This is a genomic window from Ruegeria arenilitoris (assembly GCF_013030265.1).
Taxonomy (GTDB): Bacteria; Pseudomonadota; Alphaproteobacteria; order Rhodobacterales; family Rhodobacteraceae; genus Ruegeria; species Ruegeria arenilitoris_E.
Genome location: NZ_WPZQ01000007.1, coordinates 57,672 through 115,342 on the forward strand (window position 1 = coordinate 57,672; position 57,671 = coordinate 115,342).

At 54.3% G+C, this 57,671-nt stretch carries 54 protein-coding genes (2 of these 54 cut by a window edge); 25 read left to right on the plus strand and 29 right to left on the minus strand.

Annotated elements, in window-relative coordinates; genetic code table 11:
• From GOX61_RS22440 to GOX61_RS13635, 6 genes are all read left to right on the plus strand, one after another.
• Positions 1–518: the end of a glycosyltransferase family 2 protein gene (locus tag GOX61_RS22440; RefSeq protein WP_367646966.1), read on the plus strand. 1,105 nt of this gene lie to the left of the window's left edge; 518 of the gene's 1,623 nt are visible here — the last part of the coding sequence; its start codon lies off the left edge, out of view; its stop codon occupies positions 516–518.
• A 103-nt stretch (positions 519–621) separates the two neighbouring features.
• Complete coding sequence (locus tag GOX61_RS22445; protein ID WP_209016339.1) at positions 622–2,238, plus strand: hypothetical protein; 1,617 nt, start codon at positions 622–624, stop codon at positions 2,236–2,238.
• Between the two features lie 5 nt (positions 2,239–2,243).
• Positions 2,244–3,158 (plus strand): hypothetical protein, encoded by a 915-nt coding sequence (locus GOX61_RS13620; protein WP_170334503.1) that lies wholly within the window; start codon positions 2,244–2,246, stop codon positions 3,156–3,158.
• Positions 3,159–3,160: 2 nt separating this feature from the next.
• Complete coding sequence (locus GOX61_RS13625) at positions 3,161–5,296, plus strand: sulfatase-like hydrolase/transferase (RefSeq protein ID WP_170334505.1); 2,136 nt, start codon at positions 3,161–3,163, stop codon at positions 5,294–5,296.
• 18 nt (positions 5,297–5,314) lie between these two features.
• The gene (locus tag GOX61_RS13630; RefSeq protein ID WP_170334507.1) at positions 5,315–7,387 is read left to right on the plus strand and encodes a hypothetical protein; all 2,073 of its coding nucleotides are present in this window, start codon (positions 5,315–5,317) and stop codon (positions 7,385–7,387) included.
• A 141-nt stretch (positions 7,388–7,528) separates the two neighbouring features.
• Positions 7,529–8,455, plus strand: coding sequence for a hypothetical protein (locus GOX61_RS13635; RefSeq protein WP_170334509.1), 927 nt, complete (start codon positions 7,529–7,531; stop codon positions 8,453–8,455).
• A 76-nt stretch (positions 8,456–8,531) separates the two neighbouring features.
• On the opposite strand, the gene GOX61_RS13640 is transcribed toward GOX61_RS13635, so the two are convergent.
• Positions 8,532–10,271 (minus strand): FkbM family methyltransferase, encoded by a 1,740-nt coding sequence (locus GOX61_RS13640; protein WP_170334511.1) that lies wholly within the window; start codon positions 10,269–10,271, stop codon positions 8,532–8,534.
• Positions 10,272–10,465: 194 nt separating this feature from the next.
• On the opposite strand from GOX61_RS13640, the gene GOX61_RS13645 reads away from it, so the two are divergent.
• Positions 10,466–11,647, plus strand: a complete 1,182-nt coding sequence (locus GOX61_RS13645; protein ID WP_170334512.1) for a GSCFA domain-containing protein — start codon at positions 10,466–10,468, stop codon at positions 11,645–11,647.
• A 10-nt stretch (positions 11,648–11,657) separates the two neighbouring features.
• Here GOX61_RS13645 and GOX61_RS13650 read toward each other — a convergent pair whose 3' ends face one another.
• Complete coding sequence (locus GOX61_RS13650; RefSeq protein WP_170334513.1) at positions 11,658–12,395, minus strand: class I SAM-dependent methyltransferase; 738 nt, start codon at positions 12,393–12,395, stop codon at positions 11,658–11,660.
• A gap of 1,006 nt (positions 12,396–13,401) precedes the next feature.
• Here GOX61_RS13650 and GOX61_RS13655 point away from each other — a divergent pair.
• The 10 genes from GOX61_RS13655 (at position 13,402) to GOX61_RS13700 (ending at position 23,426) form a co-directional block, all read left to right on the plus strand.
• Complete coding sequence (locus GOX61_RS13655; RefSeq protein ID WP_170334515.1) at positions 13,402–15,651, plus strand: TonB-dependent siderophore receptor; 2,250 nt, start codon at positions 13,402–13,404, stop codon at positions 15,649–15,651.
• Between the two features lie 59 nt (positions 15,652–15,710).
• Positions 15,711–16,697 (plus strand): iron-siderophore ABC transporter substrate-binding protein, encoded by a 987-nt coding sequence (locus GOX61_RS13660; RefSeq protein ID WP_170334517.1) that lies wholly within the window; start codon positions 15,711–15,713, stop codon positions 16,695–16,697.
• 1 nt (position 16,698) lies between these two features.
• On the plus strand, positions 16,699–17,730 hold the full coding sequence (locus GOX61_RS13665) for a FecCD family ABC transporter permease (RefSeq protein ID WP_170334518.1): 1,032 nt from the start codon (positions 16,699–16,701) through the stop codon (positions 17,728–17,730).
• Complete coding sequence (locus GOX61_RS13670) at positions 17,727–18,737, plus strand: FecCD family ABC transporter permease (RefSeq protein WP_170334520.1); 1,011 nt, start codon at positions 17,727–17,729, stop codon at positions 18,735–18,737. The genes GOX61_RS13665 and GOX61_RS13670 overlap by 4 nt, the downstream gene beginning before the upstream one ends.
• 2 nt (positions 18,738–18,739) lie before the next feature.
• Positions 18,740–19,522 (plus strand): ABC transporter ATP-binding protein, encoded by a 783-nt coding sequence (locus tag GOX61_RS13675; protein ID WP_170334522.1) that lies wholly within the window; start codon positions 18,740–18,742, stop codon positions 19,520–19,522.
• A gap of 12 nt (positions 19,523–19,534) precedes the next feature.
• Complete coding sequence (locus tag GOX61_RS13680) at positions 19,535–20,596, plus strand: siderophore-interacting protein (RefSeq protein ID WP_170334523.1); 1,062 nt, start codon at positions 19,535–19,537, stop codon at positions 20,594–20,596.
• A gap of 270 nt (positions 20,597–20,866) precedes the next feature.
• The gene (locus GOX61_RS13685) at positions 20,867–21,820 is read left to right on the plus strand and encodes a MotA/TolQ/ExbB proton channel family protein (protein ID WP_170334525.1); all 954 of its coding nucleotides are present in this window, start codon (positions 20,867–20,869) and stop codon (positions 21,818–21,820) included.
• 4 nt (positions 21,821–21,824) lie between these two features.
• Positions 21,825–22,196, plus strand: a complete 372-nt coding sequence (locus GOX61_RS13690) for an ExbD/TolR family protein (RefSeq protein WP_170334527.1) — start codon at positions 21,825–21,827, stop codon at positions 22,194–22,196.
• A 4-nt stretch (positions 22,197–22,200) separates the two neighbouring features.
• Positions 22,201–22,584 (plus strand): ExbD/TolR family protein, encoded by a 384-nt coding sequence (locus tag GOX61_RS13695; protein ID WP_170334911.1) that lies wholly within the window; start codon positions 22,201–22,203, stop codon positions 22,582–22,584.
• Complete coding sequence (locus tag GOX61_RS13700) at positions 22,581–23,426, plus strand: TonB family protein (RefSeq protein ID WP_170334529.1); 846 nt, start codon at positions 22,581–22,583, stop codon at positions 23,424–23,426. Before GOX61_RS13695 ends, GOX61_RS13700 begins: the two co-directional genes overlap by 4 nt.
• Before the next feature lie 97 nt (positions 23,427–23,523).
• Here the strand turns inward: GOX61_RS13700 and GOX61_RS13705 are convergent, their stop codons facing one another.
• From GOX61_RS13705 to GOX61_RS13715, 3 genes are all read right to left on the minus strand, one after another.
• Positions 23,524–25,704, minus strand: coding sequence for a TonB-dependent receptor (locus GOX61_RS13705; RefSeq protein WP_170334531.1), 2,181 nt, complete (start codon positions 25,702–25,704; stop codon positions 23,524–23,526).
• Positions 25,705–25,728: 24 nt separating this feature from the next.
• Positions 25,729–27,033, minus strand: coding sequence for an MFS transporter (locus tag GOX61_RS13710; RefSeq protein WP_170334533.1), 1,305 nt, complete (start codon positions 27,031–27,033; stop codon positions 25,729–25,731).
• 122 nt (positions 27,034–27,155) lie between these two features.
• Entirely contained in the window at positions 27,156–27,809 is a 654-nt protein-coding gene (locus tag GOX61_RS13715) for a TetR/AcrR family transcriptional regulator (RefSeq protein WP_170334535.1), read from the minus strand.
• A gap of 873 nt (positions 27,810–28,682) precedes the next feature.
• Between GOX61_RS13715 and GOX61_RS13720 the strand changes: the two genes are divergently transcribed.
• Both GOX61_RS13720 and GOX61_RS13725 read left to right on the plus strand, forming a co-directional pair.
• A complete protein-coding gene (locus GOX61_RS13720) occupies positions 28,683–29,129 on the plus strand; it encodes a hypothetical protein (protein ID WP_170334537.1) in 447 nt (148 codons plus the stop codon).
• 111 nt (positions 29,130–29,240) lie between these two features.
• Positions 29,241–29,711, plus strand: a complete 471-nt coding sequence (locus tag GOX61_RS13725; protein ID WP_155149316.1) for a Dps family protein — start codon at positions 29,241–29,243, stop codon at positions 29,709–29,711.
• Between the two features lies 1 nt (position 29,712).
• On the opposite strand, the gene GOX61_RS13730 is transcribed toward GOX61_RS13725, so the two are convergent.
• The gene (locus tag GOX61_RS13730; protein WP_170334538.1) at positions 29,713–29,967 is read right to left on the minus strand and encodes a DUF1289 domain-containing protein; all 255 of its coding nucleotides are present in this window, start codon (positions 29,965–29,967) and stop codon (positions 29,713–29,715) included.
• A gap of 168 nt (positions 29,968–30,135) precedes the next feature.
• A complete protein-coding gene (locus tag GOX61_RS13735; RefSeq protein WP_170334540.1) occupies positions 30,136–30,726 on the minus strand; it encodes a TetR/AcrR family transcriptional regulator in 591 nt (196 codons plus the stop codon).
• 118 nt (positions 30,727–30,844) lie between these two features.
• On the opposite strand from GOX61_RS13735, the gene GOX61_RS13740 reads away from it, so the two are divergent.
• Positions 30,845–31,789 (plus strand): alpha/beta hydrolase, encoded by a 945-nt coding sequence (locus tag GOX61_RS13740; protein WP_170334541.1) that lies wholly within the window; start codon positions 30,845–30,847, stop codon positions 31,787–31,789.
• A gap of 183 nt (positions 31,790–31,972) precedes the next feature.
• Here GOX61_RS13740 and GOX61_RS13745 read toward each other — a convergent pair whose 3' ends face one another.
• Positions 31,973–32,869, minus strand: coding sequence for a GlxA family transcriptional regulator (locus GOX61_RS13745; protein ID WP_170334542.1), 897 nt, complete (start codon positions 32,867–32,869; stop codon positions 31,973–31,975).
• 95 nt (positions 32,870–32,964) lie between these two features.
• On the opposite strand from GOX61_RS13745, the gene GOX61_RS13750 reads away from it, so the two are divergent.
• Positions 32,965–33,882 carry an MBL fold metallo-hydrolase gene (locus tag GOX61_RS13750; RefSeq protein WP_170334543.1) on the plus strand — a complete coding sequence of 306 codons (918 nt, stop codon included), beginning with the start codon at positions 32,965–32,967 and terminating at the stop codon, positions 33,880–33,882.
• A 61-nt stretch (positions 33,883–33,943) separates the two neighbouring features.
• Here the strand turns inward: GOX61_RS13750 and GOX61_RS13755 are convergent, their stop codons facing one another.
• A complete protein-coding gene (locus GOX61_RS13755; RefSeq protein WP_217353862.1) occupies positions 33,944–34,693 on the minus strand; it encodes an SDR family oxidoreductase in 750 nt (249 codons plus the stop codon).
• A gap of 26 nt (positions 34,694–34,719) precedes the next feature.
• Positions 34,720–35,715: a quinone oxidoreductase family protein gene (locus GOX61_RS13760; RefSeq protein WP_170334545.1), complete on the minus strand. Its 996-nt coding sequence runs from the start codon at positions 35,713–35,715 to the stop codon at positions 34,720–34,722.
• Between the two features lie 90 nt (positions 35,716–35,805).
• On the opposite strand from GOX61_RS13760, the gene GOX61_RS13765 reads away from it, so the two are divergent.
• Positions 35,806–36,642 carry a LysR family transcriptional regulator gene (locus GOX61_RS13765; protein ID WP_170334546.1) on the plus strand — a complete coding sequence of 279 codons (837 nt, stop codon included), beginning with the start codon at positions 35,806–35,808 and terminating at the stop codon, positions 36,640–36,642.
• Between the two features lie 2 nt (positions 36,643–36,644).
• On the opposite strand, the gene GOX61_RS13770 is transcribed toward GOX61_RS13765, so the two are convergent.
• The 7 genes from GOX61_RS13770 to GOX61_RS13800 all read right to left on the minus strand — a co-directional run bounded on the left by GOX61_RS13770 (position 36,645) and on the right by GOX61_RS13800 (position 41,999).
• Positions 36,645–37,337, minus strand: coding sequence for an SDR family oxidoreductase (locus GOX61_RS13770; RefSeq protein ID WP_170334547.1), 693 nt, complete (start codon positions 37,335–37,337; stop codon positions 36,645–36,647).
• Positions 37,338–37,358: 21 nt separating this feature from the next.
• Positions 37,359–37,733 carry a nuclear transport factor 2 family protein gene (locus GOX61_RS13775; RefSeq protein ID WP_170334548.1) on the minus strand — a complete coding sequence of 125 codons (375 nt, stop codon included), beginning with the start codon at positions 37,731–37,733 and terminating at the stop codon, positions 37,359–37,361.
• An 18-nt stretch (positions 37,734–37,751) separates the two neighbouring features.
• A complete protein-coding gene (locus GOX61_RS13780; RefSeq protein ID WP_170334550.1) occupies positions 37,752–38,258 on the minus strand; it encodes a nuclear transport factor 2 family protein in 507 nt (168 codons plus the stop codon).
• A 33-nt stretch (positions 38,259–38,291) separates the two neighbouring features.
• Complete coding sequence (locus GOX61_RS13785; RefSeq protein ID WP_170334552.1) at positions 38,292–38,786, minus strand: nuclear transport factor 2 family protein; 495 nt, start codon at positions 38,784–38,786, stop codon at positions 38,292–38,294.
• 61 nt (positions 38,787–38,847) lie between these two features.
• Positions 38,848–39,801: an alpha/beta hydrolase gene (locus GOX61_RS13790; protein ID WP_170334554.1), complete on the minus strand. Its 954-nt coding sequence runs from the start codon at positions 39,799–39,801 to the stop codon at positions 38,848–38,850.
• A 112-nt stretch (positions 39,802–39,913) separates the two neighbouring features.
• Complete coding sequence (locus GOX61_RS13795) at positions 39,914–40,801, minus strand: helix-turn-helix domain-containing protein (protein ID WP_170334556.1); 888 nt, start codon at positions 40,799–40,801, stop codon at positions 39,914–39,916.
• Between the two features lie 370 nt (positions 40,802–41,171).
• Positions 41,172–41,999 (minus strand): LysR family transcriptional regulator, encoded by an 828-nt coding sequence (locus tag GOX61_RS13800; protein ID WP_170334558.1) that lies wholly within the window; start codon positions 41,997–41,999, stop codon positions 41,172–41,174.
• 81 nt (positions 42,000–42,080) lie between these two features.
• Here GOX61_RS13800 and GOX61_RS13805 point away from each other — a divergent pair, with 81 nt between their 5' ends.
• Positions 42,081–43,067 carry an aldo/keto reductase gene (locus GOX61_RS13805; RefSeq protein WP_170334560.1) on the plus strand — a complete coding sequence of 329 codons (987 nt, stop codon included), beginning with the start codon at positions 42,081–42,083 and terminating at the stop codon, positions 43,065–43,067.
• Positions 43,068–43,277: 210 nt separating this feature from the next.
• Here the strand turns inward: GOX61_RS13805 and GOX61_RS13810 are convergent, their stop codons facing one another.
• The 7 genes from GOX61_RS13810 to GOX61_RS13840 all read right to left on the minus strand — a co-directional run bounded on the left by GOX61_RS13810 (position 43,278) and on the right by GOX61_RS13840 (position 50,442).
• Complete coding sequence (locus GOX61_RS13810) at positions 43,278–43,670, minus strand: VOC family protein (protein ID WP_170334562.1); 393 nt, start codon at positions 43,668–43,670, stop codon at positions 43,278–43,280.
• Positions 43,667–43,975, minus strand: a complete 309-nt coding sequence (locus GOX61_RS13815) for an ArsR/SmtB family transcription factor (protein WP_155149352.1) — start codon at positions 43,973–43,975, stop codon at positions 43,667–43,669. Before GOX61_RS13815 ends, GOX61_RS13810 begins: the two co-directional genes overlap by 4 nt.
• Before the next feature lie 219 nt (positions 43,976–44,194).
• The gene (locus GOX61_RS13820; RefSeq protein ID WP_170334564.1) at positions 44,195–45,277 is read right to left on the minus strand and encodes an ABC transporter ATP-binding protein; all 1,083 of its coding nucleotides are present in this window, start codon (positions 45,275–45,277) and stop codon (positions 44,195–44,197) included.
• Between the two features lie 3 nt (positions 45,278–45,280).
• Positions 45,281–46,936, minus strand: coding sequence for an alpha-amylase family glycosyl hydrolase (locus tag GOX61_RS13825; RefSeq protein ID WP_170334566.1), 1,656 nt, complete (start codon positions 46,934–46,936; stop codon positions 45,281–45,283).
• A gap of 9 nt (positions 46,937–46,945) precedes the next feature.
• Positions 46,946–48,094 carry a carbohydrate ABC transporter permease gene (locus tag GOX61_RS13830; RefSeq protein WP_155149358.1) on the minus strand — a complete coding sequence of 383 codons (1,149 nt, stop codon included), beginning with the start codon at positions 48,092–48,094 and terminating at the stop codon, positions 46,946–46,948.
• A 3-nt stretch (positions 48,095–48,097) separates the two neighbouring features.
• On the minus strand, positions 48,098–49,105 hold the full coding sequence (locus tag GOX61_RS13835) for a carbohydrate ABC transporter permease (protein ID WP_155149360.1): 1,008 nt from the start codon (positions 49,103–49,105) through the stop codon (positions 48,098–48,100).
• A gap of 68 nt (positions 49,106–49,173) precedes the next feature.
• Entirely contained in the window at positions 49,174–50,442 is a 1,269-nt protein-coding gene (locus tag GOX61_RS13840; protein WP_170334568.1) for an ABC transporter substrate-binding protein, read from the minus strand.
• Positions 50,443–50,652: 210 nt separating this feature from the next.
• Here GOX61_RS13840 and GOX61_RS13845 point away from each other — a divergent pair, with 210 nt between their 5' ends.
• Together GOX61_RS13845 and GOX61_RS13850 are read left to right on the plus strand one after the other, a co-directional pair.
• Entirely contained in the window at positions 50,653–51,684 is a 1,032-nt protein-coding gene (locus tag GOX61_RS13845; protein ID WP_170334570.1) for a LacI family DNA-binding transcriptional regulator, read from the plus strand.
• A gap of 2 nt (positions 51,685–51,686) precedes the next feature.
• Complete coding sequence (locus tag GOX61_RS13850) at positions 51,687–53,012, plus strand: GH1 family beta-glucosidase (protein WP_170334572.1); 1,326 nt, start codon at positions 51,687–51,689, stop codon at positions 53,010–53,012.
• Between the two features lie 422 nt (positions 53,013–53,434).
• Here GOX61_RS13850 and GOX61_RS13855 read toward each other — a convergent pair whose 3' ends face one another.
• The 5 genes from GOX61_RS13855 to GOX61_RS13875 all read right to left on the minus strand — a co-directional run.
• Complete coding sequence (locus tag GOX61_RS13855; protein ID WP_170334574.1) at positions 53,435–54,202, minus strand: heme-binding protein; 768 nt, start codon at positions 54,200–54,202, stop codon at positions 53,435–53,437.
• 127 nt (positions 54,203–54,329) lie between these two features.
• Entirely contained in the window at positions 54,330–54,968 is a 639-nt protein-coding gene (locus GOX61_RS13860) for a phosphatase PAP2 family protein (RefSeq protein WP_170334576.1), read from the minus strand.
• Positions 54,969–55,035: 67 nt separating this feature from the next.
• Positions 55,036–56,310, minus strand: coding sequence for a sensor histidine kinase (locus GOX61_RS13865; protein ID WP_170334577.1), 1,275 nt, complete (start codon positions 56,308–56,310; stop codon positions 55,036–55,038).
• A complete protein-coding gene (locus GOX61_RS13870) occupies positions 56,297–56,974 on the minus strand; it encodes a winged helix-turn-helix domain-containing protein (protein WP_170334580.1) in 678 nt (225 codons plus the stop codon). Before GOX61_RS13870 ends, GOX61_RS13865 begins: the two co-directional genes overlap by 14 nt.
• Positions 56,955–57,671, minus strand: partial view of a ferredoxin reductase family protein gene (locus GOX61_RS13875; RefSeq protein WP_302478295.1) — the 3' portion only. Its footprint extends 618 nt past the window's final position; 717 of the gene's 1,335 nt are visible here — the last part of the coding sequence; its start codon lies beyond the right edge, outside the window; it ends in the stop codon at positions 56,955–56,957. The genes GOX61_RS13870 and GOX61_RS13875 overlap by 20 nt, the downstream gene beginning before the upstream one ends.

Genomic DNA, 57,671 nt, shown 5'->3' on the forward strand with positions numbered 1-57,671 from the left:
TGCCTCGCCAAATGTATCGCAACAGCTGGCGCTCCACGACCGGAACCTACGGTTACGATCTTGTGCAGCTCAACCACTACGCTGTGCGTTCGGCAGAGAGCTTTTTGGTAAAAAGAGACAGGGGCCGCGTGAACCATGTGGACCGCGATCAGGGACTCGCTTACTGGTTTCGAATGAACAATAACGCTGAAGTCGATCGCTCTATTGCCCGGATGCTGCCAAAGATGCGCGGCGAACTGAATAAACTTCTCAAAGATCCTGAGATCGCCGAAGCCCATGATTATTCATTAAAGTGCCACCGGACCAAGATCGAGGAGCTGAAGGCGAGGCCCGACTACAACCAGTTCTATTCTGCGTTAACGAGCCAACGGATGGAACGCCTCTCGCTCTTGCACAGTCACTTTGGTGCGAATGTTTTTTTGTCCGGCCCGGAGGTCGTGCCAGATGAAGTGATCGCCAAACGTCCGGATGCTGATTGGTTCTTCACGGTGGAACGTCAGGATGTCACACAACACTAGGTTACCTGAATTGGTCGCCCGTCACCCATTGTAACTGATAGCAGAATTTGCTCGAAAGGTCAGGAATGCCAAGTCTAAGTAGTCTTTTGTTATTGAGGTCGTCTTGAATCAGAAACCGGTCATTGGAATGCTGTGGATGGAAGGATCGCTCAGCTTCCTGGAGCAGCTTTGTATTAAATCGTTTGTGGATGCAGGTCACACCACTGTTCTGTATCACTATGGGCCACTGAAAAACGTGCCAGATGGCGTCGAATTTGCAGATGCCGCCGATATCTTGCCGCGTGAGAACTTTCTGGCGCATGAGCGTACTGGTAGCCCCGCACTGCATTCTGATCTGTTTCGCTACCGGTTGCTTGAACAGAACGACAACATGATCTGGGCTGATACAGATGCCTACTGCATGAAGCCTTTCGAGACTCCCAATGGCCATTTTTACGGTTGGGAATCCGAAAAGCACGTGAATGGAGGTGTTCTTGGATTACCACGTGACAGCGATACGCTGCGCGCGCTTCTGGCTCATACAAGCGATGAATTTGCAATCCCCGCATGGTATGGCGAGGATTATGTCAAAGAGCTTGAAACCGCCCGGGATGCAGGTAATCCGGTTCATGTCGGTGAACAGCCGTGGGGTGTTTGGGGTCCACACGCAGTGACACATTTTCTGCACGCGACCGGTGAGATCGAGTTTGCGCTGCCTCAGGACAGGCTCTATCCATTCACTTTCAAAGACCGTCGCATGATGTTGAAGCGCAAATTCGACGTGTCTCCCTACATAACCGAAAACACCTGTTCCATTCACCTTTACGGTCGTCGCATGCGTGCGCGTCTGGTAGAAAAAGAGGGCGGCGCACCCCACCCCAAAAGCCTGTTGGGAAGGCTTCTGATCAAGCATGGAATTGATCCGGACCTCGCGCCGATCCCCAACAAAGGTCGCCCCGAAAGAAACAGTAAGCCGATTGCTAAAGACACTCCTGCAATGCCAGCCACAACCATTGATCTTGACCCTGCATCTCCTGTTCCTGCATCTGAAAAATATGGTCGAGGGAAGATAAATCTGACTGACTTGGCGGATCGCTACAATTCGGACAAAGGATCGAAAAAACACCGCTATTCAGAACTCTACCAGATGCTCTTTCTTCCTTATCGCGATAAAAATATCTCGTTTTTGGAGATGGGGTTGCAAATCGGGGGCCCCGAGCACGGCAAGCATGCCGACCGAACCACAACGGACGCACCCTCGGTGAGAATGTGGCTAGAGTTCTTTCCGAAAGCCCAAATCCACGGGCTGGATGTATCAGATTTTAGTTGGTTCAGCGACCCGAGGTTTACCTTCCATCGCTGCGATATGGATACGCGTGAGAACATTCGTAACGCTGCTCGAGATATGCACGATGAGTTCGACATCATAATTGATGACGCAAGCCATGCATCGCACCATCAGCAGAATGGGTTTCTGGAACTTTTCGGAAAGCTGAAATCGGGCGGAATGTACATTATCGAGGACCTGAGATGGCAACCCGATACCATGGAAAAACCCGGCATCACAAAAACCGCGGCTTTGTTTCAGTCATACCTCAAAAACGGTGTGTTCAGCCACTCTGACAGCAAAACAGCCGCAGAATTCAATGCAATGAGACTGGATTTCTCGGGAGCTTTCATATTTCAGGCGCAATTTGACAAGACCCGTCGCGATCAGGTCCTGATTGTGCACAAGCGCTGATTGTCATGGAAGACGTGGACCACAACAAGATACCCAGCTGGTACGGAGAAATATTTCCGGCTGGCGGAAACGATGGTTGGTACCACAAGTTCGGAGAACATGCCGCATCCTTTGTCGAACGCGATACGGCGCAACTCGTGATATCCTTCGACAATCTTTCAGATGCGGGCTACCCGTATCCTGATATCGAACCTTGGGCCGGGAAATTTGTTCGCGAAAACGGCTGGAGCCATCTTGGTATATATGCCCGTGGTCCAAGCTGGTTTCGCGATCAAAAGCTGATTGCGTTTCTCGAACAGTTAGAACGTACAGGCTTCTTTAGAGGCTTCGAGAAAATCGCGTTGATCGGGACGTCAATGGGTGGGTTTGCTGCATTAACATTTTCCTCTCTTTGTCCCGGTGCCACAGTCGTGGCACTTAGCCCGCAATCTACATTGCAGAGCGATCTGGTTCCTTGGGAAACACGGTTTGGCAAAGGGCGGGATAGAGACTGGTCGTTACCCTTTTCTGACGCTGCTTCTCAGTTGAATGGTTTGGGGAAAGCCTATGTTCTCTATGATCCTTTCTTTGCACCAGACAAACGACATGTCATGCGTTTACCGCAGCAGAAGCTTATTCACTTGCAGGGCTTCGGGTTTGGGCACAAATCGGCTGTGGTTCTGCGACGACTGGGGCTTTTGAAGCCATTTATGCAGGGCGCTATCAGCGGAGAGTTCCAACCGTCAGAGTTCTACAAATGGATTCGCAAGCGGAGAGAGCTGTACGTTTACCGTATCGTCATGGAAACGCACCTGAGTACCCGTGGCAAAGACGATAGAATTGCGAGGTTTCGCCGCGCCTTTCGTACCAATAGACGCAAGTCTCAGCTTTCGGCTGCAGCCGTCGATGAGCAATCGGCCAAATTGCCTGGGGAAAGGTAATCATGGCGCAAGAGAAAAAGAACATTGTTCTGATTACCGTCGACGATGGCGGTGCCTACTCTCAGTATCGTGAAGCTTTTGGCGCACCCCTGCACCTTCCCAACCTTGACCGGATCGCCGAGGACTCGGCGGCGTTTGACTCGGCATACTGTCAGGCCCCGATTTGTGGTCCATCACGCAATAGCCTGATGTCGGGTCTGTCACCTTACCAAACTGGCATTCTGGACAATTATACGAACCTGTTCGATGTGTTGCGCCCCGAACAGCTTTGGCAATTCAAGCTCAAACAAAGAGGATACTATTGTTCGACCGCCGGGAAGGTTCACCACAGTTTTGCTCCACTTCCCAGGCCAATGCATGATATTCTTTATTCGCACCCCCCACACCCATTGCGCCTTGGTCCTCCTCAATCCGTCCCTGTCAGGCGTTTTGGTGGCTTGACCGGCGGAGCCGGTACTACTGATCCCGCACACGATTCACTCTATTATGACCATCAGTCCGCGACAGATGCAGTAGAGTTTCTGGAGACCTACGATGGGGCCGCGCCATTTTATCGCGAGATCGGCTTTCACCATCCGCACATACCGTTCAAAACGCCTGAAGCCTTTAAGCGGTTGTACAACGAACAGGATTTCCAGATACCTGAGGCATGGAATGATGGGTTCGATACGACCGGGTATCCCGACCGATTCATGGGAAAGAACATGGATCTTCGAGACGCTGCCTACTGGCGTAAATCGGTTCGAAATTATTTCTCAGCCTATTCTCATGTTGATAGCCAGATTGGTCGCATCTGGGCCGCGCTCAAATCGTCGCGCCATGCGGATAACACTGTCCTGATATTTACCTCAGATCATGGATACCATCTTGGCGATAAGGGGCGGATGCGCAAATTCACGCTCTGGGAAGAAAGCTGTCGCGTTCCCCTGATCATTCACGACCCTGATGCCCAACCAAGACAGGTTCGTGATCCAGTTGCTTTATTGGATGTCGGACCGACCATTCTTGATTATGCTGGTTGCCCGCCGATGCACAGTACGATCAGCAGATCGCTGAAAGATATGACGCACGGCACCTCTGACCCAGAGCGCGCTGTTCCCACATTTCTATATGGCAATACATCTATGCGGAAAGGCGCATATAGGATCACGCTGTATCAGAACGGTGAAAGCGAGTTTCACAATGTTCAAGACGACCCATGGCTGACCAAGAACCTCGCGGGTAAACATCCAGACTACGCGAAATGGCGACAAGATTTGAGTCAGGTTTGCGTCTCCCATGGCCTGATCCTCCCCGACGCAGAAGGCAGTGCGGCGCCATTTCACGTCAGTTTTACAGATACGATGGACCCACCCAAAGCTGGTAGTGTTGGGGCCATCGGATCGTTGGACGCTTCTCCTGATGACATTGCACCGACCGCGCCGGGGGCCAGAGTTCATTATTCGACACTAAACCATGACGGTACAGCAGCGCTGCCCGATGGGTTTGCCCGCATGCACTATGGCGCCGATGCAAGTGGCGGTGTAAACCGCTTTGTTGCCACCGGAAACCAGCAAGACAATGAGTTTCTTTTCCCTGGGAGCGTAAATCGTTTCCAGCTAACTGTGCATCCCGGTCCGGGCAAAAACCGTATCACCGTGCAGAATGACGATCTGGTGGTCTATTGTGGTGAGGGCGAGAACTCCATTCTGGCAGCAAATGCCAATTGTGTTCTCTACGGCGGGACCGGGAAAACAACGATGACGGCCGGAAAGGGGTTCGCCCGAATGGTCGGCGACAGCGGTGATACCACTATGATTGGTGGCCACGGCCCTGTTTCGATTGTCACCGGTAGCGGCTGCAATCGGATCACAGGGGGACATGGTGATACGCAAATCACTCTGGCCGAAGGCAGCAATGATGTTACTTTGCGCAGCGCGACCACAACACTCACTATCCAGCGAACCGGCCTGCCCCAAAAGATCCAAGGATTCCAAGGTGGAAAGATTGACCTGAGTGATTGGGCATCACTAGGGCAAGTGCGTGTCAGGCAATCCGAAGATGACACGATACTCAGCTGTGGGACGGAACGGGTGGTGTTTGCAGGTGTGCCTCAGGCATCGCTACTCGCAGCGATCTGCGGCCTGGAAATAGCTTGAAACAGGAGCGGATGTGACATGGAACACGCTCAGGAGAAGTCCCATGCCGATCTCATTGCAGCGCTGCGAACGGGCGAAGAGATCGCTATTGCCGGATATCGCATAGCACTGACCCGCCGAACTCCCAACCGTCTGGTTATCCAATTCCTGTCCGAGAACGGAATGCCTTCCCTGACCGACGAACTTTGCGAGGAAGATGAGCTCAGTCAGATGCGCGTTATCCGCACTGACGAAGCAACTTCGATTTCACCCGAGTTAATGGCTTTCTTCGAAACTCTGGCCGATGGTTTGCTGGTTGATGACTTTAGTTCTCACACACTCTGCGCCGCGGAAGATGCATCTCACAGCTTGGTGGCATTGGGGAATTTCCTGCCGAATGCCACCCATTTATTTGTCGATCCGCCAGAAGATCTCGCTCCCGTGTCGCCCGGGGTGGACAGGGCGCGCGCAGCCAGTCTTGCTCGGACCTACATCCTGTACGATCCGTTTCATGACCCACTAAAAGGGCTGCGGCAGGTTTATGATGAAAATCAGGCAACATATCTCAAGTGCTTTGGTTTCGGGGCCAGCTGTACGCCCGGCCTAAGGCGGAAAAAATTCCTGAAAGCAATCCTTCCAGGTTTGTTGCGAGGTGAGTTGCCCCCGGATCTGTTTTATGAACGTTTGCGAGGGCGCAAGGATTTTCCTTTTTACCGCAAAGGTATCGAAGCAGCGCTTGTCGCGCGCGGCCAAGTTAAACGTGCCTCCAGGTTCCGCCGTGCCTTCCAGAACCGCCGGAGCTATCTCACAAAACCGGAATTACCTTTTGAGAAGCTGGTGATGCGTGCAGAGGCTGAGCGTCCTCAAAAGGTGGGCGCCTGGATACGATCCAAGCCCTCCAATCCCGAAACTGCGTGGCCTAGCGGAGGAGGAAACGTCTGGATGTTGGACGTGCGACCAGATTGCCTGCGCTATCTTTCCGACCGGTGGGAAAGAACAACCATCGGTTTTGAAGAACGCGATGGCGTAACACTGGCTCAGACACCTCCCACGGCATTGGGTTTCGTGGGATTTGGGGGCGATCTGCATGTCCCCCGAACTCTGGCGCGAAGATTCCGCTGGCATGTCGTGAATGAAAAACTGGATGGAACCGGAGCACCTTTCGGCCCCTTGGCTGAAGCAACACTAAGCAGTGAACGCCGCTATGAGAGTGGGGAAACTCTGTTTACCAATGTTGCCTTGAGCCAACCTCAGCCCGGTATAACTGCAGAGGATGCAGACCCGCACGCAGAACCCTACAGGTTGTTGCTGGAAAGGGTGAAGGTTGCTTGCGCTACGTTGAAAGGTTGGGAAAAGGCTCTGGTTATTGACCGCCTCCGCCTCGGACTGCTTCGAGGTGACATGACAATTTCCGAGTTGGATGCGGCAAGACACTACAGGCAAACCACCACCTCTTTGGTACGTGATCTGACACAGATAACCGGACAGTCCGCCGAACCTGTAATCGTTGTCACCCAAGGGGGTGGTTTCAAGGACACAGGGCGTGTTGAAGCATTGTTGTCCGAAGGTCGATTTGATTTGGACAATCCCGGTGTGAAATCGGTCGTTGCAACTCCGTCATATCCTTGGCCCCTTATGCCTGGTACACTAGCAACACCCAGTTCTGTGTCTGCTCTCATGATGGATGAACTCTGTGATCTAGCCGTTCAAGCTGTGCAAATGGGAAAACAATGGTTCTGCCCTTCTCTGCAGATCGCTCACTTTGAAGGGCGCGAAATTCTGGCCGAGTTTTCATCAATGGACGGGTTGGTGCTGGAGAATGATGCACATGGGTTTCGTCTCGATGGCATTGCGCAAAATTTGCCGGCAATCATTGGCGCCGAGGTAATTTCAGACCGTCTCATCCGCCTGGTTTTAGAGGAAGAACCAGATGAGTCCGAACTAAGCCTTGCTTACGCATGGGGTCATGTGGGGAGTGAAGACCGCGAAAACCGCACAGCTAACCATGGTGCTTTGCGCGACCGATGGCAAGCCGACAGCCGTGCAGTTTCTGGACAAACACTGCATCGCTACGCCTTGTCGGGTCGGGTGCCTCTGTTACGGAAAGAGTGAAGCGCATGCTTCTTTTTTCGAACTTCGCATCTGCTCAAAAACGCGCTAGCAATTGTCGTGTTCACTGTTGATTACGCATAAAACACTTGTCAGAGACAAACAGTGCCCCTGTAGTTTGAAGGCGAAGAGTAGAACTCAAACATGAACCACGAACGTAACCGAAAATGGCGCGACAATTTTCGAGAAGCCGCAGGAGAGAATGGGTTCTTTGAGGAGTTGAGTCATGAACATCGGGCATTGTTCGTTCAAAAGGGAAAAGTGCTTGTTGTCGCATTCGAAAATCTCGATGACGCACGGCAGGACCCTGACAATCGTCTGCCCTGGGGAATGAATTTCATAACATCCCGGGGATGGTCTGCATTAGGGATCATGGCCCATGGCCACACTTGGTATCGTGACCCCGCTATAGCCACATTTTTCGACGGACTTCGAGACAACGGTTTCTTCAAACAATTCGAGCGAGTGGTATTTTACGGGGTGTCCATGGGTGGGTATGCCGCCACCGCCTACGCTGCTTCTTGTCCTGGCGCAGATGTTTTGGCTGTGAACCCACAAGCCACGCTAAGCCGCAAAGTTACTCTGGGCTGGGAAACCCGTTTTAAGCCCGCATGGAGGCGCGATTATGAAGGCGCTTACGGCTATGGGCCGGATGGTGTGCGTCAAGCCCGTAAGGTTCGCTTGTTCTATGACCCGACAATTGCAGCGGATGCCTTGCATGTCGCATTATACCAAGGATCAAACACAGAAAAATATTTGTGCCGTCACCACGGTCACGGGATGCTGACCACGTGGCGGCACATGGGAGTGTTGAGCAAGATCATCACCGGTTGCATTGAAGACAGCTTGACGCAACAAGAGATTTACGCCCTCCTAACCGCGCGCAAGAGCAGCGCTTTTTATCAGAAACGCATGTTGAACCATCTGCTGAAACGTGGGCGGCCGTATTGGACAGCGCAGTATTGCAACGCCGTTCTCGAAGCCTGCAAACCACAGAAGCGTCCTAAGTTTCTACGCGCCAGAAACGAGGCAAATGCTGTGCTGATCAAACAGGGGAAAAAACCTGTTTGAGGAAGCATATTGGGCCTGATTGGTATGCCCTCGTTTCACCCAGCTTCCATTACTTTGGCTGCCTATATTTGTTTGATCAATCCGACCCTTGATCAGCGAAATAGTTTTCACGAATCCAATCGCGAACTTCAGAGATAGCTGGCTCGTTCTCGATTGACCTGATCCGTTCCCGATGCACGTCAATCGAGGCCCGATGTAAATCCAGGAGTTTCTTGTCCGATATTAACGCGTCCCACTCTTTGCGGGCCCGAGGCAGCAGCCTATCAATATGTCCATAAAAATTACCACCAAGAGACCGCTTACGATAATAATGATGATCCGTGCTTCGCCGGTTATCGGCAACACTCCCACGCCACTGTTTCATCAGGTAAGATTCCGCGCTGCGCAATGGATGGTGATCCAATTGGACCAAATCATAGCGACCGCGCCTGTCGATGCCGTTTTCGTGGTTAACAACAAAGTCCTCAGGAACCGGATTACCCGATCCATCCAGCCAGACCAATTGATCAAATGAGCCCGCGAATATCCCTGGTCGATGTACTGGCCAGGTTTCAAAATTATCGGCGCCATGAATGATCGACTTAACCCCCCGCCGGGCCTGCCAATGACCCGGCTTGTCAGTTTCGTGCTCCCGGAACATCTCGGTGAGCCAGCCGTCTTTTAATTCCCAGTTCCCGCTGCTCGAAAAATTCAGTTCCGAGATCGAAAGAACATGAAAAGGCCCCGCTGCATTCAACAGATCGGTCACCGTTCCGTCGCCGACCTTAATATTGATGAACTCATCAACGTCCGTCTGAATTACATAATCCGCCCTTCGCACCTGAGGCATGTCCATCGCAAATTTCATGGCGAGAGGTTGAAAGTACGTTGACTTGGCTGCCTTGGCCGGATTGGGCAGATGGGTCACGACACCCAACTCATCCAACCGATCCAATAGAAGGTCAGTTCCGTCCGAACAGTCATTAGAAAATACCACAAAATTCTGAATTCCTATCGAACGATGAAAGGCCAGCCACTCCAGCAGGAATGGGCCTTCATTTCGCATGCAGGTCGGAATGATGAACTGAGGGTTGTCGTGATTATGTACCGGGCTGGATGGACCTCGTGTCAAAAACCTTGGCACTTGTTTGACGGGCATCCTAGAAAACACCCAAACACTTCCCGAGCGGTACTCGTCTTCGGCACGGAACCCGAGGTCATCAAAGAACTTCAGAACCTTGCGCTGCCCTTCAGCTCCGTAGACCAGCGGATGCAGTTCGATGATAACTGTTCGAACGTTATCCAACGTTAACCCATCAAAAATCTCGAGTTCTCCGCCTTCAATATCAGCGATGATCACGGTTGGGTCGATCTCTTCGATCAAATCGTTCATGGCAAAAGCGGTTATGGGAACCACTTCTTTGTATGGGCGCGAATCCGGCTCCATACTGGAAGACCAAAAATGACCCCGCAAATAGAATGGAACTTGTTCTGCCGCTACCCTTGACGCTATCCCATGGCGTAGTTCGACCGTGTCTATTCCATTGATTTTATGTGTTTCTCGGATAACTTCCAGTAGTTCAGGATTGGCCTCTACTGACACAATCCTTTCGACGCCTTCGATCTTGGAGACCGCACTGGCGACAAGTCCTATACCTGCCCCAAGATCGAGAACCCTGTCACCCTTACGTATGAATTTTCGTGCAGCATCGCATTCGCCGACTTCGTAGTTTCCAAGCCTCATCTGCCTTTCGATGCGAGGGGTCACGATGTTCTTACAAAGAGGTAGCTTTATACCCTGAACCTCAATCAGCTCATCGTAGCTCAGATCATTCATACTACAGAAATTCCCATGCAAAGTTTCTGCCTCTGTATACTATCTGTTTTGGTTTGAATTCTATACCTTGCTGCCCGTCTGAAGATCATTATTGCTGTTTTCCAAGGTTACCAATTGTTGCGCTGAACTTGCCTCGGAAACTCATTTCAGGCACCTTGGGCAGGTGTTTTTTTCGGCGATCAGGGCGTGTCTGGATGACTAAAAAGGCAATTTCTCACAACTTCCAGTCCACGACGAAAGATGGCTCAGAGTTTAGAACCTGGTTTCGGGGCGAACATACAAATTTCAACCCGACAGCCCTACAAATGGTCGATGAAGAAGCCGTGGAGACATTTGTTTTAAAAGGGTGGCAACCAGATACTCCGTATATAACCCCGGAAACCCAGATAACGGCTTTCGGTTCTTGTTTTGCGGCGAATATCTCAAATTGGCTGTCAAAACGGAATTTTCGGGTTCTGACCCAAGGCGAAGAGGCCAAGCGTGCCTATGTAGTTAGTTGCGGCGAAGGGATGGTTAACTCGTTCGTAATTCGCCAACAGTTTGAATGGGCTTGGGAAAACAAGGTTTTCTCGCAGGTTCTTTGGCATGGGTACAAGGCAGAAGAATATGGCTATGACCCTGTGGCACAGGCGCAAACCAAAGAGCTGTTTGACAAAACAGACGTCTTCATCCTGACCTTCGGGTTGAGTGAAGTTTGGTACGACGAGCCCACGGGCAATGTCTTTTGGCGCACGATCCCAAAGGACGTTTATGATCCATCCCGTCACAAGTTCCGGGTCGCCAGTGTGGAGGAAAATCGCCAGAATATTGACGCGATCTACCAGCTGATCCGCAAGCATCGTCCAGATGCGAAAGTAATCGTTACCTTGTCACCGATACCGCTGATCGCAACCTTTCGCGACAATTCCTGTATAACTTCCAATTCAGTTTCCAAGGCCTCGCTGCGTGTTGCCATTGATGAGGTGGTGCGCGCGCATAAAGCAGAGGGCAAACTGTTTTACTGGCCTTCCTATGAACTGGTCACGGATGTCTTCAAGATGCCGTACAAATCGGATCGCAGGCATCCACACATTCCAGTACTGGACTATATCATGACGCGGTTCGAGCACAGTTGGTGCATATCTTCGGAACAGAACCCGCCGCCATCACTTGATGAGGCCTGGGTCAAAGCTTGCGCCGCCGCCGGGCTGCTACCCGCTCAGCTGGATGGAATAGTGTCCGGGAAACGTCCGTACCGCATGAGGCAACTGATCAACGGTGGTGAGCGTCTCGATCGTGATGATAAGGTGCATTCAGGCAAAATCGCCATGTTGAAACGATTGCTGTTCCGCTGGGATGCCGAACGAAAAGCTGGCGCGCTTCAGTCAGACCAATGAGTCCTATTCCTCAACCCTGCCACTTTTCCATATAGTCCGTCTGATACGCGACCCCTTTCCCTTCTGTGTCGAATGGTTTTCGAACTGCATAACACATCATAATTGGGGAGTTCTGAGGTAGCTTTCCCTTGAGGCGTGGGCGCACACCTGTGACGTTGGGATTGGTCGTGGTTACCACTCTGTCAGAGAAATTTGGCAGCAGGGGCTGAAGGATAAGGCTCAACAGTTCATAACCCATGGCTTTTTCCCAAAACCCGTAAACCATTTCGGGATTGATCTGATAAAATGAGTGATTGATCCAGTTATTGCACGGTGAATGCGCGATTAGGACACCACCCTTTTTCAGCATTTTATGGATATTGCGATAGGCGGTAGGCAACTCAAAAATGTGCTCACATGTGCCGCCGTCATAGATCACGTCAAAGCGTTCGTGCAAGGCAGGGTCCAGCTCTGCGCCTAGATCCTGAATGATGCTGGCATTTTCAAATTCAGAAAAGTCCAGAGAGTCGACCTGGTCGTATCCAAGCGCTTTGAAAAATTGCTCAGAATAGGCATCGTTCGGATTTTTCAGGTCCTCTTCAGATTTTCCGGGCAAATAGGTGCCAATCGTATCTGCCAGCAACTTGGCTGCCTTACCCTTGCGCGTTCCAATCCAACGCTGTCGCCCGAGCATGAGAAAGTGACCACCCAAGTTGTTGTTCTTGGTGACTTCGATCAATCGCGCAGCCAGCGTATCGGGTATAGCCATGATAATTAAGCCTGAGTTAGTTAGTTGAACAGCACCAATGCACAATCATGCTGCGGGTCGTGGGTTTACGGGTAACGTCTCAGGCCCGCTGTGTACAAGTTGTTTCTAGGGGCAGGATCCATTGATTTCGGCTGAGCGGCACGATTCAGGATGTGCCTCAAGCTTTGGGATCTTTTTGACGAACATGCGCATTCTGACGTCTGCTCTTGTTGAGAGACTGCCTATTTCCAAGGATGTACTTCTGTAAACTGTGTACTTCTATCTGCGAGACACGGCGTCCTATCGTATTCTGGAACAGATCACGGCAAAACGCGGTTTGCAGGCTGACCACGCGACTCTCAACAGGTGGATTGTAAATTACGCATCGCTGACCGCAGCTCGAGCACAATTGATGAAAGGTCCAACACAGGATTCCCTGTAAATTAATGTGACTTACCTGCGTGCACGCGGCAGGTGAATGTATCTGTGTTGCGCGGTCGACAAAGCAGGAAATACCCGGGACGTCATGTTATCTGAGCGGAGCGATAGCCCAACCGTGACAAGGTTCTTTTTTCAAACAGCGTCACGGGTAAGATCATAATCGAAAAGAGCGCGCGAATGCAGCTGGTATTCGAGAAGTAAACAAGATCCTGAAGTAGTTCGGTTGCTCAGCAAAAGGATCTATTCTGATCACTCTACATTGAGCGACACAACGACTTGGCAGCAGCCCTGCCCAGGCCAGCTGCAGCATTTCTGTCTCAATGCATTGTCCCTTACGTCAACTATACCTAGAAACGCTTCACGTAAACTTGACAAAATCACTCTAGAATTTTACGCCACTGCCAGAGCGTGCATTGCATGCCAAGAAGCAAGACCAAGTCACCGCCTCGGCGACGCAAAGTCCAGCCAAAAAATGTGGGACAGCGAACCCGGGCAGAGGTGAAAACACCCAAGCCAGACCGGGAAAGCTTTTGTGTTTTGAACACATAATGCGCCGGCGTCGCCTGTCGGCGCTTGGAGACGGAATATGTCAACACGAAGCAAGGTTCTGGCGGCAGGGCCACTTGTGGTAACAGTAGGTTTGGCCGCGCAACCGCTGCAGGCTCAGACCGCAACAGACGAAGTCGTGCTGGAGCCGATCACCATCGAGGGTGGTCAGACCAGCGCACTGGATAACGTCGAAGGCTATGCGGCAGAGGCAGCTGTCAGCGCCACGCGCGGGCTTCCGGCAGACGTTGCAACAACACCGCGCGCGATCAGCGTCATCACCCCACAGCAGATCGACGATCAAGGTGCAACCACCATTGAAGAAGCGATCTCATATACACCCGGTGTAACCGCACAGACATTTGGCGTAGACGGTCGCTTCGACCAATTTGCCATTCGGGGTTTCGAAGTACAGAATTCAAACAGCTATCGCGATGGCATGCCACTGCGTCTTTATGGGTTTGCAGGTTGGCGGACAGAAACCTTTGGTCTTGAACGGATCGAAGTTCTACGCGGTGCAACCTCAAGCCTGTATGGGGCAAGCCAACCAGGCGGGTTGGTCAACTCGATCACCAAACGTCCCAAATTTGAAAACAGCACTGAGCTTATGGCGCGTGCTTCGGCCTATGGCGGTGTCGAGCTTGGCGTCGATATCAATGCGGCTGCATCTGATGAACTGGCATATCGCTTTGTATTCCTGGGTGGGGAAACAGGCACCCAATATGAAGAAACAGACCAGAGCCGCCTTTACTTTGCACCATCCGTTACCTGGAAACCGACGGACGCAACCAATCTGACGGTCTTTGCACAGTATCAGAAAGACAAGGTGCCGGATTCATACATTCTGGTTCCGCAATACGGGTCGCAATTGCCGAACCCCGTGCGCCACTACGGCAACGATTTCTATTCGAACAATCCTAGCCGCAACGATATAGAAACGACCCAGAATTACATTGGTTATGAATTCGATCATGCATTCGGGGATGGTTTCACCTTCCGGTCGCGTGCGCGGTATGCCGACAACGACTGGACCAACAACACCGGTTATGCTGCGGCCTTCTTCTCATCGGCGATCCTTGCCGGTCGCCCGCCGGTTCCGAATGCGATTGACGCAGCGGTTTTGGTCAACTTCGACGTCGACAACAAAGCCAAGCAGGCGACATTCGACAACGCGATTTCGAAAGAGTTCTCATTTGGCAACGTGAATGCAACTGTCATCGGTGGTCTGGACTACTATCAAAGCGACTATGACGGGACACAGTCATACGCGTTTGGTGGCGTTAATCTGTTCCAAAACAACTCAATTATCACCCCTCCGGGTATCCCCACAGGTCCTTTGGTCACCAATTCGATTTCCCAAAACATCAAGCAAACAGGCCTGTATCTGCTCGGTAATTTTGAAATCGGCAACAACCTGATCGTTGATGCGGGCCTGCGCCACGATTGGGTCGATATCAGCGGAACAGCCGGCACCGTGTCACCGCTGCCATTCGTTCCCAATACGACCACCGATCTGGATAACAAGCGGAACTTTACCAGCGGGAATCTGGCTGCGTCCTACAACCTTGACAACGGGTTGAGCTTCTACGGCTCGCTTGCGCGATCGTTTAACCTGCCTCCGGCTGGCGTCGACGTCGCGGGCAAGCAATTGGATGTTGAACAGTCAAACTCCTGGGAGGTTGGTACGAAATTCCGTCCACTCGGCACCAACTCGCTGTTGTCGGTCGCGTATTTCGATATCACCAAGAAGAACACACCTCAGGCCGTTGCCGGACGTCCCGGAGCGTTTGAACAGGTTGGCGAAGTCAAGTCGAAAGGGATCGAAGTCGAAGCAAACTATGCGTTCGGAAATGGCCTGTCGATTTTGGGTGCGTACAACTACATCGACGCGAAAATCACCAAGAACGCGACCAACCAAGGCAACCGCCTGGCACGGATCCCGGAACATTCTGCCTCGTTGTGGCTGGCCTATGAGGTTGCTCAGGCACCCGGTCTGCGTCTGGGACTGGGCGCGCGCTACACCGGCGAGCGTTTCTCGGACAACGCCAATACAGCTGCTTTCAAAGTCGGCGGCGTGACGGTTTATGACGCCTCTTTGACCTATGAAAAGAACGGTTGGGTAACAACGCTGGCAGCCCGCAACCTCGCGGACAAGGAATACGTAAGCTACTGCCAGATCGACAACACCGGCATTCTCGCTCTGTTCCCCGCGATCAATGCGTCGCAGGCAGGCGGGTGCGCCTATGGCGCAGGTCGCTCGGTCGAGCTGACGCTAAGCCGCCGCTTCTAACTCTACTCCAACCCGGGCGGACACGATGCCGCCCGGGTCTTTCTTTCAAAGGTCCAAAGATGCTGCAAAAACTGTTGACCTGTATTGCATTGGCACTCTGCCCCGTCGGGTCGAGTGCCGATTCATTTCCGGTCGAAATCGAACATAAGTACGGAACGACCCGGATCGAAAGCGAGCCGAAGAAGATCGTATCGCTCAGCTTTATCGGCCATGACTTTCTGCTTGCTTTGGGGCTTAAACCCTATGCCCTGCGAAAGTGGTACGGGACCGACCCCTACGGAGTCTGGGCCTGGGGGCACGAAGCCCTTGGCGATGCGCAACCCATTGTCATGCAGGGCGAAATCAATATTGAGCAGATCGCTGCCATGAAACCCGACCTGATTATGGGTCAATGGTCGGGCATGACTGAACGCGACTATTCGCTATTGTCACAAATCGCGCCAACTGTTCCGCCTGCTGCTGGATATGGCGACCACGGCATGTCATGGCAGGAGATGCATCGCACTGTGGGGCTGGCAACTGGAAAATCTGCAGAGGCCGAGGCCCAGATCACGCGCCTGCAGGATCGGTTCCAGGAAATCCGTGACGCGCATCCAGAGTGGCAGGGTGCCTCCTCGGTCATGGTTTGGGCGGGCCAAGCAGGCGCATACACAAACCGGGATATTCGCGGGAAGTTTCTCGAGGACCTCGGGTTTGTTGTACCAGAAGCTGTGAACAACCGCGGGGCGCTGGACATCTCATACGTCCTGATCCCGGCTGAGGACCTGTCACCGATCGATGTTGATACGCTGGTGTGGATCGACGGGGGCAGTTCTGCATCGGCCCTGAACCGGATGCCACTGCGCCCAACCATGCGCGCCTACAAAGAGGGGCGCGAGGTTTATTCTGATCCGCTGCTGTCAGCAGCACTCTCGCATTCCAGCCCGCTGAGTCTGGATTACGCCCTGGATAAACTCGTCCCGCTGCTTGAGGCCGCGATGGATGGTGACCCGGCAACCGTGGTTCCGTCCTCACGCGATGCAGGCATTTTACCTGAGGAGTTCTGAGATGACGGCGCATACGACTTCCGTTCCCTCGGAAGCCCCCAACACCGACGCCCGAGGCATGTGGCTTGGCTTGTCGGTGTTGGGGCTGATTGTTTTGTCCGTATTTGCCCTGCGTTTTGGCCTGAGGCCGATAAGCTGGGGAAGCATCTGGTCAGCCTTAACCGCATTTGAACCCCTGAACCCCGATCAGATCGTACTCCGCGAGATCCGGGCTCCAAGGCTGGTCGGGGCCGTTCTGGCCGGGGCCTCTCTGGGAATGGCCGGAGCACTCATGCAGGGCATGACACGCAATCCGCTGGCGGACCCGGGTTTCCTGGGCGTGAATGCCGGTGCCTCTATGGGTGTCGTGCTCTGTGTTTTGGTGTTGGGCATCACGGATCCCGCCGCCTTTGTCTGGGTTGCACTCGGTGGCGCATTCATCGCTTCTCTTTTGGTGTTTTTGCTGGGTGGCGGCAATCAGGCGAACCCTGCACGACTGATCCTTGCCGGGGCTGCAGTTTCCGCATTGTTTCTGGCACTCAGCCGATCACTCCTCTTGGTCAGCCAGCAGACGCTGGACGTGTACCGGTTCTGGGTTCTTGGCGGCTTCGATGGCATCGACTTTGGAACAATCACCGCTCTGTTGCCCTTCTTTGCGGTCGGCATCGTCCTGTCGTTGCTGGCAAGCTTTGTTCTGAACGCCCTGATGCTGGGGACGGATACCGCACGCAGTCTGGGCGTCCGGGTCGGCCTGGCCCAAATCCTGATCGGACTGGCAATCGTCATTCTGTGTGGCGCGACAGTTTCAATGGCCGGTCCAATTGCGTTTGTGGGCCTGATTGTCCCTCATATCGCGCGCTGGATCGCAGGTGCTGATATGCGCTGGATGCTGGTGTTTTCCGCCAGCATCGGAGCCGCGCTGATGGTTGCCGCTGACCTGCTGGGGCGGCTGCCCCTGTTTGGCGGCAACATGCAAGCCGGTGTCATGTCGGCCCTGATCGGTGGCCCGGTATTGATCTGGCTGGTGCGCCGCAACGGAGTTCGCAAGCTATGATCCTTCGTCTGCCTTTCCTGTCGATGCACCTGCCAGCACGTGCAATCACTGTTAGCCTATGCCTGGTTTCTCTGTTGGTCGTTGCGCTTCTTTCTGCGCTTCACCTCGGAGCTTATCCCCTCAACATCTCGCAGATCGGCCAAGCCGTACTTGGTCATGCCGAGGGAATTCAGCGGATGATTGTTCTGGATCACCGGTTGCCCAGAATCCTGACCGCAATCGGAGCCGGCGCGGCGTTTGGTTTGGCTGGATCAATGTTCCAAACCATGCTGCGCAACCCGTTGGCTTCGCCTGACGTGATCGGGTTCAGCGCCGGGGCCAGTTGTGGTGCTCTGCTGGCCATGATCCTGACAGGCGGATTTGTTCTGTTTGGTGCTTTGATAGGCGGTGTCGTGACCGCACTGGTGGTGATCGGTCTTGCCTGGAAAGACGGTTTGCACCCCTATCGACTGATCCTCGTAGGGATCGGGGCCAGTCTGACCCTCTCAGCCGGGGCTGATCTTCTTATGACCAAGCTGGACGCCCTAACCGCTGCCGAAATGGCAAAGTGGTTGGTCGGGTCACTTAACGCACGCAATTGGGCGGATGTTCAGCTGATTTGGGTCGGGTTGGCCGTCCTTTTGCCCCTCTCGCTTTGGCTGCAATTCCCCCTGACCCGGCTGGCAATGGCAGACGATATTGCAAATGGGCTGGGCGTTGCGCTGTCCTCTATGCGTCTTGCGATCACCGCAACGGCCGTCGCATTAGTGGCGCTTGCCGTCAGTGTCGCCGGGCCGCTGCCGTTTGTGGCTTTTGTGTCCGGCCCGATCTCCAGACGCCTTGTGCGCCAGGGTAAGCCAGCGCTGCTACAAGCCGCAATTGTCGGTGCGCTGGTGACTTTGCTGGCCGATATGGCAGCCCGCTCGGTTCCACTTGTTCACCTGCCCACCGGAGTTTTCACCGCCATCATCGGCGCGCCCGTCCTGATGTGGCTGCTGCTCGTCCAATTCAAGAAAGGGACACTTTAGACATGACCCAGCTTTGTCGCCTTTCGGCACGAGACATATCAGTTTCATTCGGCAAAACACCTGTGCTGAAAGAACTGCACACTGACATACCAGACGGCAAGTTGACCGTGATTGTCGGGCCCAATGCCTGCGGAAAGTCCACACTTCTGCGGTCATTGGCCCGGCTGCAGCCGGTCAACAAGGGGCAGGTCGTTCTGGATGGCAAAGCCATTCACAAGCAGAACAGCCGATCCGTGGCACGGCGTCTAGCAATCCTGCCGCAGATGCCCACCGCGCCCGAAGGATTACTGGTCCGCGACTTGGTTATTCGGGGACGCACCCCACACCAATCCGCGCTTAAGCAGTGGTCGCACGAGGATGCAACTGCTGTTGAGACCGCACTTGAGCAAACCGGTATGGCACACAATGCCGGTCGACCTCTTGAGGCCCTGTCAGGGGGTCAAAGGCAACGGGCCTGGATCGCGATGGCGTTGGCGCAGGACACCGACATCCTGCTGCTGGACGAGCCGACCACCTATCTCGACCTGCCGCACCAGATCGAACTGCTGACTTTGGTTCAGAAACTCAACCGCGAAACCGGGCGAACCGTGGCAATGGTTCTGCATGATATCAACCTTGCCGCCCGGTTCGCCGATCACATCATCGCGTTGAAAGATGGTCGCGTGCATCGCGCAGGATCTCCGGCAGAGGTGATCACCGAGGCGAATATGGACAGCGTCTTTGCCCTGCCGTGCACCGTGATCGCCGATCCCGTTCACGGCTCACCCCATGTCATTCCGGCCTGAGAGGAGATTCCTATGACAATCCGGCCCGACTTTTCACTGAATGCCGAAACACATGTTACAGAACTGGACTTCAACGCCATGCGGCAGATCATGCTGCACGAGGCGAAAGAACACGATCTGCCCGTTCTCGAAAACGAGGACACGCGGGTGACGCTGGAAACCCCGTTCGGCTGCTACTGTTTTGAGGCTGCCAATGGCGGTGTCACATTCAAAGTAACGGCAGCCAAGCAAGATTGGTTGTTCATGCTCAAAGAGCAACTGGTCGAACACCTGGCCCATTTCCTACCCGGCGTTGAAGAGAAAATTCGTTGGTCTGATGCGGATCAAGCTGGGGGTCTGCCACCCAATTTCCACTTTGCGACGGTTCAGGCCGTCACGCCGGTTGGCACGTCTTTTGTCCGGGTCCGGGTCAAAGCCCGCGGATTGTCCAGTTTTAAGGATGACGCCATCCACTTTCGCATCGTTCTGCCGCCCAAAGACTCCGTAAATGTCGAATGGCCTTACGTCTCCGAAAGCGGTGCAACGGTATGGCCAAAGGGTGACAAAGCCCTGCATCGCCCAGTCTATACGACGCGCTGGATCGACCATGCACAGGGGCTGATGGATTTCGACGTTTTCATCCACGAAGGTGGTCGCGTGACGGAATGGGCCCGGAGTGTTGAGCTTGGCGCGCAGGTTGCTGTTGTAGGGCCAGGAGGGGGCGGGATTCCTGAAACCAATCGAATTCTGATGTTCGCAGATGAGACCGCCTTGCCCGCGATGGCGCGTATCCTTGAGGCTCTGCCTACAGACACGTTAGGGCATGTAACAGCACTTACAGAAAACGGGACCAACTGCGCCTATTCGCTGACCGCACCACCAGGTGTGTCTATCACCTGGCTGGATCGGAAAGACGAACACAGCCTGGCGGATATTGCCCTGACCGCCATGAAAGAGTTTCCGGACCACTTTCTGTGGTTTGCCTGCGAAAAGGCCGATGTTCAACGGGTACGGGCAGAATACAAGGCAGAGAATGGCGATTCAGCGCGTGCCTATATCGCCGCATATTGGAGCCAGCCGAGCACCACAGACTGAGCCACTTGAGCGGCAAGTGGCCACTGAGGTAATTGGAATTTACCAATGTTGACAAAATCATACGGGAATTCTACGGAATTATAAACCGGGTCTGAAGACCCAAGCCAGATTGCGCTTTCATGTACCGCAATTCAGCCAACTCACAGAAAACTCAATTGAAGCCGGCGGGATCTTGGTCGCTCGGCGTCTTGTGCTGACATCCGGGGTGATCTCGCCAGTCTCAGGTGACTCCGCCACCCCGCAACACCCTTCGGCCTACTGGAGCCACTTATGAAAACCAACTCGATCATACTGGCTGCTTTCCTCGCCATTCCCGTAGCAGGTTTTGCCCAAAGCACGGCCGCACCGACAACGCCGGAACTTCCGAGTTCGCTGCAAGCTCCGCCCAGTGTGGCGGCAATTCCTCAAGACACACCCGAAGGCGATGCGCCTGCACCGTTGGCTGGCAATCCAGCATCGGCATTGGAAGAACTACCTGCGGATACCGCTCTTGAAACCGACACTTTAGAAGCTGACTCAGGCATCCAAAGTGCGCAGGCTCAAATCCCGCAGGAGGCAGACATTTGGCTGACTGCTCAGAATGCATCCGGCAAGGCAGCAGAATTCCTCAAGAACGGTGGACCGTCGATCTGGGCAATTGCCGCCCTGTCGGTCGTTACTCTGGCGCTGATACTGTGGAAGATCTGGCGTCTGGCCCTGATCGGGGCGTGGTCACGAGGAAAAGCCGGGCAAGCTGTTGCGAAATTCGAAGCCGGCGACACCGAAGGCGCTTTGTCCACTGTCAGCGGCCGCAGAGGCATTCGCTCGAAAGTGGTGGCCCATGCCATCCGTTCGATCCGCAAACTGTCGGAAGACCGCGCAAGAGAAGAAACCGCCCGGGTCGCCAAGCGTGAGATTGCACAGGCCGGAACTGGCCTTCGGGCCCTGGAACTGATCGCGACCATTGCACCACTGCTGGGTCTTCTCGGTACCGTTCTGGGTATGATTGCTGCGTTTCAAGCTCTTCAGCAGGCTGGAAACCGCGCCGATCCTGCGCTGTTGGCCGGCGGCATCTGGGAAGCGCTTTTGACAACGGCTGCAGGTATGGCAGTTGCAATTCCCGCATCGGCGGCACTTACGTGGTTCGAAGCCGTGATCGACCGCATTCGTCGAGATGTCGAGGATGGAGCAACCCGGTTGTTTGTTTCCCAACAACCCGAAGAGATCAGACTGGCGGCGGAGTAGACGCATGCAATTCGCACCGCCAGCCAGACCCCGGCGCAAACCAAGTCTCACGCCGATGATCGATGTGGTGTTTCTGCTGCTGGTCTTTTTCATGCTGGCATCGCGGTTCGGCGCGGACGCCATGCTACCGTTGCCGTTGGTTGGCTCAGGCGGAGACTACACCGGCCCACCGCGCCTAATCGATGTATACCCGGATCGCATAACGCTTAACGGCATAGAAACCAACGACATTGCCCAATCGCTTGCACCGCTGATGCAATCTCCATCCGACATGCTGGTGCTGCGCGGCAAGGACAGTGCAACCCTGCAACGTATTGTTACGGTGACCGAAAACCTGCGGCAAGCCGGGTATGTTTCAGTGGTTTTGGTCGAGTGACATGATGGACTTTTCACCACCCCCGACCAGACAGCGATCTGAATCCATCGTTCCAATGATCAACGTGGTTTTCTTGCTGCTCATCTTTTTTCTGATGACCTCGAACCTGGCCAAACCCGAACCATTCGAAGTTACCCCGCCCCATGCCGGTTCTGAAACGGAGCCGCAGGTCGAACGCATCCTGTATGTCGACAAGTCTGGAAAAATCTCATTTGAGGGGCTTGAGGCCGAGGCGGCTCTGCAAGCACTCGTGAGCATCAGCGAGGCGGATCCGATCATTCAACTCCGTGCGGATGCCGAGCTGGAGGCGAGTGTACTGGCCAAATTGTTGAAAGACCTCACATCCGCTGGTCTGAGCCGCGTTGAATTGATTGTGACTTCGCAATGAAACATACGCTGGAGATCTTTGCATTTGTCGCCCTCGCCCTGATGGTGCATGTGCTGGCCTTTGCGCAGAGACCAGAGTCCAGCCAGCAATCCGGCGGTAACGGTGGTGAAGCCATAGTTTCCATAAAGGCCGCCGCGGCCACTGTCGCTGAGATGGTCGAAACCTGGGAGCGTCCGCCTGTCACGGTGCCGGAAATTCAAACACCACTGACTGCACCGAGGGAACCGACCTCGTTGGCGACCACCATTCCGCAAATAGATACAAGCCCGGCCGCTCGTCCAGAAATGCGATTGGCGGCACCGCCACCAGACAGCCTGAATGATTTCAATCCGGACGCGATCCAACCGCCGCCCCTGCCCCCAATACCTGAACCCGAAATCAAGGTATCATCTGACACGCGGCCAAAGCCCCGACCGCCAGAGGCTAAGCCTGAGCAAGCCCAGAAAGCCAAGACAACATCATCCGGTCGAAAAAAAGAGGTGGCAGCCGGGTCGGGCGGAGCGGCGCAGGCAGGGACAGGAAGCGCCAACGCGACTACCGGCAACCCGGGCCAGAACGCGAAGCTGCAGGCTGTATGGGGCGCGAAAATCCGGGCGCGTATAGACCGGAGCAAGCGCATTCCGCGCGGAACCAAAGCCAGCGGTGGTGTAACCATCGAGCTGCACGTATCACGCGATGGAAAGCTGTTAAGCCATGGCATCCGAAAATCTTCAGGCATCGCGGCCTTGGATGACGCTGCCCTGAAGGCAGTAACCCGTGCCGGGCGGTTCCCGAAGGCGCCTAAAAACCTGCAGGGTAACAAATTTAGTTTTTCCGTTTTGATCAGGCTAGAACCACGCTGAACGACAATCACCGTGAAGCTACGACAGCTTCGTATAGAAAACAGCCGCCGTAAGAATACGGCGGCTGTATCGATTTAGATGGTGCAGAGCCGTCAGGTCAGAAAGTCACCGAGTATCCTGCCCAGAACCTGCGCCCCTCGGCCGCCACAGGAATATCCTGACCGGTCAGTGGGTTTGTGCGAACCGAGCTGGCTGTCGGGTTCAACTGATTGGTGTCGAACAGATTGTCGACAGCAAAGCTGAATTCGCCCAGACCAATCTGTTTCGCCAGACGCGCGTTGACCGTGGTTGTATCTTCGACAACGGTGTAACCCTTGTTATCCCGCTTGCCGGTGTAGACGATCTCCCCCGCCACACGCAGGCCATTGTCAAAGACGTAATCACCATACAGCGTTGCTTTGACCGGTGCTGCGATACGGTTGTTGGGCAGCCAGCTGTCCACTTCGCCGTCGTTATTGCTGTCGAAACGACCTTCGGTGAAGGATGCAGACAGACCGACATTGAAGGCAGGGTTCACTTGGTAGTCCGCGATGATCTCTCCGCCCCAGGTTTCCTCCTTCTGCTGCGTGATGGCGTTGGTGGCCGAGTTAAACACCGTGCCCTCGTCCGATTTGGCAAAAAATGCCGACGCTTCGATACGGAACGCACCACCGGTATGACGGGCCCCGATCTCATAGGTGTCGACAATCTGAGCCTCGGGTCCGATCGCAGCATAGGATACGGTCTGACCAGGAACGAGAGGGTTAGATGCCATCGCACGACGGGTAAACGCGCCTACGTCCGGCAGAGAGAAACCCTGAGAGAAACCAGCGAATATCTCGGTACTCGGAGTCAGATGATAGACACCGCCGAAGTTAAAGACCGTCGCATCGTAGTCAAAGTTTCCGCCTGTGACGTTTACCGCTGGCAATGGGCGCGCACCCGCTGGCGTCAACTGGACGACGTCAGGACGAACGAAATTCTGAACCGACAGGTCGAAGCGTTCATAGCGAACACCACCCGACAGATCGAACTTCTCACCAAGCGGAATGTCAAACTGCGCAAAGGCGGCAATGCTGCGTTGATCCATTGGGGCAATGACTTCGGTCCCATCCAGCAATGCCTGATTGACATCGTCTTTGCCGATATCAACGCCCCAGGTCAGTTTCGCTCCGGACGCAAGCTGGCTCAGATCGCTGCGCACTGTGGTGCGAATACCATAAGTGGTTGTATCCAGACGGGTTTGCGCGTTGGGATTCTGCCGTGGGTTAGTAGGGGAAACCGGATAGTATAGCGGGTTGGCAACACCAGCAGGTACAAAAGCCGCGGTTCGTTTATTGTCGGTGTAGTAGCCCTGAATCTCAAGCTCACCAATTGCCAGATCGGAATTCAGATAGCGCAGCGTCAAAGCCTGTGTTTCATCCTTGATCGGCTGACCGGTATAGGGTTGAGCCGTATCAACGCTGACCGGATCAGTCAGATAATCAGTGAAGAAATCCGGGTTCTGTTTGAAGCGGTTAGCGTCAAAGCGCAGGTCGAACCGATGCGAGCCCACTTCGTAATCAGCAGCCAGTCCCAGCGAGTAGATATCGCTGTTATCCCCACCGCCTTGACCCACAAGCGGGTCCGACGGGAGCCGTCGCCCTGCCCCGTCAAAACGATCACCGATGCTTTCAGCACTCAGTTCAAGCCGCAGGCCGATATTGTCGACACGCTGATCATGAGCGGCAAAGATCTCGTATCCCAACGAGTCTGATACGCTTTCTCCCTGTGCCGACAATCGGGTAAATACTGTTGTTTGGGTGGCATCACCTGCTCGCTTGGTCACGATATTGATCGTACCGCCAGTAGCACCATTCCCGTATTGGGCATTCGATCCTTTGACGATCTCAATCCGTTCGACTGAATTGACATCAACCAAAGCCAGTTCGCGGTCGAAGCCCCGCAGTTCACTTGTACGCGCTACCCCATCAATCAGAATCTGGATGTTTCGCCCACGCAGCGTCTGGCTGGCCCCGGACACCGTGCCATTCGACACGCTGAGACCGGGCACGAAATCCGACAATATCTGCTCGAGGGACTCGCCCTGAAGGATACGCTGTTCGATATCGTTTGATGTAATGACCTGAACCGTCCCCGGAATAGTCGAGGTGTCGGCATTGCTGCGATAGGCTGAGATTGTGATTGGCTCGAGCGTCAACAGATCTTCTTCGGTTGCGCTGTCTTGCGCGAAGACTGGTGAAGCAGTGAGCAAAGCGGTAAGGGCCGCGCTGGTTCGCAGCACGCGTTTCTGTCCCATCAGATTGTTCCTTTTGTGTGTGAGTTAGTTCGGTGAGGGCACCCGGGTGGAAGAGTGATCCTGGGTGGGTGCGACCTGCCTGATCTGTGATTTTGAAAGAAGAACGAGGGCGACACCCCCCGTGACGAATGACAACGCACAAGCGAGCCAGAAGACAAAAGCGTATCCGAAGGCCTGCGCCGCGACCCCTGCGGCCATTGAACCGACCATGTAGACAAGCAGGTTGGTGCTCGAGAGTATGGTAAAGTCCGTTCCCGCCTGTGACAGCGACGAAACGCGCATGAACACAGTGAACAGGCCCACAATTTCCATATAACGGCTGAACGTGTTCAGCATGGACAGGCCTATCAGCGCTTCGTACGGCAAACCGTACAAGGCGGCAGTTCCGTATAGCGCGAAGATCAGTGTGCGACCTGCAATCAACGCCGCGAAGAATGGTGCCAGCCCGAGGCGCTTGATCACGACCATGCCAAGATAAGCGCCCAACAAGCCCACGGCAGCAGCGGACCCGCCGGATATCAACCCGATCAGGGACAAGGAAAGGCCCGCATCCACTAAAAAAGACTGCTCCAACGCCTTGATTAGCCCCTCAGGCAGCCTGAATATCAGTGCAAATGCAAAAACCGCCAAAGCGCCGGGTCGCGTGAAAAAATGGCGCAACCCGGGTTTCTGCTTTTCGCTTCCATCTTCTCGTTTTCCCAGTGCCTCTGGAACTATCACTGAAACCGCTACTGCCGCGAAAGAAAGTGCACCTGCGGTCAGGACCGCAGTTTGCCACCCGACGATGTCATACAGGAACAAGGTGCCGGATCCGCCAATCAAAACACCTGCGGCAACCGCACCGCTTTGAATGGCGTTTCCGCCCGACTGGTATCGCGGGGGCAGATGCTCGACCGCATATCCGTCGGTTGCAATGTCCTGCGTCGCCGAGGCAAACGCTGTTGTTAACAAAAGCGGAAAGAACAGGCTGATGTCCCGAACCGGGTCAAGCTGCGACAAGGCGATAATCGTCAGCAGAACAATTGACTGAGTGCCTATGATGACCCCCTTGCGCCCAATTCCTCGATAGCGCGACAGGCGGTCGATCAACGGTGCCCAAAGAGGTTTGATAACCCAGGGAAGCATCAGAATCCCCAGCCCGCCGATCAAGGACAGGTCTACACCGCGAGCCCGAAGGATCGGCGGCAACGCAGCGGCGACAAGATAGATCGGGATAGCCTGAGCCACGTAAAGCCCAACAAGCGTCAACCACACACGCGCATCAAGGCGGTCCGGCGTCGGCGACTGGACCGTCTGGTTCGTTAGGAAAATCGTATTTAACCTGGACATTACTGACCGAACGCCTTGCTTGCAGGTGAAAACCGCGGCGAAACTAGACAGAATTACTCAGGTTTACAAGAAAAATGAGCTGTGGCTCATATTTTTGAATAAACGATTGTTTTATATGATAATTACGATCTCTTCTTGCCGTCTAATTCTGGGAAATCGAAGGCCAGCATCAACATTCGCTTACACCAACCCAGAATCCGCGTGCGGTTTGGCGAGTCGTCAGTCATGGCCAATACCTGCAAACAGGCTATGGTGATCTGGTTCTGTAACAGAGCCAGCTCCTGCCCAAGCGCGGCGGGCGGGTGGCCGCTGATTTTCGCATGCAGCCCAACAATACGCTCAAGGATCTGCTGCAAATGTTGCGCCTCCAATTCGGCCAATTCGCGCGAACTGCCCATGGCTCGGCGCAATTGCCAATGCCCGCGCGAGTTAATCTCGGGATGACCGGCCAGTGCCACAAGAATTGCGTCGATGCAGTCTTCTTTGGACAGTCCGTCCTGAAGCGCCTGCCCGGCCTCATCCAGCGCATTTAGCGTCTGAGCAAGCCAGCGTTTGAAAAGTTCATAAAAAATGGCCTCTTTGTTGGGAAAGAACTGATAGAGGCTGCCGATGCTAATATTTGCGCGTGCTGCGATCGCATTGGTGGTCACCCGGTCTGCAGGCCCTTCTTTTAACAAAGTCAGAGTCGTTTCCAGAATGGTCTCGACCTTTTTTTGTGACCGCAGTTGTTGAGCTGCTTTGCGCGGGGAAACAGAGGAATTCTGGGAATCTGGCATGATCTCAGCTAAAGAACGAATTTTGCTCAATTTTTGTAGCAGAGCGCGTTTCTTTCGGCCACAGCTATGAACTTCTGTAGCGGTTGAATTCCCGGATTGTCCGGTTGGGCACATGTTCTTTTGCTGCATCAAGTCGGAAGCAAAATACAATCATGCTTTGTTCGAGGGACATGCAGTCTTGCCTAATGGAGTATCACGAAACTCCCAATGTGTTTGAACCCTTAAGTCTGATTATTTAAGCCGGAGACGCAGTCACATTTCTTGTAACGGATGCTGGTTATAACTCAGCCTCAAAGCGCGGAATGATCCCTGAATGCACCGCCCCATGGAATGTTGCGATTGACGAGGAACTGACAGTCGAGTTCACCGTCCCCGGGATATACGCGCACATATACGTGCCGCACTAAGAATGGGACATGGTCGGGTTGAAAATCGTAGGCGGCAATGTACCGACCTTAGTGGTAGCTATTACGCAGTAACCTGCTGTCACAGGGACAGCCCATTGTGGGCTAGCTGGCGTCCGAAGATACAAGAGTTTTCCAACATCGAAGTACCGGACCATAGCACCGAGGACATTGCTACAGCATTTCGGGATGCAGGGTTTGAAGTTTCGGTCAGTCGGTTCATGGCAAATGCCTTCATACCCTTGGAAGGGCCAAGCGCCTACTTCCCAACAGACGGGGATCGCCTTGAGGTCTATTCAAATTGGAAGCTTCTTCTCCGTTTCACGCGTCTCTAGGTGTCGAGGCAGACGAACCCGAAAACTGCTAAAACGCTGAAGACCTGTTCAAAAAATCGGTAACGCTACTTGATGAAACTATACCTTACTACTATTGTCAGGTTCTGATGGTGGCACCTGAGAGTGTCAGAGTAATGAAACGGTCCCACGTGATGCAGGCAATCGGTTTCAAAACTGAAGAATACGCCTACGCGCCTCCTGTTCCGACGATGTCGGAGCGGTCGCTGCGTATTATTGATCATCTCCGGATAGTGGCCCGCCGAAGCAGATCAGCCGCACGTGTCGATCTTGAGCAAGCTTGTGCACTGTTGCTGGCTGATCCTGCAGACGCAAAGATGCGCCATGCGGAAACGCTCATGCGCGGGTTCAGACAGGCTGTCTCAAATCGACCCGTTTTTTATAGGCCCGGAACAACCGATCTTTCGTTTGACGAGGCATGGCTGGGACGTTTGTTCGATGCTGTTGAACAGAATGACGACGACAGCTTTCGGTTTCTGATTCAATCACGCATTCCGCGTTGGAATCAAAGAAACCTGGCCTTTCTAATCCGTTCAATTTCTGAGCAATTTCATCAGTTTTAGAATTATTCTAAAAAGTACTTGGAAATTCTCTCCGATCCTCTAGATATGGAACGGAGCGCTGTATTTGTTCCCCAAATCAGCATTGTAACAAGCAGGATCAAGGGAAGTATTATGACCCAAACAGCTATTGACCTCACCAAGGATTCCCGTGCAGCCATTGCAGACGCTTTGAACCAATCTGTCGCGGAAACAGCCGTAACAACTATGCTCGCCCAGAACTTTCACTGGAACGTAACCGGTATGGCCTTTGGCCCACTGCACGAGCTTTTCCAGAAGATCTACGAGGATCACTTCGTAGCACAGGATGATCTGGCCGAACGTGTAAAGGCCCTGGATGCGCACGCAGAAGGCACGCTGGCCGGTATGCTCAAACGATCCAAGGTAAGCGAGCACGAAGGCGACGCTTCTGACAAGGAAATGATCAAGATCATGCTGGACGCTCAGGAAACTCTGGCATCGACCCTCGCGGGCTGTGGTGAGCTTGCGGCCGAACATGGTGATACACTAACCGAAGATCTGTGCATCAGCCGCGGTCAGACTCACGAGAAATTCGCGTGGTTCCTGCGCTCGCATCTGCGCTGATCTAGTTGGTCAGAGTGACGTTCACTTTGACCTTCTTCTTTTTCAGCTTTTTCAGATAGGCCGGTCCCCAATGGGTGTACCGGCCCATTTTTTCCTGCTGACAGATCAGCATCTGGATGAACGCCTCCTGATGCTCTGGTCGCTTGATCGACTTGAACAGCTTCTTTTGGCTCTTCGTCATCGAACATCCGATGCAATGCCCCTCGCGGCGGAACTTGCAAACATCGATACAGGGTGACGGGACTTTCTTGCTCATCACTGATACTCGCTTATACGATTGGCTGAATCTGCGTCGTGTAGCTGGTTGATCAGAAGCTAATGGTCCAGTTCACTAATTTTGTCGAGCAGGCATTCCATTAATCCGGGTGTGTCACAACATTTAGTGTAATCAAAATCGATCTAAAGCAACCAGCAGCTACTGGCTTCAATCTTTCGGTTTGTAATGTGCCATAAACATTGCGATGCAATCGTCCATTATCTCTTTGGGCGTAGGGTTTTCGCCAAGGAAGAACTCTGGCCAGAAGAAGAAGTTTTTGACTAGTGCAAGAAGCTGGTTGGTCGCGAAGACCGGGTCGGCCTGACGGATTACACCTGCATCCATGGCTTCGCTGATCAGCCTTGTTATCGGGTAGTCATGGGTTGCGGATTCAGTGAAGAACTGCCGGGATCGATCAAGGTCACGGATTAGTTCAGATATGACCATCCGGTTCAATCCGAGCGCGGTCTCTTCCGTGATCACCTCAATGTAGCGCCAAAGAGCGTCCTTCAATTGCTCGACGAAATCGCGATCTGGGTCGTAGGGCACCGGCTCCATGCTCCAGTTGCGCTCGATCATGATCTCGGAAATCGCTTCGAACAGCGCTTCTTTGCTTTCGAAATGATTGTACAGCGTGCGACTCGATACGTTCGCATTTTTGGCGATCGTGGCCGTCTTAGCCCCCAGAAATCCTTGCTCTCGGAACTCCTCGATGGCCGCATCGATAATATCTTTTCTTTTCTTTTCAGTGCGTTTCACGATTCTCATCTCAAAAAGTAAAAAGATGTGTTTACAAACACGCCCCACACTTCATAAGTAAACAGTGTAATTTACTTTTGCAAGACTAGATGCCGACTGACCCGAAAGGACCAAGAAGATGGCGACCCAAACCCTGACAGCCGGAAGAAACAAAGTAACCTTCAAATCCTTCGGAGTGGATTTGGTCGGAGACCTCTATCTTCCAGAAGGTTTTGATGAGACCAAGACATACAAAGCAATCGTGGGCGCCAGCCCGTTCCCTCAGGTCAAAGACCAAATTCCCGCAACCTATGGGCCGGAAATGGCTGCAAGAGGGTTCATCTACCTTGGCTTCGATTATCTGGGCATGGGTGAGTCACCTGCGCTTCCTGGAGAGTTCAAGCAATCGCGGTACATGTTCCGTTTGATTGAAAACACATGGGATGCGGTTTCCTACCTTGGAACCCTGTCCTTCGTTGATGAAATCTATGGCCTTGGCGTGTGCCAAGGGGGCTCGATTATCGCGTCGGCAGCCGTTACTGACCACCGCATCAAGAAGATCGCGATGGTTTCCGGGATGATGGCGGCCGATGGCTTCCAATGGGCCGACCGCGACATGGCCAATCAGCAGATCGCAGCTGCAAACGCGTCGATGCAGAAAATGTACGAAACCGGCGAGCCTGACTATGTTACCCCGTTCGGTCTCAACGATGAGCAATCACGGCAGGAGTTCATTGACCTGGGTGTGAATCCGATGGCCGGAGAGACCTATGACTATTACGGACGCGATGGGGTCAAAGGACCGAAGGCTGTATCGACCTACACCAACATGCATATCGGCGATCAGGGCATGCAGTCTCTGATTTCCATCGGTGAAGCTTATGCAGACAAGATCGTTCAGCCTTCTTTGGTGATCTACAGCAAGTCGGCTTTTACAGCGATCTGCTCGACCCAATTTGTCGAAAAGCTAACCAACGAGCATGAAGAACTGGCCTTCGATGAATTTAGCCATGTTGATTTCTACTACAAGCCAGATGCCGTCAAAGCGTCAACCGACGCTGTGGCGGAATTCTTCAGCAAGTGAGTAAATTTGGTAGAGGTCACACTTGCACCTCTACATTTTTAGGCAAACTTAAGCACCGGCGAGGCGGTACGGTTTCTCGAAAAACCTGAGACACCGTGCCGATTTGCGAAAGACCTGCTCATCAGTGGTGACATTGACTTTGCCACCACTGATGAGCGTGCTGAACAAATTCCCGGCTTCGACTCAGGCAGAGAACTTGCGTCGGAAGTCTTTGGGCGTCATCCCAGTTGCCTGATGGAATTTTCGGCCAAAGGCGGAGTGGTCAGCGTATCCTGTGTCAAACGCGATTTGCTGGATCTGCTTTGTAGAATGGATCAGCTGATCTTTGGCTTTCTCTATCCTGATGGCTTGCACATAAGTCATCGGCGTCATGCCTGTCGCAGATGTAAAGCGTCGGATGAATGTGCGTTCTGCCAGTCCCGCTTGTTGGGCGAGATCATCCACCGAAAGACGCGACGCATAGTCACTTTCGATGGCCAATTGTGCCTTTCGAATTGCAGCATCCTGATGTGAAAGATCCGGAGTGAAACTGCGATAGCGCCGCTGATCCATACGGCCGACGTCAACGACAAACCGGCGCGAGGTTTCGATCATCGCATCGCGGCCAACAAAGCGTTCAATGAGCGCCATAGACAGATCCACCCAAGCCATCATGCCTCCTGCAGTTGCCAGATCAGAATGTTCAATCAGGATCTGATCGACGTCCGTCGCAGCGCCGGGGTAGCGCTCGGCCATGAGGGCTTCCAATCCCCAATGGGTTGTCACAGGTCGATTGCCTATAACTCCCGCCTCTGCCAACCAAACCAATCCCACGCAAACCGAACATATAAGCGCCCCGCGCTTATGTTCTTGTTTCAGGAATTTGGGAATGTCAGGTTGGGCTGCGACATCAACCTCCTGTCCCGCGGGCGGTAAGATATAAGCGTCATATCCTGGAACCACTGTGTCGGTGATGGTCACGCGCAAAGAACGATACCCATCAAGACCTCCGGCAAAACTCAACATTTCTTCGATACCGTGAACGGCTGAAGTCAAAGCGCCCCGGTATCTGACAATCGCAATACGTGATTGATCGGTCATAATGGCAATTTATGCATAGTTTTTGTCTTCCATGCCAGTAGCTCAAAATCTGGGAAACAGCAAATTGGGATCCAGAAACATGAAAGGATCAGCCGATGAAAACTCCAGAGCTTACCCGCCGCACTTTCTCCACAGCTCTTCTTGGGGCCGCCACCATCGCCGGATTACCCAAGGCCGCATTTGCAGCAGAAATCGCTACTTTGAAAATTGGCGCAACAACCGTTTCGATGCTGTCCGACGGCCATTTCGAAATCCCATCCGCCTTCTTTCAGGGTGCCAACGGCGCGGCGATGGCGTTGGCAGGTGACCCCATCGACATTGGGGCGACCGTCTGGTTGGTACGTGACGGGGAGCGCACCATCCTTGTCGACACAGGCTCGGGCGCAGCCCTGTCCGAGATGTTCCCGACCGTTGGCAAACTGGACGCATTACTTGCTGCTGAGGGAATTGAAAAAGACACGATCACCGACATCATCCTGACCCATATGCATGCCGATCACATCGGCGGCTTGATGGGGCCGGATGCGGGCGGGTTCCGGAATGCGACAATCCATGTCGCAGAGGCCGAATGGACTTTCTGGACCAACCCGGACCTGCCAGCAGCCGCGCCGGATGCTGACAAGCCCATGATTGATCTGTTGCAATCCATCGCAGGCCCGCTTGCGGATCGCATCAAGACCTATGCGAGTGAAGCGGATTTGGGTGGCGGTATCACATTAGTGCCGCTGGTTGGTCACACCCCAGGGCACAGCGGTGTGCGTATCTTGGCCGACAATGGCGAGGAATTGTTCATTGTTGGCGACGCCATCATCTCGGAAGCGCTTCAGTTCGCGAACCCAACAGTGCGCTATGCCCTCGATTCCGACCCGGAACAGGCGATTGCAACCCGAACAGAACTTCTTGGCCAGCTGGCCGACGATCAAACCATCTTCTCGGCCACCCATCTGAGTTACCCCGGAACCGGGCGCGTCACACGCAGTGGCGACGGGTTTGTCTTTGTTCCACTGACATGACGGTCACAAGCGGGAGAAAGCGCGCCTTGCGCTTTCATCCCCTGCGATAGCGACAGATGCCTCAGGCCCGCACCAGATGCCCGCCATCCACGTCCAACACTGCGCCTGACAGATAATCGTTTGTCATAGCCATGATAACGGCCTGCGCGATGTCTTCGGCCTGCCCCACACGCCCAACCGGCAAGCTGCCACCGACCTCGTCGTACATGGCATCCCGCGTTTGCTGAGGCATCTCGTTATATGCCTCTGTGTCGACCATGCCGGGGCTGATGCAGTTCACGCGCGCGCGTCCGCCAAGTTCAAGCGCCAATCCTTTAGTCAACGCTTCGACCGCCGCATTCACAGCCCCAAGACCCGTCGCCCTTACGGAAGGACGGCGACTCAAGACACCTGAGAAGAAGGTAATCGAGCCCCCATCGGTCAATGACGGCAGCACTTCTCTTGCTGTGACATAGGGGCCTGTAAACTTGGCCTCGAACATGCTGCGCAACTCATCTGTCGGCAGGTCAGTAAAGGCTCCGTGCACCGCGCTGGAGGCCGAGATCACCAAGTGGTCCACTCTACCAAGTTTTCCGGCCCAGGCTTTCACGCCGACTTCGTCCGTCATATCCAGCGGAGAAACTTGCACGGCGCTCCCAATCTCTGTTGCGGCAGCCTCGAGCTTTGCGGTGTTGCGGCTGGCGATGGTGACCTTTGCCCCAAGAGTTACGGCCAACTTGGCAGTGGCCTTTCCCATCCCGCTGCTGCCGCCAACGATGACGACGTGTTTGTTTGCAAGGGCAGTTTCAAAAACAGTGTTCATTTCAGTCATTCCATAAATCGGTCGATTTGAATGGGTCAGTCGATGCGCAGCACCAGTTTCCCAGTGGTGTCGCCCGCTTCCAATCGGCGATGTGCTTCTGCCGCCTCTTCAATGGGCAGGGTCGTGACCTGCGGGCGCAACACATCTTGCTTCAACAGGTCAAATACGGTCGCCATATCTGCATTGAACGCGTTGGGGTGATTGGTGAAATAGGTGTAGATATCACTGACGCGCACTGCCACCGACTTCTGGAAATGCTTCGCCAGGTCCTCCGCGAAGTTGCCTGCGGGCGGACCGGCAAGGAACCCAAAGAGCACCACCGTTCCCAGAGGGGCCAGCGCGTCGAGATCGGATTTGAGCGTATCGCCCGAAACCGGATTCAGCGTCAGGTCAACGCCGCGTCCACCGGTGAGTTCCATTACCCGTGCGGTCACGTCTTCTTTCCGATAGTTGATCACATGATCTGCACCTTGCTCGTGCGCATAGCTGGTCTTGTCGGTGCTGACCGAGGCGATCACTGTCAAACCCAGATGTTTTGCGATCTGTAGGGCCATAGTGCCAACGCCCCCGGCAGCCGCATGAACCAGTACCGTTTTTCCTGCTTTGGCAGCGCCCAGATTGACCAGCATGTGATAGGCGGTCATTGCATTCACCGGAATCGAAGCGGCGGTTTCAAAGCTGACGTCATCAGTCATCCGGGTTACAAATGACGCTTCGATTACTGAATGCGTACCATAGCCACCTGCGCCAACAGGCCCCATCCAAGCCACTCGGTCACCCACAGCAATCCCGTCAACACCTGCGCCAATAGTTTCAACAACCCCGGCCCCTTCAACACCCGGCACAAAAGGCAGATCGGGCATCATTCCTTCGGGCATTTCGCCCCGGCGGATGATCGTGTCGATAAAGTTCACTGCGTTTGCATAGTTTCGGATCAGGACTTGGCCCTCACCCGGAGCAACCACTGCAAGTTCAGTTTTGCGCAAGACTTCTGGTCCACCGATCCGGGTGATTTCGAGTGCATAAGTCATGGTGTTCTCCTTGTGTTAGAGAGAAGATAGAGATCGGGACCGTTGGGGATAATAGTTGATTTAGGAAGATATAATCCCAATTATGGGATAATGATCTACAACGACCTTGCCCTGTTCACCGCTGTCGCCAATCACCTCAGCTTTTCCGCCGCCGCTAAACAATTAGGCATACCGCTCAGCCGGGTCAGCCGCAGGATTGCTGAACTTGAAGACCACCTTGGTTCCAAACTGTTTGAGCGCACGACCCGTCATGTCCGCTTAACCGAGGAGGGGCGCCGTCTACTGGATCGGTGCCAGGATCCGATAGATGCACTGCAAGAGGTTGCGGGTTTTGCCGATGATACACGGCGACACAAGATCCGTATCACAGCCCCACCGCTGGCCGCCCGCAAAACTATTGGCCCCCGCCTATTGGACTTTGCACAGCAGCACCCGGAAGTGGAGTTTGAACTGACGACGACCAACCTGTTTCTAGATTTTTTTCGCGACAACATCGACTTGGCTTTTCGACTGGGGCCGCTATCGGATTCCACCCTCGTTGCTAAACGACTTTGGTCCGTTCACTATTGCTTCTGCGCCGGGGCGAAGTTCATCTCTGACCGTGGTTTGAGGGGACAATTGTCTCGGGAAGAGTTTCTAGCCCTTCCCGCGCTGGTCGCGGGACAGTCATGGGTACTCGAATCCGGAGAGGTGCTTCAGCCAACCCAGATTTCCCACAATTTCATTGATCTGGATGTTATCGAACAGGCAGTTCGCCGTAATCTGGGGATCGCGATGTTGCCACGTGACATGGTCGGGGACGGCATTCAGCCATTGCAGGTAGAGAATGCCACCCCGCTGACCAGAGACATGTTTGCAGTTTACCCAAGCCGCCGTTTGTTGCCGGTACGGGTCAGGAAGCTGATCGACCACATGGCGTCCGGCTAATGTCACCAATCAATGGGTTGCCCATCTCGGAAGAAGCCACCAGTCGGGCCTGTATCAGGGAGCGTTGCCGCCCAAACAACGCCCGCTGCGCCTTCGGACACGGGGCGACCACCGCCCCCCATGTCAGTCGCCACCCAACCCGGACAAACAGCGTTAACGAGGATACGTTTTGATTTCAATTCCGCTGCGGTCTTGAGTGTCAGAGCATTCAGAGCCGCCTTTGAGATGCCATAGCCCGGTGTGCCGGAAGACATGCCGCTAAACGCCCCGGCTCCGGAAGATACGTTCACGATCCGGGCGTTTTGGCCCTGTTTCAAAAGCGGCACCGCGGCGATTGTTGTAGCCCAAGGACCAAAAAGATTGGTTTCAAACGCGCGGTGAACGCGAGCGAGATCTGCGGTATGCGCTTGTTGATCGGTGTCATAATCCACACCGGCATTGTTCACGAGGATTTCGAGGCGACCATAATCAGCTTCGATCCGGGAAAAGGCGGCCACGACCGAAGTTGGATCTGACACATCTAGCTGCAAGGTGTCCGCGCCGTGCCCGATCTGATGCGCCGCCTCCTGTCCCCTCTCCAGATCGCGTGACCCGACAAGGACTTTCAATCCGTGATCGTGAGACAGTTGGCGAGCAACTTCTTTACCGATGCCACGATTGGCGCCGGTCACAAGGGCAATACGTTGTTTGGTCATGAGAATGCACTCCCAAGTCTCTCAGTCGGCATATTGAAGCGACATTTTGGTGATCTTGCCTTCGCCGTTCCACCAATAGTGATAGTGCACCACTAAGGAGGCCCAATTGACCTCGGTTTTGGCGTGTCCGTCTTCGTATTCCAGGATCTGGAGATGTTTGAAGCTCTGTCCACCGGGTATGACCTCGCGCTCAGCCCAAGCTCGGATAGCATCATGTCCGACGAACTCGCGATTGACATCGATCATCACGGCGTCATTAGTGAAGCAGGCCAGATATGCTTCAATGTCCTGTGAGTTGGTCGCGGTCTGGTAACAGCTGATCGCGGTGGGCAGGTCGTCGGCCCAAATCGGGGTCGCAAGGGTGACTAGGCCTGCCAAAAACGTCAATCTGAACATGGATCGGTACCTTCGGGATTAGTTCGCTGCCGTAGCGCGTTCGCCAGCCTGTGCCACAAGGGCGCGGTCACCGGTTTCCCACAGGGCTGTCATGGTCATTGAGGTGACCTGCCAATCGGCACCGTCCTTCTCCAGTTCATAGCTGTAACGTCCACCCAACACCCAAAACTCATCATCAATCCGGTGGGTGGCGGTGAAGTCAGCTTCGGCCTTGGCGATGGTGTCGGTCATCTCTTTCACCGTGTGGTTGGTCACCATGTGGTGAGTGACATCGAACCCCGGCAGGAAAGCAGCCCAACCTGTGACCAGATCGTCTGCGGGCTGGGTGACCGGATCTCCGCCCCAAAGGCTGGTGTAGTCGGTGGTTACGGTGTCGGCAAAGGCATCACGCACGCGGGTCCAATCGTGACGGTCGGCACCGGCGGCGATGTCGGTCAAGGTGCGGGTGATCTCGGTTTGGTCGGCCATTGCGGCTCCTCCGATAAGGGTTGCGGCTGCGAGGGTTGCGATAACTCTGCGGGTCATTTCTGTGTCCTTACTTCGATTGGAGGCGTCACTTCACTCATTGGCTAAGCGTTCAGGCACAGGAGCCAATTGGTATTGCGACCAGAAAAAGGTGTTGGCTGCATCCTGATCGGCACTGAGGTTGGTTGCCTCAACGATCTTGCCGTTCTCGATCCGGTAGACCAACGCCCAGGTAGTATCGACATTCGGCTTGCCTTCGGCATTGGACCAGCCTCGGTGAATATCAACCACGTGGGTGTCATCAGCACCGAAATAGACCGGGTCTGCCTGAAATCCGGCCACGCCAAGCTGGGCAAAAAAGGCCAGAACCTCATCGCGACCATTCTTGGTACCGCTGAGGGGGTGGCGACCCGGAATGTGCCATTTCACGTTTTCATCCATGACGGCAGCTATCCCACCAAGGTCATTTGCGCCGTATGCGGCAAAGAAGTCCTGAACGACTTTCATGTTTTCTTCGGGTGTTCCGGCCATAGCGGCGCCTCCGACAAGGGTTGCGGTTACAACGGTAGCGAGAGTTTTGCGGGTCATTTGTTTTTCTCCGAAATAGAGGTGATGCCGGGCAGCGCGGCCCGGCACCTGCCGGTTCGGTTCAGCCGTCAAGGCCGATGCGGAAGTGCTGGGCCACAGTGTCAGCCGCGCGGGTCACATCCTCGGGGTTGTCATAGAAGTCGAACTGAGTCACATCCTCGAGCCACTGTGCGGTGGCCTCGCCGGCAAAACCGGCCAGGAAGGTTTGCACACCTTGCGGGATGGCGGCGCTTTCCGAATGCACGATGGCCAGAGGCTTGTCCAAACGCTGCGGGTTGTCGGCGGGATGATAGGTCAGCCAACCTTCCCAACCTGCATTGTTCCACTTGTCGTCATATTCCGGGATCGCGCCACGATCGCTTTCGTAATAATAACCACCGATCGGCATCAGAACGCCTTCTGCCCCTTCAGGACCTGCCGCGGGAATTATCTCGCCCCCTTTGGCTTCAGCGGCATGCGAGATTTCGATCAGGCCAGCAACACCTTCTTCCCCACCATAAACGGCCTCAACAATCTCTTTGTTGTGCAACCACGGGGCCACCAGACCAAGGCGATCCACCAGCGGGTTGCCCGCCACAGCGTCAACCATGTAGCCAGCCGAGGCACAGATCCCCAGACCGTTGATGTGATCCACATCGACTTCTGGCAGGGTTGCGACAAATTCAAACGCAGCCCTGATGTCCGAGGTCTTAGCTTCGGGGCTTTCTACGAAACGCACTTTGTTTGGAAGGTCACCTGATTTTCCCCAGCCACGGAAATCAAAAGTGAGGGCGGCAAAGCCACGTTCGGCCATTTCGCGGGCATAGTTGGCGGGCATCTGCTCCTGAACCGAAGTCCATGCACCAGTCACGACGACGGTCGGCAGCGGGGCGTCACCACGTTCTTCTGGTAGATACAGCGTGCCTGACAAGGTGGTGCCTTCGTTTTCAAACGTCACGGTGCGAGTTTCGACCTGAGCGATGGCAGCAGTGGAAGCCAACAGCGTGGTAGCAGTGGTCAAAGCAGTCAGTTTCATAGTTGTATCTCCGTTAATTGGTTCAACTGGGCTCAGGCCCTATGACCAGAGAGATACGACGCCCTCGCCAGGATTAATTGCACCTGACTGCCGGGTTTTTGAAAGATCCCGCTCAGGTTGGTTTTGCAGCCCGATACGCCCGCGGAGTCTGACCCACAACCTGCTTGAAGCTGCGTGTGAAATGCGCCTGATCCGCAAATCCGCAGGCCAGAGCAATGTCTCCTAACGGGCGTTCAGCGTCATCCATCATCTTAATGGCCTGCTCGATCCGATAAGCCATGACGTATTGCATGGGTGTTGAACCAAGTGTTTCCTTGAACACCCGAGCAAAATGAGACGGGCTCATTCCTGCCTCGGCAGCCAGTTGATCCACCGTGATCGTCTGATCCAACCGGCGCTGTACAAAGGACAGGACACGTTGGTAATGCCGCGAAGTGAAACGTGAAGAGAGTTCAACATCTTCTGCGCGGCGTTTCCCATATTTTTGCAATAGCTTGACCAGGAACACGCGGCTCATCGCCTCGAACATAACGGCGGAGGACATGTCGTCCGTTTCCAGAGCATCCCTCAGAATGACACCAGCAGCGCAAAGGTCGGGGTCGGAAAACTGTGGCAAATCCCGAAACTGCTGAGGATCCAGCAACATGCCTAACTCGGACTGTGCAAACTGCTCTATCTTGGCGGGATCCAGCGTGATCACAATCACATCTGACTTTTCATGCCAGCGCCAGCCCGATCGCATCCCGGCCGGCGTGACGACAATCTCATCGGCCAGGAACGTAAAATCGCGCAATTCACCATCTCGCCAATTTTGCACGCGATGTGCCTTGGGATTAAGGTTCAGAAGCACGTGATGTTCCTCAAACACCTCTTCGGGCATCTGATCCGGTTCGGCCTGAAAATATCGAACAGACATCAGTCCCGCCGCCGAAGGACGGTCCATCGCATCACTGTTGAGCAGCGGTTCAGACGGGTAGATGTCAGCGTATTTTATCGGCAATCTCTGGGTCCTGAAGCGGGCGGGATCAATTTTTGATGGTTCCGGCCAAAGTGACAAAGCCATAGCATATCATCAAGTGACGCCGAACTGCACTAAGTCCATCTGAGAAAAACAAGATCGCCCTGCAATGCAATCCCAGCACCTACTTGAGCTGCAACAGCGGTTAAACGGGGTGTTCAACCGCGCTGGAAATCCAAGACGCTCCTGAACTTTCTCTAATTTCAAAAGCACTGACTTAAGCACACTATCGGGACTTAGGTCTGCCCTTGGTAAGCCGCATCGCAGTACTATCAATCACGACACAAGATTGCTCCGGACCCTGATCGAGAACCACAAGCCTGATTTCATGCAATCCTCTTCGTGTGTCGGCTCACCCGCTCTCACAAGCTTCAGACAACATCGCGTAGGTGCGATCTATGACGTGTCGCACCTCAGGGAGAAACCTGTCGTCTTGGTGGGACACAAGCCACTGATCATGTTCTAGATCAACAATCAGAGGTGACACCGACTTTAGCCTTCGCTGCGCATTTCCGATGAATGTTGGCAGAACAGCCCGAGCCATTCCCGCATTGGCAAGATCAAGGGCGTTTTGCGGCGCGGTTACTTCAATGGCCTCAGCTCCTTGCGAATTCTCTCTCAGCCAATTTGCGGAAGGTGTATTGGACAAGACCCGAGCCCAGGTCGAAACACTCTCATCTACGGCGTATACAGCAAACCGGACCCGCCCGATTTTGCGGCCAGCCAAGCCAATCTCTTCAGGCCGGTGGTTTCGAATTCCAATCGCCGCCTCCCGGTGCCCGATTTTCAGCACCTCTTCCGAGGAAATGAACCGCAACCGCACCGGTATTGATCCGTAGAGCTTTCCAACAGCGCCTACCAATAATCTGGTAACCCAGGTTCCAGCCGAAATCTTAACCAAAGGTGGTGCAGTTGCGAGGCTGGTTTCGGTGATAGGCAAAACACGCGCTTCGATGCCTGCCGCCTTTTCCAGCAATGCTTGCCCATCCTCAGTCAAGTCATAGCCTCGCGGTTTGCGCCGAAACAATTCAATCCCAAGATTACGCTCAAGCTCGATCATACGCCGGCCCAGCGTTGGTGCACTCTTGCCGGTCTGTTCTGCCGCTGGCCCAAGTCCACCTGCTCTGGCAACCGCAAGAAAAAGCCGCAGGTTATCCCAGTCAAAGTCACGTTCATTCATGAAACAATGCTTACATTCTGTGTTGTTGATGAAAAGATAGAGATCGCATTTTTTCTGAAGGGTCACATAGGAGACTCACAGATGAAATTTCTCGGAACCGAAATCTCCCCACTTGGCATGGGGTGCTGGCCGATTGGCGGAAAGATGTATTGGGGCGAACAGTCCCTGGGTTACACCCGTTCAGACGACGATGTTTCCATTCGGACGATCCACGCTGCCTTAGATGGTGGGATCACCCTGTTCGACACGGCAGCTGCGTATGGTGCAGGACATTCGGAACGGCTGCTGGGTAAAGCGTTAAAACATCGACCCGATGCCTTGGTTGTTACAAAGATCGGTGTCGGAATTGACGAGACGAGCAAACAGATCTCATTCGAACCCTTCTCCCCTGATCAAGTTTCTCCAGCCGTTGACGGGTGTCTGTCGCGTTTGAACCGTGATCGAATCGATCTGATGCTGCTGCACGTGAACGATATGTCGATAGGCAAGGCCGAAGCCGTATTCGATGAACTGGATCGGTTGAAAAGCGCCGGAAAACTACGCGCCTACGGCTGGAGCACCGACTATTCTCAAAGCGCACGAGCCGTTGCAGCTAGAAACAACTTTAAGGCAGTTGAATATGTCATGAACGTGTTCTTTGATGCGCCCCGTATGCAGAACGTAGTGCAAGAAGAAAGGCTATTGTCTCTTATTCGCTCACCACTCGCGATGGGTTTGCTTTCAGGGAAATACGATCAGAACACTACCATGGCATCGGACGACGTACGTGCATCCGGCGAAAACTGGATGGAATACTTCAAGGATGGTAAGGCAAACCCTGACTTCATGCGAAAACTAGATGCAGTTCGCGACTTACTGACCTCAAATGGCAGAACACTTGTGCAAGGGGCTCTCGGGTGGATATGGGGCCAATCTGAAACCTATGTTCCGATTCCGGGTGCACGGACAGAAGAGCAAATCGAGGGTATTGCAGGAGCACTACACTTCGGTGCTTTGCCGGACGAAATAATGGATGAAATAGAAACCCTCGTCACACGCATCCCCGACGAACCGGACCGCCCGAGATAACCTAAAGTACGGCACAAAAAACTCCGCACCGAGTGCTTTCGAGGTGGATTGTTGATCCCCGATAAAGCGCGGCAATCTGCCTTGAAAGCGGCGTGCGCAGAAACGCGATATGTCAGAGTTTTTGTGCGTTGCGAGAGTTTAAATCTACCAGATCCTGCATATTGGCCGAACGACAACTTTTTGTTGCGTTCGTTCAAGGATTAGCTTTGTTCAGGCGTCTTTCATCTGGATCAACTGGATCAAGTTACCGCAGGTGTCATCAAAAACAGCCATGTGAACAGCGCCCGCATCCATTGGCTCAGTTGTGAACTCCACGCCTCGATCAGTCAGCTTCTTCCACTCGGCATCGAGGTCTTGCACCTGAAATGAGTGCGCGGCGATGCCATCGGAAACAATCGCTTCTTTGTAGGGCCTAACGGCAGGATGGTCGCTTGGCTCAAGTAGCAACTCTATTCCATCTGGGTCTTCTTCTGAAACAACTGTCAACCAGCGGTTGGTGCCCAATGGAATGTTGTGCTTCACCTTGAAGCCGAGGACTTCGGTGTAGAATTTTTCGGCCTTGTCTTGGTCGTCAACAAAGACGCTTGTGACATAGATTTTCATGTCTTGGTTCCCTTCGGTTTGTATTTCGTGAGCCATGATGCCGCCGCAATGTCGTCTTCGCTGACGCTCAGAGAATGCGCCTTTGTTCGCCCCTTCCACTCGATCTCAATCAATCCCGCTTTCTCTAAGACGGCGAGATGCTGGGAGACCGTTTGTCGGGACAACGCAATCCCATCCTCTGCAACCGAGGCCGCGCACACCTCGAACAACGATTGAGCTGGCCTTTTGCTCAGATGGTCGATGATGCGACGTCGGGTGCTGTCCGAAAGAGCCTTGAAAATTAAGTCGAGCTGGTCATCTGTCATGCGCCCTATATGCAGTATAATCACTGCATGTCAAGTGCAGTAAATTTACTGCATAACTGCCGGGCGTTGAAATGCGAACGTCATTGACTAGCAAAAGAAAGGCTCCAGAGTCCGCAGAGCAAACATCAGTTGCTCCTTAGTTCCTTAACTCTTCTGTGCACCTCGACTGAGGTTAAACAAACCCAAATCAATCTAAGCACTGAGTGGATCGATCGATCCTCATTTCCGCATCGACAGACCATTGTGAAACAGATGCACTTTGCCCGGGTCCGCATTCAATTTGACAGCTTTCCCACGTCGGTTTCTTTCAACGCCAGGAAACTTGGCGACGATATTTTCAGCCCCCGGCCTGCTGGCAAAATACAGCAAGGTTACTTCACCCAGGGCTTCGACAAAATCGACCTTGCCGTCCAGAAACCCGGCGGCATCGTCGGCAACGAAATCCTCTGGCCGTACGCCGACATTGACCTGCAAACCCATTTCTTCGGGCTCAGTTGGAATGGATGAAACGGCTATTCCACCCGCATCAAGTGTGACTTCGGTGAGATCTCCAGTTTTGGAAATTTTGCCAGACAGCAGATTCATAGAGGGTGATCCGATGAACTGCGCTACAAACTCGTTATCCGGCGTTTCGTACAACTCCAGTGGCGTACCAACTTGCGCGATGCCTTTGTTGGCGAGAACGACGATCCGGCTGGCCAACGTCATCGCCTCGACCTGATCGTGGGTCACGTAGATCATTGTGCTTTCGGGCATCGCCTCTTTCAGGCGCGCAATCTCGATCCGGGTTGCAACGCGCAGCGCAGCATCGAGGTTCGAGAGCGGCTCGTCGAACAAATAGACCTTGGGGTCTCGCACGATGGCGCGCCCGATAGCGACACGCTGGCGTTGCCCTCCGGACAGGGCCTTGGGCAAACGATCCAAGAGCGGATCCAGTTGAAGGGTCTGGGCCGCGCGTTCAACTGCGGCATCGATCTCGGCGGCAGGCATCTTGGCGATCTTCAGCGCAAATGCCATGTTCTCGCGCACGGTCAAATGCGGATAAAGCGCATAGGACTGAAACACCATGGCAATGCCCCTTTGGGCGGGCGGCACATCATTCATGACCTGCCCTTCGATCTCCAAGGTGCCGCCGGTGATCTTTTCCAGACCGGCAATCATTCGTAACAAGGTTGATTTTCCACAACCCGATGGACCGACAAAGACGATCAACTCGCCCTTTTCGATGTCCAGATCGATATGCTTCAGAACATCGATTGGACCATAGGATTTCGCCACATCCGTAAGTTTGAGTTCTGACATGGTTTACCCCTTGTCTTTAGCTATCAGACAAAACTGTGCGGGGTGCAGCGTAACGCTTCCCGCACCGTCAATACCGCCGAGTTCTTGCCCGATGACCCGCCAATCGCCCAAGGGCAAGTCGACCCGCTGAGCTTCTGTTCCAAGGTTGAAAGCACAAAACACCGCTTCAGACGCATCCTCACGCTGGAATGTCAGCACAGGTCCAATCTGTTTCATGTTGGACTGCGCACCCGAAGTTAACGCCGGGTGGGCGTGGCGCAGCGCGATTGCGCGACGATAATGGTGCAGCATCGATTGGTCGTTCGCCTCGAGCCGGTCTACGGCTCTTTCCGTTTGGGCCGTACTGACCGGCAACCAAGGCTCACCGGTGCTAAAACCTGAATGTTCGTCCTGCGTCGCCCAAACCATTGGCGTGCGACATCCGTCGCGACCTTTGAACTCAGGCCAGAACTCGATGCCGTAGGGGTCTTGCAGTTTCTCGAATGGAACATCTGCCTCGTGCAGGCCCAGTTCCTCTCCTTGATACAGACAGGCAGAGCCGCGCAGACACATCATCAGAACCGCGTGCTGACGAATGGCCGCATCGTTTAAGTCCCAGCGCGAGGCATGGCGTTCGACATCATGGTTCGAAAACGCCCAGCATGGCCACGCATCGCCTGCCTTTTCCTCGAGCTGATCAAAGACCTGCTTGGCATAAGACGCAGTCAACGCACGCTTTTCCAGAAACTCGAAGGCATAGCACATATGCATCCGTTGATCACCCGAGGTGTACTGACCCATGATCTCCAGCCCGCGCTGTGCATCACCTACTTCACCCAAGCAGGCACGGCCTTCATATTCGTCGGTCAGCGCGCGCAACCTTTCGAGGAAGGCGATGTTCTCGGGCTGACTTTTTGAATAATGATGATCCTGGTGGTTATAGGGGTTCACTACTGGCGCAATTGATGCGTTGCGTTCTTCGACCGGGAGGGCCGGATTGTCCCGCAGATGTTTGTCATGGAAATAGAAATTGATCGTGTCCAGGCGGAAACCATCCACGCCCATCTCCAGCCAGAACCGAGCCACGTCCAGCAGTGCATCTTGCACTTCGGTACAGTGAAAGTTCAGGTCCGGCTGCGAACTCAGAAAGTTATGCAGATAATATTGAAGGCGACGAGGTTCCCACTGCCACGCTGAACCGCCAAAGATAGACAACCAGTTATTGGGTGGTGTGCCGTCCGGTTTAGGGTCGGCCCAGACATACCAGTCGGATTTCGGGTTGTCTCGGTTGGCGCGGCTCTCACCGAACCAAGGGTGCTGATCAGATGTGTGTGACAGCACCAAATCGATCATCACTTTCAGACCCTTGGCATGGGCTTGATCAAGTAACTCGCGGAAATCTTCCAACGAGCCGAACATAGGATCCACGTCGCGGTAGTCGCTGACGTCGTAACCGAAATCCTTCATGGGAGATTTGAAGAAGGGTGAAATCCATATCGCGTCGACACCCAGATCAGCGATGTAATCCAGACGTTGTGTGATCCCTTTCAGGTCACCGATCCCATCACCATTGCTGTCCTGAAAGCTGCGCGGATAGATCTGATAGATCACGCCACCGCGCCACCACTCTGACTTTGCTTTGGTTGATTTGGAAAGTTCTACAGTGTTCTGCACGTTCATCAGACGCCTCTATTTGACGGATCCGGCCAGCAGGCCACGGACCAGGTATTTTTGCATTGCGAAGAAAACAATCAGTGGAACGATGATCGAAACAAACGCAGCGGTGGCGAGGATTTCCCAGTTGCCCCCTCTTGTACCCAGCAGTTCAACAATTCGATTGGTCATGACGGTAGTTTGCCCTGATGCATCAATCAGGAAGACTTTGGCCACCAGAAGGTCGTTCCAGGTCCACAGGAACTGCAGGATCGCGAATGACGCCAGCGCCGGGAAGCTGAGTGGAAGGATCAGTTTCGTAAAGATCTGGAACTCAGACGCCCCGTCGACCCGAGCGTTCTCGATCAAATCGCGTGGCAGTCCGGCCATGTAGCTACGAAGAAGGTAGATGGCCAGCGGCATTCCAAAGCCAGTGTGGGCCATCCAAACACCCAGATACCCTTTGCCGATCCCAATATTAAGATGGAATTTCAACAAGGGGATCAGTGCGAGCTGAAGCGGAACAACCAAAAGCCCGACAATAGCTGCAATCAGCAATGCGCGGCCCGGGAATTCCATCCACGCCAATGCATAAGCCGCGAACGCCGCAACCAGAATGGGTATGATTGTGGCAGGAATGGTCACGGTCAGAGTGTTAAAGAACGCACGCCCCATACTGTCGGTGCTGTCCTCGGCCAAGAGAACCTTGTGGTAATTGTCCAGCGTGAACTCGGGAGGAAGTTCTGCGCTTACGAAAACACGCGGACCGCGGCTGCCAGTAAACTCCTCAGCATTTTGCGCTTTGTAGTTCCCGTTTGCATCGACCGTGATAGTCCCGCCACGACGCAATTCCGCTGTCTGACCGGGTTCAAACGCATCCACCGCGCGGGAGCTGACACCCCACTTTGAGATCGTAGCCTTCTGCCCTTCGTCGAACAGGTTCCCTTCAATTACATACATCCCGTTTTCCAGAATCTGCGTATCGGGCGCGGCCGTGCGCAGCGTCAGGTTTTGTTCAGACGGGAACAGGGATTTCCACCAGCCACTCGTCGCGATCTGGTCAGCCGTGCGAAAGGATGAGATCAACAATCCCAGTGTCGGTATTACCCAAAGCACCACAAGAAAGAGGACTGAGGCCTGAACGATCCATCTGAGGGCCGGTTTGGTTCCTGCAATATCGCTCATCCCCTACTCCATTTCCCGGCGTGCGTTTCGGATGTTCCAGACCAGGATCGGCGTCACCAGCAACATGATCACCATGGCCGATGCCGACCCCACACCCCAATCATTGGCGCGGAACATCTTGTCGTACATGTAGTTGGCCAGAACCTGCGTCTCCCACTGGCCATTGGTCATCGCGAAAACGATGTCGAAGACCTTCAGGACCAGAATGGTGATGGTTGTCCAAACAACCAGAATTGTGTTCCAGATTTGAGGCACCTTGATTTTGAAGAATATCTGGAAGGGATTGGCCCCATCCAAAACCGCCGCCTCGACGGTTTCTTCGGGGATGCCGCGCAAAGCAGCGGACAGGATCACCATGGCAAAGCCTGTCTGAATCCAGATCAGAATCCCCATGAGAAAGAAATTGTTCCAGAACGGAATGGTCAGCCAGGTTTGTGGCTCGGCCCCGCCAAAGAACAGATAAAGCGCATTCAGAATCCCGATCTGGTCTTGCTCGGCCGGGCGCGCATCGTAGATCAGCTTCCAGATGACCGAAGCCCCGACGAAAGAGATCGCCATAGGCATGAAAATCAGGGCTTTTGCGATGTTACCCCAGCGGATCCGATCAGTTAGCTGAGCTGCCAACAGGCCAAATGCAGTCGACATTGCCGGGACCACGATCAGCCAGAACATATTGTTGCGCATGGCTTCCCAGAATTTCGGTTCCGCTACCATCTGGACGTAATTATCGAGACCAACCCACTTATACCCACCGCCGGCCACGCGATCCGTGAGCGACAGGCGCAACGTTTCAACCACCGGATAGGCCAGATACAGGCCAATCGCCACAAGCGCCGGAAGCAAAAACAGCCAGGGACGGATCATGTTCGCGCGGTTGATGTTGCGGCCGGCATTCGGCCCGCGCGCAGGGAACAGAACCTTGTCCAGAAACTGGTTGGACAGAAAGAAATAGCCCACACAGCCCGACACGCCTATGGCGATGGTCAGCAGGCCCTGAATTGCCGGATGCATCACGCTCTCCGTTGCGAAGGGGAAAAGGGGCGGCCTGACGGGGCAGACCGCCCGGGTTTTAAACGCGCTTAGTCCAACGCATCCCAGGAAGATTGGATCTCGTCAGCGACTTCCTGAGCGGGCTTTCCACCAGCATAGTCAACCATACCGGTCCAAAATGTGCCGGCCCCTACGCCGCCCGGCATCAAGTCCGAACCATCAAACCGGAAGGTGGTCGCACCCAGAAGAATGTCGTTCATCTTCTTGAGCGTCGGATCCGAGAATACGGAGGTATCAACGCCTTTGTGCGGTGTCAGGAAGCCGGTCAGGGCCATCCATGTCTCATGTGCTTCAGGAGTCTGAAGATAGGCGATCAGATCATGTGCAGCCGGGCTGTCATTGGTGATTGCCCATAGCGTGCCGGCACCAAGTACCGGGCTGCCCAAATCCTTGCTTTCATATGCGGGGAAGTAGAAGAAATCAGCATCTTCGCCGACAACCGTGCCCTCAGGAAAGAATGCCGGGATGAACGACGCCTGACGGTGCATGTAACATTGTGGTGGCGAACTGAACATGCCCTTTGGACTGTCACGGAAATCGGTCGTTGCGACCGTACCTGCCCCACCCGCAACATAGTCATCATTGCGTGCAAACGCGCCGAATTCTTCGATGGCAGCGACCACTTTCGGGTCATTGAACTTCATTTCATTGGATACCCAGGCGTCATAGTCCTCGGGCGATTGAGTGCGCAGCATCATGTCTTCGACCCAATCGGTCGCTGGCCAACCAGTCGCACCACCTGAGCCCAGGCCAATGCACCACGGCGTCTCTCCGTCTGCGACGATCTGATCGGTCAGCGCTTTCAGTTCTTCCATCGTAGTTGGAACTTCGTAACCGGCATCCTCAAAATTCTCAGGCACGTACCAAACAAGGGATTTCACATCTACCTTGTAAAAGAGCCCATAAAGATGATCCTGCCCTTCGGGCCCCGGAAAGGTGCCCAGATCGACCCAGGATTGTCCGGCTGCGTAATTGTCTCGAACCCAATCAGCGGTGCCATCACTCAACGGTGTCAGAAAACCCGACTTGGCCATATCCGCCGCCAGACCAGGCTGGGGGAAAACGGCTATGTTCGGCGCCGAGCCTGCCTCTGCATCAATCCTGATCTGCTGCTCGAAACTATCTGAACCAACATACGCGTATTCGTGGCCTGTCGCGGCTGCAAAGCCATCCAGAACCGCTTCGACGTTTTCCTGGTCCGGGCCCAGCCATGGCCCGAACACGGTAACCTTATCAGCCTGAGCCGTTCCCGCCATCAGGGCGAATGTGGCCACACCTGCATAAAGCGCGTGTTTCATGAAATCTCCTCCCAGTAATATCTGCGCATTGCAAGCTTTTCAAAGCGCTTTGGATGCTGCACTTTATCTGCTGACAATCAGATTCTGTCAACATATCGTTTTATAGCCTTCAATTATTGTCGATTTTGACCTCTTGACCAAAACGGGTTGACGGAAGCCAAAAATCACAACAAAACAAGTAGGCATCCATTTGAAGGCGCTTTGAACGCAATGAACCTGAAGCAGCTCTCTGAGATTCTCGGTCTTTCGCAGACAACGGTTAGTCGCGCTCTGAACGGCTATCCAGAGGTGAACGAGGCGACTCGGGTGCGCGTGCAGGCCGCTGCAGACAAGCATGGCTATCGGCCAAACAGCCGCGCCAAAGGTCTGGCGACTGGCAAGTCTATGGTGATCGGGCACGTCATCCCCAGTTCGTCCCAGCACGAGATGGTGAACCCGATCTTCGGCGACTTTGTTGCCGGCGCTGCAAGAACATACTCTGCGAACGGCTACGACATGATGTTCACCACCGCGGATGACACTTCGATCGAAGGGGCCTATCGCAGCTTGTTTCAGCGCGGGGCCGTGGATGGCGTCGTTTTGCAAGGCCCCAAGGTCAACGAGCGTCGCATCGATCTGCTAAACCGGATGGCGGTACCATTTATCGTACACGGTCGTTCGACCGGGATAGATGCAGAGTATGACTGGATCGATGTGAATAACAAAAGCTCCTTTCGACGCGCAACACAGTTCCTGATCGATTTGGGTCACCGCCGAATTGCTCTGATCAACGGGCTTGAGGATATGGATTTCGCACAGCGCCGTCGCGCCGGGTATCTGCAAGCGCTGGAACAGGCGGACTTGATCCCAGACTCACAATTGATGCGCAGCGCCGAGATGACCGAGGTCTACGGCCATCATGAAACCCGCGATATGCTGCAACTGGACGATCCGCCAACCGCCATTCTTGCATCTTCGATGATTTCGGCGATTGGCGTGAGGCGGGCACTGGACGAGGCTGGGTTGCAGATAGGCCGGGATGTCTCGGTCATCGCGCATGATGATGACCTGTCCTATCTCAAAAACGGACAGGATGTGCCCATCTTTACGGCCACGCGGTCCTCAGTACGGCATGCAGGGGAGCTGGCCGCCGAGATGTTGATCGAGAGGATCAAATCGCCTGACGATCCGGTCAAAACCAGATTGCTTGAAGCGGAACTGGTTGTTGGCAAATCAACCGGCCCAGCACCCAACAGGATCTGACAATGAAACATACGCGTAGCGATTTTCCCAATGACTTTCTGTTCGGAGTCGCCACTTCTGCTTACCAGATCGAAGGTCACGCCCAAGGCGGTGCCGGTTCAACACACTGGGATACGTTTGCAGCGACACCAGGAAATGTGGTGCGGGGAGAAAACGGCGATCTGGCCTGTGATCACCTGAACCGTTTTGAACAGGATCTCGATCTTGTGCGCGACGCAGGATTCGATTGCTATCGCTTCTCAACCAGCTGGGCGCGCGTGATGCCCGAGGGGCGTGGACCCGTTAATCAGGCGGGATTGGATTTTTATGATCGCCTGACCGACGCGTTGTTGGAGCGCGGCATCCGTCCGTGCGCGACATTGTATCACTGGGAATTGCCGTTGCCCCTGGCCGACTTGGGCGGTTGGCGCAACCGGGATATCGCCAGTTGGTTTTCCGATTTCACCGAGGTCATCATGGGTCGTATTGGCGACCGCATGTACAGCGTCGCCCCCATCAATGAACCGTGGTGTGTCAGTTGGTTAAGCCATTTCGAAGGGCACCACGCCCCCGGACTGCGCGACATTCGAGCCACGGCGCGCGCTATGCATCACGTTCTGCTGGCCCATGGCCAGGCCATTCAGACGATGCGCGGGTTGGGCATGTCCAATCTGGGCGGCGTATTCAATCTGGAATGGGCCGAACCTGCCGATGATAGCATTGAGGCACAACAAGCCGCCGATTTGTATGACGGAATATACAACCGGTTCTTTCTGGGCGGCGTGTTCAACAAAGCCTATCCCGAGAAGGTATTGGATGGGCTGGAGCCCCACCTTCCGTCGGGTTGGCAAGATGATTTCGATACCATCGGAGCGCCCGTCGACTGGTGTGGACTGAACTACTACACCCGCAAACTGATCGCGCCCGCAGAAACCGCCTGGCCAAGTCTCGCCGAAGTTCCGGGCCCTCATCCGAAGACCCAAATGGGATGGGAAATCGAGCCCGCCGCCCTGAGCAGGTTCCTGATCCGAGCAGCGCGTGAATACACCGGCGACCTGCCGATCTACGTGACCGAAAACGGTATGGCCAGCCCCGAGCGTCAACAAGACGATGACCGTATCGACTATCTGGATCAGCACTTGTCGGCAGTCCAGGTCGCCTTGGGTGAAGGGGTTCCGGTTAAGGGGTACTTTGTCTGGTCCCTATTGGACAATTACGAATGGGCCTTGGGGTATGAAAAACGTTTCGGCCTGGTTGATGTGGATTTCAATTCAATGAAGCGCACCCCGAAAGCGTCTTACTTCGCCTTGAAGGACATGCTGACTGCTCACAACATAGACACCAATTGATCGTTACAAAGGGTAAACCTCGCGTGTTGGATCAGCCATCTACCAGTTCGCAGTCGGTGACACAGAACACCAATCGTTGCCTCTAGTTCAGTGCGAGACGAGACCACTAAGCCGATCTCTGCCGTGTTTGCTCCTTCCTGCCTGTCGAGGAACTCATTCAAACATCCGGTTAGTGCCACATAGTTGCCATTCGTTGCGAACCCAATACTGCCTGGATTCAACGGCTCTCCTACTGCGCATATTAGCCACGGGCACATTTTGAACGAGAGCTACTCTTCGCTTGAAGGCCTTCAACTAATTGCGTGCCCGGCGACCACTAATAAACTTGCTTGGGGGATTGATTTGATGTTCCCCAGTTGGATGCCACCCATGCTGATCTGAAAGCGCGAAAGACGCGCGCTCTCAGTCATCAGAAAATCCGATTATTGCAGCCTGTCAGCAATCGCAGCAATGCCAGCTTCGGCACAAATGTCGTCAAACTCTTTGCCAGTCTGGTCTTCGCCCGGGGATCCAGCGATACCGATACCGCCAATAACTTCACCCTCGTAAACGATTGGTATGCCGCCCGATAAGGTGATCAGACCGATTTCGTTGAAGACCGCTCCAAGCGTTGGTTCATGTTCATTCTCGGCCTCGATGACAGCCGTTGCTTCCCGACGCGAGGCTGCCGTAATGGCCTTGCGGCTGCTGGTGTGGATGGTGTGCGGAAACGCGCCTTCGCGCATCAACTGTACACGAGGCAACGCACGCTGATCGACCACTGTGACGGTCGTGGCAAAACCCAGATCCGAGCAAGCCTCCTGAGCGGCAGAGGCCGCTGTAAGGGCCCAATCGAGCGGGATACTCCGCTCCACATAGGGTTCGGCATTAGTGTTGTCCGTCAGCGTATTCGTCGTGATTGGGTCATCGGAGGGATCATCATCAATCCATTGGTTCAATATCTGACCGGTTTCGATGTCGACTTTGAACTCCACTTCTTGCCCGGCGTCGTTCACGATTTCGATGTCGATCACGGGACGACCTTCGAACTGGTCCGGCTCGGCCTCGGCAACTGTGCCGGGTTGGGCTTCAAGCGCGATTGCAACGGCTTCATCAATGGACAAGGCTGTATTTTCAGCGCTTTGTGCAACGGCTGGAACCGCAAGAACACCAAACGATGTTGTGACTGCGATGATCTGAAGGAATTTCATTGTATGCTCCTTTTGTGAGGCACTGCCTCAAGCTTTGATGCAGGAAAACCTAGTCGTCGGGGGTCACGTCGCGCTTTCAAAGGACTTACAGTTTTGTCAGTGATCGCGGCTCGGATGGTTCTTTCTCTCAAGTCGAAACAACGCGATTGCCGACAGTTTTGCCTCGAAGGGCCGGTCGCGATATGCGACCTGCGATGAGACTACGAAAACGCAAACATGGGCGGGCAAAAAGATCGGCAACAAGCATACCGACGATGGCACCAGCGATGGTGGCTGATATCGTATGGGCATCGAGCATGTAGCGCGCAAACATCGTAAGCAGAAGGATCGGCCAGACGACAATGCCAAACCAAGTCCAGTATCGCCTGACAGCTATGTAAGCGCCGGCGCTGGCGAGGGCGGAATGGCCCGAAGGCAGATTGTGATCGCCCCCGTTTGGCCTTTGGCCCAGGCGGGTGCCAAACACTTCGACGTCATTGAGAAGCATTTTTGGTCCGTGTGTCGCTGCTGTTCCTGCGACAACCACAGTCGCAATTTGCCAAAGACCCTTGATGTCTCGCAATACGATTGCCGTGCCAATCGGAATGAGCGTATTCAAGTGCCGCCCATAATCTTCAACGCCCGTGACCAGAGCATTGTCATGGCCATTCCGGGAAACTGCATAATGACCCTCCATATCGCTGGGATAAAGAGTTGCACCAACAAGTGAGATAAGGGCGGCCATCCATAACAGATGCCGCAGACGGCGTTTCTTTGAGGGTGACATTCTGAACTCTCCTGCCTGTTTTGGCAGAGGTGTCACCGATCAAACTGTCCTGTGATTTACTCGGAACTTACAATGTTACTTGAGCTGGAAAACGGATCGTGACTGTCAGACCGTGACCATTTGGTCCGTCCGACAACGACAGTTCCGCCTCATGAAGCTCCGCAATGGCTTGAACCAGGGACAAGCCCAGTCCGAGCCCATGGCCCTGACGGTCCGCTTTCAATTGATAGAGCGGTTGGAGAACACGTTCACGTTCTGCAAAGGGAATTCCGGGCCCTTCGTCGCTAACCGAGAGCAGAGCTTGGTGGCACCGCAAGGTAATCTTCTGACCCACGGGTCCATATCGGAGCGCGTTTTGGATCAGATTGGCCAAAAGCTGCATCAGTAGATCCGGATCACCATGCACCTGCGCAGGTGCCGCTTTTTCGACCACGAGTTCATGGCCAGCTTCCTCAACAACAGGGTTGAACGTCTCCAGCACCCGATCAAACAGCTCATCCAAAGAGACCGGTTTAAAATCTGCGCGCCCTGCTCCACTTTCGATGCGGGATAATCGAAGCAAAGCCTCAAACGTCCCCGTAATTTGATCAATCTGATCCAATGCTTCCCCAAGATCGCGTTCTGTGACGGAGCGGCCATTCTCGACCAGTTTGCTCAAAGAGGTCTCGATCTCTGCCCGCAGTCTTGCCAACGGCGTACGCAGGTCATGCGCAATGTTTGAGGACTGCACGCGCATGTCCGCCATTGCCTGCTCAAGCCGTGCAGTCGTCGAGTTGATGCGACCTGCCACTAGACTAAGGTCATCGTTCCCCTCCAGAACAATGCGTTTGTCCAACTGCCCACGGGCAACGTCCGCCAAACCACCAGTGATGATGTTCAATCGCTTTTGCGCCCGCAGAGCCATCCACACGGCCGCCAAGCCAGCGGCAAGAAGACTGCCCAAAAGGCTAATCTGCATCCCTGCTGCCAGAATATGACGAAGTTCTTCTTGCCGCTCAGTGTTTTCACCCAACAAGATCACGCCTTGAGGGGTTTGGCGCTGAAGATAGCGCGTTTCGGCACCCTGCTCCGGATCAGTCCAGAAGCCAAGGCGTCCAGTATCCTCTATCAACCGAGCGCTTTCGCCATCATCAGGTGCGGGTAAGGATTCGCCCGCAGCCAAGGCCTGGACCGCAATCTCCATCCGATTGCTTAGCCTTGCGTCCACCGTCCGCCTCATTTCGCGTTGAACCAGCCAGTAGGTTCCCCCCCACGCAGCGATTGAGATCATCGAAAAAAGTGTCAGCAACACCAGAGCCTGCCGTATCGCCGACAGGCGAAACAAAGAGCTAAACCTGTTCAAAAACATAACCTGTGCCGCGAATGTTGCGGATTACCGTGTCGCCAAAAGGCTTTTCGATCTTTCCACGCAAGCGGCTGATATGGGTTTCGACAACGCTCGTCGTGGGATCAAAATTCATGTCCCATACTTTTTCAAGCAACATGGTACGCGTCTGTACGCGTCCCTTCGAGCGCAAGAATACCTCAAGCAACAGGAACTCCTTGGGGTTCAGGTCCACCGGCATACCCTGACGCACACAGGTGCGTTTGTGCAGGTCGATGGTGATATCCCCGGCAGTGAGCTCGGAAGCGGTCTCTTCAGAGGCACCGGGGCGCCGAGCTAGGCCCTCGACCCGTGCTAAAAGTTCACTGAAGGCGAACGGTTTGGCCAAGTAGTCCTCTCCCCCGGCCCGCAGACCCTCGACCCGATCGTCCACTTCGCTCAACGCCGTCAGAAATATAGCTGGCGCAGTCACTTTGGCGTGCCGCAATGCCTTGAGGACGGACAAACCATCCAGACCGGGCACCATACGATCCAGTACCAATACGTCATAGCTCTGATCTATCGCGGCAAAGAGCGCGTCCTTGCCATCCGTGAACAGATCGACCACATGGCCCGCCTCGCGCAGTCCCTGTTCCACCCAAGGGCCAAGCTTAGGATCATCTTCAAGTACCAGAAGCCGCATCGGTCATCTCCCTTCGTCCGGCCATCCAGTTTCGCGCCGCCTCAAGAGCAGGTCTGCCGATGTATATGAGATCCGTCAATCCGTAGGCACCTCTGAAGTCAAAGCGCTCGCTGTGGACGCGACCGGTTTTGCCGAGCATCTCCCACGCGGTCGTGACCATCAATTTCAGTCCTTCTGGGCCGCATAGATAGACCTGTGACTCTGCCTGCATGTCGCGCATGATCTGCGTCAGACGCGCTCGCGTCAGTTTATCCCCTTCGATATCGCTGAGGACATAGAGGTCAACTTGCGGCAGTCGGGCAGCGTGATGTTCGACATCAGCCATTGCTCCGGCCGACTCTCTGGATCTAATGCAGTAAATCAGGCTCACTCGAGCGCTGCTGTCAGGCTCCATGCGCTCCAACGCCGCCAGAAATGGCGTGATTCCAACCCCGCCCGCGACCCAAAGTTGTTCTGTACGCTTCGCTCGAACCTGCGGCAGGAAACGCCCGACACCGCGCCCGAGACGGAATTGGTCGCCAGCGGTGACGGTGTTGACGAACTCATCGGTCCAGTCCCCGGCAGCGCGGATCACGAAACGGCGTGAGGTTTCGTCGCCGCCAGCAATTGTAAAGGGGTGAGGTTCGGCGCGAGCCCTATTGTGGGCGATCGTTGCAAACTGTCCGGGCCGAAACGCGGGCAGCGGGTTGTCAGCGCG

What these genes read in the sequence shown, in the direction of transcription:
- GOX61_RS13620 (WP_170334503.1), top strand. Translation starts at nt 2,244, where the DNA reads ATGGAAGACGTGGACCACAACAAGATACCCAGCTGGTACGGAGAAATA.
- GOX61_RS13625 (WP_170334505.1), top strand. Translation starts at nt 3,161, where the DNA reads ATGGCGCAAGAGAAAAAGAACATTGTTCTGATTACCGTCGACGATGGC.
- GOX61_RS13630 (WP_170334507.1), top strand. Translation starts at nt 5,315, where the DNA reads ATGGAACACGCTCAGGAGAAGTCCCATGCCGATCTCATTGCAGCGCTG.
- GOX61_RS13635 (WP_170334509.1), top strand. Translation starts at nt 7,529, where the DNA reads ATGAACCACGAACGTAACCGAAAATGGCGCGACAATTTTCGAGAAGCC.
- GOX61_RS13640 (WP_170334511.1), bottom strand. Translation starts at nt 10,271, where the DNA reads ATGAATGATCTGAGCTACGATGAGCTGATTGAGGTTCAGGGTATAAAG.
- GOX61_RS13645 (WP_170334512.1), top strand. Translation starts at nt 10,466, where the DNA reads ATGACTAAAAAGGCAATTTCTCACAACTTCCAGTCCACGACGAAAGAT.
- GOX61_RS13650 (WP_170334513.1), bottom strand. Translation starts at nt 12,395, where the DNA reads ATGGCTATACCCGATACGCTGGCTGCGCGATTGATCGAAGTCACCAAG.
- GOX61_RS13655 (WP_170334515.1), top strand. Translation starts at nt 13,402, where the DNA reads ATGTCAACACGAAGCAAGGTTCTGGCGGCAGGGCCACTTGTGGTAACA.
- GOX61_RS13660 (WP_170334517.1), top strand. Translation starts at nt 15,711, where the DNA reads ATGCTGCAAAAACTGTTGACCTGTATTGCATTGGCACTCTGCCCCGTC.
- GOX61_RS13665 (WP_170334518.1), top strand. Translation starts at nt 16,699, where the DNA reads ATGACGGCGCATACGACTTCCGTTCCCTCGGAAGCCCCCAACACCGAC.
- GOX61_RS13670 (WP_170334520.1), top strand. Translation starts at nt 17,727, where the DNA reads ATGATCCTTCGTCTGCCTTTCCTGTCGATGCACCTGCCAGCACGTGCA.
- GOX61_RS13675 (WP_170334522.1), top strand. Translation starts at nt 18,740, where the DNA reads ATGACCCAGCTTTGTCGCCTTTCGGCACGAGACATATCAGTTTCATTC.
- GOX61_RS13680 (WP_170334523.1), top strand. Translation starts at nt 19,535, where the DNA reads ATGACAATCCGGCCCGACTTTTCACTGAATGCCGAAACACATGTTACA.
- GOX61_RS13685 (WP_170334525.1), top strand. Translation starts at nt 20,867, where the DNA reads ATGAAAACCAACTCGATCATACTGGCTGCTTTCCTCGCCATTCCCGTA.
- GOX61_RS13690 (WP_170334527.1), top strand. Translation starts at nt 21,825, where the DNA reads ATGCAATTCGCACCGCCAGCCAGACCCCGGCGCAAACCAAGTCTCACG.
- GOX61_RS13695 (WP_170334911.1), top strand. Translation starts at nt 22,201, where the DNA reads ATGGACTTTTCACCACCCCCGACCAGACAGCGATCTGAATCCATCGTT.
- GOX61_RS13700 (WP_170334529.1), top strand. Translation starts at nt 22,581, where the DNA reads ATGAAACATACGCTGGAGATCTTTGCATTTGTCGCCCTCGCCCTGATG.
- GOX61_RS13705 (WP_170334531.1), bottom strand. Translation starts at nt 25,704, where the DNA reads ATGGGACAGAAACGCGTGCTGCGAACCAGCGCGGCCCTTACCGCTTTG.
- GOX61_RS13710 (WP_170334533.1), bottom strand. Translation starts at nt 27,033, where the DNA reads ATGTCCAGGTTAAATACGATTTTCCTAACGAACCAGACGGTCCAGTCG.
- GOX61_RS13715 (WP_170334535.1), bottom strand. Translation starts at nt 27,809, where the DNA reads ATGCCAGATTCCCAGAATTCCTCTGTTTCCCCGCGCAAAGCAGCTCAA.
- GOX61_RS13720 (WP_170334537.1), top strand. Translation starts at nt 28,683, where the DNA reads ATGAAACGGTCCCACGTGATGCAGGCAATCGGTTTCAAAACTGAAGAA.
- GOX61_RS13725 (WP_155149316.1), top strand. Translation starts at nt 29,241, where the DNA reads ATGACCCAAACAGCTATTGACCTCACCAAGGATTCCCGTGCAGCCATT.
- GOX61_RS13730 (WP_170334538.1), bottom strand. Translation starts at nt 29,967, where the DNA reads ATGAGCAAGAAAGTCCCGTCACCCTGTATCGATGTTTGCAAGTTCCGC.
- GOX61_RS13740 (WP_170334541.1), top strand. Translation starts at nt 30,845, where the DNA reads ATGGCGACCCAAACCCTGACAGCCGGAAGAAACAAAGTAACCTTCAAA.
- GOX61_RS13745 (WP_170334542.1), bottom strand. Translation starts at nt 32,869, where the DNA reads ATGACCGATCAATCACGTATTGCGATTGTCAGATACCGGGGCGCTTTG.
- GOX61_RS13750 (WP_170334543.1), top strand. Translation starts at nt 32,965, where the DNA reads ATGAAAACTCCAGAGCTTACCCGCCGCACTTTCTCCACAGCTCTTCTT.
- GOX61_RS13755 (WP_217353862.1), bottom strand. Translation starts at nt 34,693, where the DNA reads ATGACTGAAATGAACACTGTTTTTGAAACTGCCCTTGCAAACAAACAC.
- GOX61_RS13760 (WP_170334545.1), bottom strand. Translation starts at nt 35,715, where the DNA reads ATGACTTATGCACTCGAAATCACCCGGATCGGTGGACCAGAAGTCTTG.
- GOX61_RS13765 (WP_170334546.1), top strand. Translation starts at nt 35,806, where the DNA reads ATGATCTACAACGACCTTGCCCTGTTCACCGCTGTCGCCAATCACCTC.
- GOX61_RS13770 (WP_170334547.1), bottom strand. Translation starts at nt 37,337, where the DNA reads ATGACCAAACAACGTATTGCCCTTGTGACCGGCGCCAATCGTGGCATC.
- GOX61_RS13775 (WP_170334548.1), bottom strand. Translation starts at nt 37,733, where the DNA reads ATGTTCAGATTGACGTTTTTGGCAGGCCTAGTCACCCTTGCGACCCCG.
- GOX61_RS13780 (WP_170334550.1), bottom strand. Translation starts at nt 38,258, where the DNA reads ATGACCCGCAGAGTTATCGCAACCCTCGCAGCCGCAACCCTTATCGGA.
- GOX61_RS13785 (WP_170334552.1), bottom strand. Translation starts at nt 38,786, where the DNA reads ATGACCCGCAAAACTCTCGCTACCGTTGTAACCGCAACCCTTGTCGGA.
- GOX61_RS13790 (WP_170334554.1), bottom strand. Translation starts at nt 39,801, where the DNA reads ATGAAACTGACTGCTTTGACCACTGCTACCACGCTGTTGGCTTCCACT.
- GOX61_RS13800 (WP_170334558.1), bottom strand. Translation starts at nt 41,999, where the DNA reads ATGAATGAACGTGACTTTGACTGGGATAACCTGCGGCTTTTTCTTGCG.
- GOX61_RS13805 (WP_170334560.1), top strand. Translation starts at nt 42,081, where the DNA reads ATGAAATTTCTCGGAACCGAAATCTCCCCACTTGGCATGGGGTGCTGG.
- GOX61_RS13810 (WP_170334562.1), bottom strand. Translation starts at nt 43,670, where the DNA reads ATGAAAATCTATGTCACAAGCGTCTTTGTTGACGACCAAGACAAGGCC.
- GOX61_RS13815 (WP_155149352.1), bottom strand. Translation starts at nt 43,975, where the DNA reads ATGACAGATGACCAGCTCGACTTAATTTTCAAGGCTCTTTCGGACAGC.
- GOX61_RS13820 (WP_170334564.1), bottom strand. Translation starts at nt 45,277, where the DNA reads ATGTCAGAACTCAAACTTACGGATGTGGCGAAATCCTATGGTCCAATC.
- GOX61_RS13825 (WP_170334566.1), bottom strand. Translation starts at nt 46,936, where the DNA reads ATGAACGTGCAGAACACTGTAGAACTTTCCAAATCAACCAAAGCAAAG.
- GOX61_RS13830 (WP_155149358.1), bottom strand. Translation starts at nt 48,094, where the DNA reads ATGAGCGATATTGCAGGAACCAAACCGGCCCTCAGATGGATCGTTCAG.
- GOX61_RS13835 (WP_155149360.1), bottom strand. Translation starts at nt 49,105, where the DNA reads ATGCATCCGGCAATTCAGGGCCTGCTGACCATCGCCATAGGCGTGTCG.
- GOX61_RS13840 (WP_170334568.1), bottom strand. Translation starts at nt 50,442, where the DNA reads ATGAAACACGCGCTTTATGCAGGTGTGGCCACATTCGCCCTGATGGCG.
- GOX61_RS13845 (WP_170334570.1), top strand. Translation starts at nt 50,653, where the DNA reads ATGAACCTGAAGCAGCTCTCTGAGATTCTCGGTCTTTCGCAGACAACG.
- GOX61_RS13850 (WP_170334572.1), top strand. Translation starts at nt 51,687, where the DNA reads ATGAAACATACGCGTAGCGATTTTCCCAATGACTTTCTGTTCGGAGTC.
- GOX61_RS13855 (WP_170334574.1), bottom strand. Translation starts at nt 54,202, where the DNA reads ATGAAATTCCTTCAGATCATCGCAGTCACAACATCGTTTGGTGTTCTT.
- GOX61_RS13860 (WP_170334576.1), bottom strand. Translation starts at nt 54,968, where the DNA reads ATGTCACCCTCAAAGAAACGCCGTCTGCGGCATCTGTTATGGATGGCC.
- GOX61_RS13870 (WP_170334580.1), bottom strand. Translation starts at nt 56,974, where the DNA reads ATGCGGCTTCTGGTACTTGAAGATGATCCTAAGCTTGGCCCTTGGGTG.